Origin of the sequence: Collinsella sp. AM44-11, from assembly GCF_003467145.1 — a bacterium.
Classification (GTDB): domain Bacteria; phylum Actinomycetota; class Coriobacteriia; order Coriobacteriales; family Coriobacteriaceae; genus Collinsella.
In genome coordinates this window covers 57,364-115,034 of sequence record NZ_QSFE01000002.1, presented here as the reverse complement: position 1 = coordinate 115,034, position 57,671 = coordinate 57,364, and the positions used below count along the sequence as shown (strand labels likewise).

At 61.0% G+C, this 57,671-nt stretch carries 46 protein-coding genes and 2 tRNA genes (2 of these 48 only partly in view); 12 read left to right on the top strand and 36 right to left on the bottom strand.

Annotated elements, in window-relative coordinates; all coding sequences use genetic code 11:
• The 3 genes from DW943_RS01915 to DW943_RS01905 form a co-directional block, all read right to left on the bottom strand.
• On the bottom strand, window positions 1-3,084 hold the 5' portion of the coding sequence (locus DW943_RS01915; protein WP_117583969.1) for a UvrD-helicase domain-containing protein. The gene continues 540 nt to the left of window position 1, outside the view; the window shows 3,084 of its 3,624 coding nt (coding positions 1-3,084); it begins with the start codon at window positions 3,082-3,084; its stop codon lies off the left edge, out of view.
• 3 nt (window positions 3,085-3,087) lie between these two features.
• Window positions 3,088-6,258, bottom strand: coding sequence for a PD-(D/E)XK nuclease family protein (locus tag DW943_RS01910; protein ID WP_117862018.1), 3,171 nt, complete (start codon window positions 6,256-6,258; stop codon window positions 3,088-3,090).
• Between the two features lie 219 nt (window positions 6,259-6,477).
• A complete protein-coding gene (locus DW943_RS01905; protein ID WP_022094855.1) occupies window positions 6,478-6,777 on the bottom strand; it encodes a YerC/YecD family TrpR-related protein in 300 nt (99 codons plus the stop codon).
• Between the two features lie 323 nt (window positions 6,778-7,100).
• Between DW943_RS01905 and DW943_RS01900 the strand changes: the two genes are divergently transcribed.
• Window positions 7,101-7,466 (top strand): phage holin family protein, encoded by a 366-nt coding sequence (locus DW943_RS01900; RefSeq protein ID WP_117583967.1) that lies wholly within the window; start codon window positions 7,101-7,103, stop codon window positions 7,464-7,466.
• 137 nt (window positions 7,467-7,603) lie between these two features.
• Here DW943_RS01900 and DW943_RS01895 read toward each other — a convergent pair whose 3' ends face one another.
• On the bottom strand, window positions 7,604-8,032 hold the full coding sequence (locus tag DW943_RS01895; RefSeq protein WP_117583966.1) for an Rrf2 family transcriptional regulator: 429 nt from the start codon (window positions 8,030-8,032) through the stop codon (window positions 7,604-7,606).
• Between the two features lie 253 nt (window positions 8,033-8,285).
• On the opposite strand from DW943_RS01895, the gene cysK reads away from it, so the two are divergent.
• Window positions 8,286-9,224, top strand: a complete 939-nt coding sequence (gene cysK / locus DW943_RS01890) for a cysteine synthase A (RefSeq protein WP_089572177.1) — start codon at window positions 8,286-8,288, stop codon at window positions 9,222-9,224.
• Between the two features lie 56 nt (window positions 9,225-9,280).
• Entirely contained in the window at window positions 9,281-10,504 is a 1,224-nt protein-coding gene (gene mnmA / locus DW943_RS01885) for a tRNA 2-thiouridine(34) synthase MnmA (RefSeq protein ID WP_255413156.1), read from the top strand.
• A gap of 8 nt (window positions 10,505-10,512) precedes the next feature.
• Here the strand turns inward: mnmA and DW943_RS01880 are convergent, their stop codons facing one another.
• The 3 genes from DW943_RS01880 to fucO all read right to left on the bottom strand — a co-directional run bounded on the left by DW943_RS01880 (window position 10,513) and on the right by fucO (window position 14,484).
• Window positions 10,513-11,886, bottom strand: a complete 1,374-nt coding sequence (locus DW943_RS01880; protein ID WP_117862017.1) for a DNA-binding protein — start codon at window positions 11,884-11,886, stop codon at window positions 10,513-10,515.
• 137 nt (window positions 11,887-12,023) lie between these two features.
• Window positions 12,024-13,043, bottom strand: a complete 1,020-nt coding sequence (locus tag DW943_RS01875) for a M42 family metallopeptidase (protein ID WP_117862016.1) — start codon at window positions 13,041-13,043, stop codon at window positions 12,024-12,026.
• A 274-nt stretch (window positions 13,044-13,317) separates the two neighbouring features.
• The gene (gene fucO, locus DW943_RS01870) at window positions 13,318-14,484 is read right to left on the bottom strand and encodes a lactaldehyde reductase (RefSeq protein WP_117862015.1); all 1,167 of its coding nucleotides are present in this window, start codon (window positions 14,482-14,484) and stop codon (window positions 13,318-13,320) included.
• A gap of 415 nt (window positions 14,485-14,899) precedes the next feature.
• Here fucO and DW943_RS01865 point away from each other — a divergent pair, with 415 nt between their 5' ends.
• Entirely contained in the window at window positions 14,900-15,436 is a 537-nt protein-coding gene (locus tag DW943_RS01865; RefSeq protein ID WP_117862014.1) for a hypothetical protein, read from the top strand.
• Window positions 15,437-15,557: 121 nt separating this feature from the next.
• Here the strand turns inward: DW943_RS01865 and DW943_RS01860 are convergent, their stop codons facing one another.
• Window positions 15,558-16,337 carry a YoaK family protein gene (locus DW943_RS01860; RefSeq protein WP_370448065.1) on the bottom strand — a complete coding sequence of 260 codons (780 nt, stop codon included), beginning with the start codon at window positions 16,335-16,337 and terminating at the stop codon, window positions 15,558-15,560.
• Window positions 16,338-16,530: 193 nt separating this feature from the next.
• Here DW943_RS01860 and DW943_RS01855 point away from each other — a divergent pair, with 193 nt between their 5' ends.
• Window positions 16,531-18,672, top strand: a complete 2,142-nt coding sequence (locus DW943_RS01855) for a YgiQ family radical SAM protein (RefSeq protein WP_233543569.1) — start codon at window positions 16,531-16,533, stop codon at window positions 18,670-18,672.
• Between the two features lie 81 nt (window positions 18,673-18,753).
• Here DW943_RS01855 and DW943_RS01850 read toward each other — a convergent pair whose 3' ends face one another.
• From DW943_RS01850 to DW943_RS01820, 8 genes are all read right to left on the bottom strand, one after another.
• Window positions 18,754-19,695: a CPBP family intramembrane glutamic endopeptidase gene (locus tag DW943_RS01850; protein WP_158566057.1), complete on the bottom strand. Its 942-nt coding sequence runs from the start codon at window positions 19,693-19,695 to the stop codon at window positions 18,754-18,756.
• Window positions 19,696-19,778: 83 nt separating this feature from the next.
• The gene (locus DW943_RS01845) at window positions 19,779-19,979 is read right to left on the bottom strand and encodes a hypothetical protein (protein WP_117583961.1); all 201 of its coding nucleotides are present in this window, start codon (window positions 19,977-19,979) and stop codon (window positions 19,779-19,781) included.
• Window positions 19,980-20,206: 227 nt separating this feature from the next.
• Window positions 20,207-20,365: an ABC transporter ATP-binding protein gene (locus DW943_RS10415; RefSeq protein ID WP_158566055.1), complete on the bottom strand. Its 159-nt coding sequence runs from the start codon at window positions 20,363-20,365 to the stop codon at window positions 20,207-20,209.
• A gap of 170 nt (window positions 20,366-20,535) precedes the next feature.
• Window positions 20,536-21,918 (bottom strand): 6-phospho-alpha-glucosidase, encoded by a 1,383-nt coding sequence (locus tag DW943_RS01840; protein ID WP_117862010.1) that lies wholly within the window; start codon window positions 21,916-21,918, stop codon window positions 20,536-20,538.
• A 3-nt stretch (window positions 21,919-21,921) separates the two neighbouring features.
• Window positions 21,922-23,538 carry a PTS transporter subunit EIIC gene (locus DW943_RS01835; protein ID WP_117862009.1) on the bottom strand — a complete coding sequence of 539 codons (1,617 nt, stop codon included), beginning with the start codon at window positions 23,536-23,538 and terminating at the stop codon, window positions 21,922-21,924.
• Window positions 23,539-23,637: 99 nt separating this feature from the next.
• Window positions 23,638-24,492, bottom strand: a complete 855-nt coding sequence (locus DW943_RS01830) for a PRD domain-containing protein (protein ID WP_117862088.1) — start codon at window positions 24,490-24,492, stop codon at window positions 23,638-23,640.
• 18 nt (window positions 24,493-24,510) lie between these two features.
• Window positions 24,511-25,023 carry a PTS glucose transporter subunit IIA gene (locus tag DW943_RS01825; RefSeq protein ID WP_158549283.1) on the bottom strand — a complete coding sequence of 171 codons (513 nt, stop codon included), beginning with the start codon at window positions 25,021-25,023 and terminating at the stop codon, window positions 24,511-24,513.
• 352 nt (window positions 25,024-25,375) lie between these two features.
• Window positions 25,376-27,574, bottom strand: coding sequence for a DEAD/DEAH box helicase (locus DW943_RS01820; protein ID WP_117647669.1), 2,199 nt, complete (start codon window positions 27,572-27,574; stop codon window positions 25,376-25,378).
• Window positions 27,575-28,134: 560 nt separating this feature from the next.
• On the opposite strand from DW943_RS01820, the gene DW943_RS01815 reads away from it, so the two are divergent.
• The 4 genes from DW943_RS01815 to DW943_RS01800 all read left to right on the top strand — a co-directional run bounded on the left by DW943_RS01815 (window position 28,135) and on the right by DW943_RS01800 (window position 31,784).
• Window positions 28,135-30,474: a cation-translocating P-type ATPase gene (locus DW943_RS01815; protein WP_117862007.1), complete on the top strand. Its 2,340-nt coding sequence runs from the start codon at window positions 28,135-28,137 to the stop codon at window positions 30,472-30,474.
• A gap of 152 nt (window positions 30,475-30,626) precedes the next feature.
• Window positions 30,627-30,848 carry a heavy-metal-associated domain-containing protein gene (locus tag DW943_RS01810; RefSeq protein WP_055310331.1) on the top strand — a complete coding sequence of 74 codons (222 nt, stop codon included), beginning with the start codon at window positions 30,627-30,629 and terminating at the stop codon, window positions 30,846-30,848.
• Window positions 30,849-30,891: 43 nt separating this feature from the next.
• A complete protein-coding gene (locus DW943_RS01805) occupies window positions 30,892-31,164 on the top strand; it encodes a metal-sensing transcriptional repressor (RefSeq protein ID WP_055285698.1) in 273 nt (90 codons plus the stop codon).
• A gap of 146 nt (window positions 31,165-31,310) precedes the next feature.
• Window positions 31,311-31,784, top strand: coding sequence for a hypothetical protein (locus tag DW943_RS01800; RefSeq protein WP_117647665.1), 474 nt, complete (start codon window positions 31,311-31,313; stop codon window positions 31,782-31,784).
• A gap of 133 nt (window positions 31,785-31,917) precedes the next feature.
• Here the strand turns inward: DW943_RS01800 and DW943_RS01795 are convergent, their stop codons facing one another.
• From DW943_RS01795 to gltB, 5 genes are all read right to left on the bottom strand, one after another.
• Complete coding sequence (locus DW943_RS01795) at window positions 31,918-33,288, bottom strand: amidohydrolase family protein (RefSeq protein ID WP_117647663.1); 1,371 nt, start codon at window positions 33,286-33,288, stop codon at window positions 31,918-31,920.
• Window positions 33,289-33,776: 488 nt separating this feature from the next.
• Entirely contained in the window at window positions 33,777-34,853 is a 1,077-nt protein-coding gene (locus DW943_RS01790; RefSeq protein WP_158566053.1) for a hypothetical protein, read from the bottom strand.
• Window positions 34,854-35,052: 199 nt separating this feature from the next.
• Entirely contained in the window at window positions 35,053-35,760 is a 708-nt protein-coding gene (locus DW943_RS01785; RefSeq protein WP_117862005.1) for a hypothetical protein, read from the bottom strand.
• Between the two features lie 352 nt (window positions 35,761-36,112).
• Entirely contained in the window at window positions 36,113-37,594 is a 1,482-nt protein-coding gene (locus DW943_RS01780; RefSeq protein WP_117862004.1) for a glutamate synthase subunit beta, read from the bottom strand.
• Between the two features lie 5 nt (window positions 37,595-37,599).
• On the bottom strand, window positions 37,600-42,297 hold the full coding sequence (gene gltB, locus DW943_RS01775) for a glutamate synthase large subunit (RefSeq protein WP_117862003.1): 4,698 nt from the start codon (window positions 42,295-42,297) through the stop codon (window positions 37,600-37,602).
• 705 nt (window positions 42,298-43,002) lie between these two features.
• On the opposite strand from gltB, the gene gpmA reads away from it, so the two are divergent.
• Window positions 43,003-43,776, top strand: a complete 774-nt coding sequence (gene gpmA, locus DW943_RS01770) for a 2,3-diphosphoglycerate-dependent phosphoglycerate mutase (protein ID WP_117862002.1) — start codon at window positions 43,003-43,005, stop codon at window positions 43,774-43,776.
• 75 nt (window positions 43,777-43,851) lie between these two features.
• Window positions 43,852-45,108, top strand: a complete 1,257-nt coding sequence (locus DW943_RS01765; RefSeq protein ID WP_117629562.1) for an Nramp family divalent metal transporter — start codon at window positions 43,852-43,854, stop codon at window positions 45,106-45,108.
• A 307-nt stretch (window positions 45,109-45,415) separates the two neighbouring features.
• Here the strand turns inward: DW943_RS01765 and DW943_RS01760 are convergent, their stop codons facing one another.
• The 6 genes from DW943_RS01760 to DW943_RS01735 all read right to left on the bottom strand — a co-directional run bounded on the left by DW943_RS01760 (window position 45,416) and on the right by DW943_RS01735 (window position 48,003).
• Window positions 45,416-45,559 carry a rubredoxin-like domain-containing protein gene (locus DW943_RS01760; protein WP_055251878.1) on the bottom strand — a complete coding sequence of 48 codons (144 nt, stop codon included), beginning with the start codon at window positions 45,557-45,559 and terminating at the stop codon, window positions 45,416-45,418.
• An 89-nt stretch (window positions 45,560-45,648) separates the two neighbouring features.
• Window positions 45,649-46,152: a flavin reductase family protein gene (locus DW943_RS01755; protein WP_055251877.1), complete on the bottom strand. Its 504-nt coding sequence runs from the start codon at window positions 46,150-46,152 to the stop codon at window positions 45,649-45,651.
• Between the two features lie 208 nt (window positions 46,153-46,360).
• A complete protein-coding gene (gene smpB, locus DW943_RS01750; RefSeq protein WP_006235325.1) occupies window positions 46,361-46,831 on the bottom strand; it encodes an SsrA-binding protein SmpB in 471 nt (156 codons plus the stop codon).
• Window positions 46,821-47,738: a hypothetical protein gene (locus tag DW943_RS01745; protein ID WP_117862001.1), complete on the bottom strand. Its 918-nt coding sequence runs from the start codon at window positions 47,736-47,738 to the stop codon at window positions 46,821-46,823. The genes smpB and DW943_RS01745 overlap by 11 nt, the downstream gene beginning before the upstream one ends.
• 97 nt (window positions 47,739-47,835) lie before the next feature.
• Window positions 47,836-47,912: transfer RNA gene (locus DW943_RS01740), tRNA-Glu, on the bottom strand.
• Window positions 47,913-47,929: 17 nt separating this feature from the next.
• Window positions 47,930-48,003, bottom strand: a tRNA-Gln gene (locus tag DW943_RS01735).
• Between the two features lie 266 nt (window positions 48,004-48,269).
• Here DW943_RS01735 and DW943_RS01730 point away from each other — a divergent pair.
• Window positions 48,270-48,680 (top strand): hypothetical protein, encoded by a 411-nt coding sequence (locus DW943_RS01730; protein WP_117629499.1) that lies wholly within the window; start codon window positions 48,270-48,272, stop codon window positions 48,678-48,680.
• 72 nt (window positions 48,681-48,752) lie between these two features.
• On the opposite strand, the gene DW943_RS01725 is transcribed toward DW943_RS01730, so the two are convergent.
• The 9 genes from DW943_RS01725 to DW943_RS01685 form a co-directional block, all read right to left on the bottom strand.
• Complete coding sequence (locus tag DW943_RS01725; RefSeq protein ID WP_117583016.1) at window positions 48,753-49,112, bottom strand: arsenate reductase family protein; 360 nt, start codon at window positions 49,110-49,112, stop codon at window positions 48,753-48,755.
• A gap of 122 nt (window positions 49,113-49,234) precedes the next feature.
• The gene (locus DW943_RS01720) at window positions 49,235-49,816 is read right to left on the bottom strand and encodes a VanZ family protein (RefSeq protein WP_158551657.1); all 582 of its coding nucleotides are present in this window, start codon (window positions 49,814-49,816) and stop codon (window positions 49,235-49,237) included.
• A gap of 104 nt (window positions 49,817-49,920) precedes the next feature.
• On the bottom strand, window positions 49,921-50,526 hold the full coding sequence (locus DW943_RS01715) for a recombinase family protein (RefSeq protein WP_117629497.1): 606 nt from the start codon (window positions 50,524-50,526) through the stop codon (window positions 49,921-49,923).
• 177 nt (window positions 50,527-50,703) lie between these two features.
• Window positions 50,704-52,839, bottom strand: a complete 2,136-nt coding sequence (locus DW943_RS01710) for a ribonuclease R family protein (RefSeq protein ID WP_117862000.1) — start codon at window positions 52,837-52,839, stop codon at window positions 50,704-50,706.
• Between the two features lie 135 nt (window positions 52,840-52,974).
• A complete protein-coding gene (gene ftsX / locus DW943_RS01705; RefSeq protein ID WP_117861999.1) occupies window positions 52,975-53,895 on the bottom strand; it encodes a permease-like cell division protein FtsX in 921 nt (306 codons plus the stop codon).
• The gene (gene ftsE, locus DW943_RS01700) at window positions 53,882-55,102 is read right to left on the bottom strand and encodes a cell division ATP-binding protein FtsE (RefSeq protein WP_117775818.1); all 1,221 of its coding nucleotides are present in this window, start codon (window positions 55,100-55,102) and stop codon (window positions 53,882-53,884) included. The genes ftsX and ftsE overlap by 14 nt, the downstream gene beginning before the upstream one ends.
• A 451-nt stretch (window positions 55,103-55,553) precedes the next feature.
• Window positions 55,554-56,495 (bottom strand): transketolase family protein, encoded by a 942-nt coding sequence (locus DW943_RS01695; protein ID WP_117843070.1) that lies wholly within the window; start codon window positions 56,493-56,495, stop codon window positions 55,554-55,556.
• Between the two features lies 1 nt (window position 56,496).
• Window positions 56,497-57,327, bottom strand: a complete 831-nt coding sequence (locus DW943_RS01690) for a transketolase (RefSeq protein WP_035137416.1) — start codon at window positions 57,325-57,327, stop codon at window positions 56,497-56,499.
• 207 nt (window positions 57,328-57,534) lie between these two features.
• Window positions 57,535-57,671, bottom strand: the 3' end of a protein-coding gene (locus DW943_RS01685; RefSeq protein WP_117861998.1) for a YitT family protein. The gene runs 754 nt beyond the window's last position; the window shows 137 of its 891 coding nt (coding positions 755-891); its start codon lies off the right edge, out of view; the stop codon is at window positions 57,535-57,537.

Genomic DNA, 57,671 nt, shown 5'->3' with positions numbered 1-57,671 from the left:
AGCGGCCACGTCTGCATCCGCCATCTCGGAACCATCAGACTCCGCATCATCGCCAGCCTCGTCCATGGGCACATGCGCCTCGGTGGCACGGTCCTCGGACTCGGCATGCAGCGCCGCGGCAATTGACGAGTAGCTGTACGAATCGCGCACCGGATACGGGCAGATGCCCATGCGTACGCCCACCGCTTGGGGATGCACGAGCTCGAACGCATCGGGTTCGGGGTCGGCAGGACCGGGGACGATTGTACTGGCCGAATCGTCGGCAGTATCTGTATCGACATCGCCGCGAACAAGCCTGCCCTCGGCATCCAGTGAAGCGTTGGCCTCAAACGCCTGCTCGCCAAAGGAAAAGTCCGCGAGCGAAATGAGCTCGTAGTCGCCCGGCTGGGAGTTGTCGAACACCAGGCGGTCGGCATCGAGCTGCGGCATGTCCAGAGCGTCGGTAGGCAGAATACGACGCAGCACGTCATAGGTCAGATCGGTCTCGACGTCGAAGGTCGGCGCGCACAGCTTGCCGCGGCTCACGCCGGCATCCATCGCCAAGATCACCAGCTCTCGCGCACGCGTCATGGCAACATAGAGCAAGCGGGCCCGCTCCTCGAGCGAAAGCTGCAGGTCGTCGTCGCGCAGGCGGGCAAATGCCTCGGCGGGAGAGCCCGTCGCACAGACGTCCTCCATGAGCTCTGGCGGCAGCCACAACGACGTGCCCTTGCCCTTAAACGCATGCTCAAACTGCTTTTTGACGTCGTCGCCCTTCACAAAGGTTCCGTCGGCGAGCTTAACGCCGTCGAAGCGTGCCGGCAGCGCCACGATCTGCGCTCCGCCCTCGACGCGACCCATCTGTGCCGCACCCGAGGACTTACGCACGCCAAAACACTCGGCAACCGCTACGACCGGATACTCCAGACCCTTGGACGCATGCACCGTCATGATGCGTACCGCGCCGTCGCCCTCCTCGTTGAGCGCGCCCGGGGCCTCCTTGCCCGCCAAGAAGCGGTCGAAGGCGAGCGCAATGGAGCGCGGCGAGTTGCCGAGCTCGGCCTCTGCCTCGGCCACGGCGTCGAGCGCCTTGAGCACGTTGGCGGCAATGGCCTTGCCCTCGGGACCACGCTGTGCCAGACGTACAAACCAGCCGGAGGCGTTGACCACGTCGCGCGCGATGGCGGCGAACGAATCGCGGCCCACGCGACGGAGCGCATACCGCAGCACCTCGCGGGCGCGCGTCACGAGCGGCAAGTCTTGCAAACCCGGCACATCGGAATCGCTCATGATGCCCACGTCGATGTTGCGGCGCGAGGTTTCCCCCGTCTGGTCGTCCAGCTTGGTCGCCAGCGCCAGGAACTCCTGAGCGCCGAGCGCAAACATCGGCGAGGCCAGCAGCGGCATAAGACCCTGCGCCGTATCGGCCGGGTTAGCAAGCGCGCACACCAGGGCACGCACCGTCTGCACCTCGGCTGCCTGGGCAAAGACCGAGCCGCCTGCGATCACGCAGTCGAGCCCCTGGTCGCGGAAGGCCTGCGCATAGACATCGGCGTTGGTCATGCGGCCCAGCAGCAGGACCATGCTGCCCTGGGGCTGGCCCGCTTTAACGAGTGCTTGGAATCGCTCCGCAATCGCACGAGCTTTCGCCTGCGTTCGCTCCTGCGTACTGCCACCGGCAACGAAAATCGCCTGGCGGCGCGATGCCTTCGCCTTGAGCTTGTCCTCGCGTTCGTCGCTCGGTTCAAGATCCAAGAACCCCTGCATCAAACCACCGGTGTCGCCGTCAAAGACGCGCGCCACATAGCGCAGCACCTCGTCGTGGCTGCGGAAGTTGCGTACAAGCTTGACGAGCTCGCCGGCGGGGGCATCGGACGTGGCGACCGTCTCGGACGCCGTCGTCGAACCCACCTTGCGCTCCTGGCGACGGAATACCTCGACCTCGGCACCACGGAAGCGGTAGATCGACTGCTGCGCATCGCCTACGGTGCACAGTGCGCGCTCCCCCGCGCCCGTCAGGTGACGGATCAAATCGACCTGCATCTGGTCGGTATCCTGGAACTCATCGATCATGACCATCTTAAAGCGACCCTCATAGGCCGCTCGGATGGCGGGATAATCGCGCAGCGCCTCGTACGCCATGCGCAGCAGGTCGTTGTTATCAAGCGCGGACTGGTCAGCCTTGAGCGCGCGGTATTCCGCCTCCACAGCACGAGCAAGCCCCGCCAGCGCATCGAGCGCGGGACCACCGCAGGCCAGCACGATATTGATAAACGCATCGGCAGCCTCGGCCTTGAGTAGCTCCACCTGCTCCTTAGAAAACGCCTTGCTCGCCCGAGGCATGCTGCACGACATCATGAGTCGCGCCGCATCCTCCATGGTTTTGCCGCTCGCCTCAAACGCGTCGATGGCATCGAGTGCCACCTGCGCTTTCTCGGTCGCGGCCTTGCTTGCGCCCAGCGCCGCACGATAGGCATCGGCGAGTGCCGAGGTATCGGCCTGGCCGCGCGCCACGCACACGTCGTCCATACCGCCCGGCAGCTGGCTCGAGAGCTCCAGCAGCTCACGCACCAGCCCTTTAATGGTGGTACCGGCGCCAAACGGCCCACCCTCGCCCGCCATGGGATACCAAGCGTAGAGGGCCTTAAGCGAAGCGGCGAGCTCGGGGGCGGCATCGGGCGCCGTCGCGCGGGCCAGCACATGCTCAACAGCCTGGTCCATAAGCTCGTCGGTATCGGTGAGCACCGTGAACTCGGGATCGATGCCCAGCTCCAACGCATGTGCGCGCAGGATACGCGAGCACATGCCGTGAATGGTCGAGATCCACGCATCGTCGACGGTCAGGGCTTCCTCGTCCATGCCCTCGTCGATGAGCGTGCGGCGCACACGGTCACGGATCTCGGCCGCGGCGTCTTTGGTAAAGGTAATGGCGAGCACCTGGTCCAGATGCTCAACGAACGGACCGGATTCGGGCGAGAGCGCGTAGACGATGCGGCGCGTGAGGGTAAAGGTCTTGCCCGAACCGGCACCCGCCGAGACAAACAGCGGACGGTCGAGCGTTTTGACGATCTGCAGCTGTTGCGGCATCAAAGTCGAAAGATCCATGGTCTACACGTCCCTTCTTACAAACGTTCCTTCGTGGTTATACGAGCAGCGCGCATGCGCGGCCTGAGCCGACGTCGGGTCGACGGCGGCAACGTCGCCTGCCTCGAGTTCGTGCAGGCGCTCGGCGATGCCGGCCTCCACGCGATCGAGCAGGGCGTCGAAGTCCATGCTGCCACCCTCGCCGGGAAAGCCCTTCTTAAGCCCCGGGATGCGGCCGTCGCCGCGCTCTTCCTCGAGCAGCTCGGCACTCGCGGCGCCGCGCAGCGCCGGTTTGCCGCCCTTGGTCGAAAAATAGAGCGCCGCACGGGCATCCAGATCCAGCGCCCGGCGCATGGCCTGCGCATAGATAAGCGTCTGGGTATGGGGCGGCAGCCACCGCGGGTCGTCGATGGCGGCCTCGCCCGATTCCTCGTCGCGCACCGTGGGGTCGGCGAGTTTAAACTCCTCAACGCCCGTGCGATGCTTGTAGTCGATTACCACGGCGCGATTCTCGGCATCCACATCCACGCGGTCGATGCGCCCGCCGAGCGGCCAGCCGGCATACTCGACCTGGAGCTCGTTGAACGCAAACTCCAGGTAGCGCGGCGCGAAGGGCGCGAGCGCCTCGGACTCGTAGGCAAGAACGCCCTCCAGCTGCGGCAAAATCTCGGCCACCTGGCGCTCCTCCACCGGGGAGAGCGGCACGAGCGGGCCCTCGGTACCGCGCTTGCCCGCATGCTCGGCCAAGGTCTCGTCAAAGACCTCGCGCAGCAGCTCCTTCGCGCGTGGCAGATTCATGGGTGTCACGCGCTCCATGGCCTCCTGGGGCAGACGGGCATGCAAGTGTTCCAGCACGTCGTGGACAAAGTTGCCCTTCTCCATATTGCCAAAGCCAGCGTCGATCGACTGGGGCTTCACGCGGTACGAGACGAACCAGCATAGCGGGCAGGTCGAATAGGCCTCGATCTGCGAGGCAGACGTCAGGCGCGGCACCAGCGGCGCATCCTCGCCCTCGCCATCGCGACGACGCAGGACCAAATACGGAATGGCTTCATCGCTCAGGTGCTGAGGAGCTTCGCAGGTCACGCGCTCGCGCCTAAGACCTTCGCCTGCCGCGGGATCGAAGTCCCTTACGATATCGCCCTCACCCACACACTTCGCCTTGTCGGCGCCAACGGCCTTAGCGTCGTCAGCGGCCTTGTCGGCGTCAGCGGCCTTGTCGGCGTCAGCGGCCTTAGCATCGTTAGCGGCCTCGGCATGCGCCCGCAACTCGGTCCACACGGCCGCCGGATAGCACTCGCGCGCCTGACGATCGTGGGTCACACGGGCGAGCGTAACCGGACCACGCGACGCTTGTATCGCGCGGCCAAAGCGTGCGCGCAGCAAGGCCGCAGGCTCAAGCGTCACGCCCTCGCGACCGAGGCTCGCCGTCAGCGTTGCCAGCGGGCCCTCCTCATGTGAGAGCGGATAACTGTCCAGGTCGACGTCGGCAAACAGCACGGCATCGTAGCTATCGGGGCGCAGGGCCGCCGCATCGGCAAGCGAAGTAAAGCGAACCTGGGCACGTGGCGCACGGTCAACCTCGTAGGTCTCGTAATCGTAGGCGGTGCTACGCTTGTCCACCTTGGTGCGAATGCCATCGAGCACGGGCACGGTCGCGGCCTGCGACACGTCGAGCGCGCGAGCATCGTTCATAAGGATGTCGATCGCGTGGCGCAGCAGGGCCACCTCCGCCTGGCGACGGGCCTGGCCGTCGAGACCACCAAGCGCGCGATCGGGCAGTGCCTCGGCAACGGCAAGCATGGCCTTGAGCGCCGTCACGGGCTTGTCACGCCACAGCGCCTGGAACACGTCCGAGACCACGCACGGCACGTTCTTAAACCAGTTCTCGTCGCTCGCCGCCTTGCGCGCGCCCCTCACCTGGCCTTGGACGCTCTGCAGCAGGCTCTTAACGCCCGCGGTAGTCTTGCTGCGCGAGAGACGCATATTCTTATCGAAGGTACGGGCATTGACGGCATCAGCGCCCGAAAGCGGACTGTAAATCCAGTCGGTAAGCTCCGGCGCGGGCCACCACTCAGTCTTAGAAGCTGCCCCTTCGTCGGCGGCCTTCATACGCTCGATCAGGTTGGCGAGCGCCGTGAACTGCCTGCCCGCAATGGATTGAGAAAACGCCGTGAACTCAACTGTCTCGGCAGCGATATGACGGGCCGCCAGACGAGAGGCGAGCTCACCGAACAGCTGGGGTGCCCGGGCAGAAACAACGAGCACGCGCACGGGGTCAGCGGGCGTTGCAGTAGCTTTATCGTCCTTGGACTCCTTGTGCGTTTTCACCAACGTATCGATGGCGTCCGCATAAGCATGGGCACGGGCATGGGGGCCGGCGACCTCAATAAAGGCAGGCTGAGCGGCGGTCCCGCAAGCGGCATCAGACGCGACGGCGTCCTCCCTCAGCGGCGCGGCCTCGAACAGCACACCGCGGGCATCAAATGCCGCGGCAAGCTCCTCGCGCATCGCCGCCTGCTCGCAGGCAAGCAGTACGACGACCTCCCCCCCATTGTTCGCCACGGCAGACAGCAGCTCGAGCAGGCCGTGCGTAATCGACGTGATACCGCGCACGCATACGGCGCGGGTGCACGCCGGCAGGTTATCGGCCAGGGCATCGGCCATAATGTCAGCCGCCTCGCAGGGCTCGACCATATCTCGACGGTCCAAACCACCCGCGTAGGCACGCAAAAGCTCGAACACACGAGCCTCGGCATCGCTTTTTGGCTCAGGCTGGCAATTGTTGCCACGGCATCGCTCGGCCGTCGTCCCCGCAACGCCCGGCAACACGTCGCGGGCCATGCGCGCAAGCATGCGCACTGTGCCCTGGCTGCGCGAAAGCGGCTGCAGGTCGGCATCGTCGAGACGCGTGACCATGTCCGAGAACAGCATCTGACGCTGCAGGTTGTCGACGAAACCGCGCCCGTCGCCCAAAAGCTCCCAAAGCGAGCGAAGCCACGATGTAGGCGTTTTGTAGTCAATACCCAGCGAAATCCCGGCTTCCGCCGCATCATGGCGACACAGGTCGAGCTCGGCAAACGTTGACGCCAGAAGCACGGCACGTCCATGGCGGGCAATAAGGTCGGCAAGCAACGCCGACTCGGCATCGCTCAAATCCGTGCCGGCATTGGTGGTATAGATTCGAACAGGCATGGTCCTCCGCTCAAACTGTTCGCAATAATCAATGTATCCATCCTACCCGCCCACGCGGACAGATTTGCCCCACGCCAACAGATTTGATCCCTTGGGGACGGAGGAAAACGGATCACCGAAGGGGTCAGTCTAACCCGGTGATCCGTTTTCCTCCGTCCTTAAGGGATCAAAAAACCGCCCCCGGAGGAGCGGTTTTGCACAATTCGTTTTTGGCGCGGCCTACTCGCCATCCTCCAGCTTAATGAGGATTTTGCGGTAGCCACCGTACTCGCCGTTGAGCGCCTTGGACACACGGCTCACCGTGGTGGACGAAGCGCCGGTACGCGCCTGAACCTCAACATAGGGCTCGCCCTCGTCCAGATAACGCGCGACCTGCAGACGCTGCGATAGATCGCAAATCTCGCGCGGCGTGCAGATATCGGTCAAAAACGCTTGGATATCTTTCTCGTCGTCCAAAAGGCTAAATGCGTGGACCAGCTGCTTGACATCAGGCTTGTCAAACATGTTCTCGATATTCATCGATCACCGCCAAACCCGCCAAAAGGCATCGAAGTTGATACTGACATCGGGCATCGTTCGCCCGTTCTATGCAATAGGGCAACGCCTGTGGCTTTTGCCCGTAGCAGTTTAGCACACCACCAAACTAAAGCGACAAAACTCTCTGCCAGCGGCGCGTTTTCTAGGACGAACGCCGTTTTGAAACCGAATGCGCACGCAAGCTCCACGAATATCTGAGACAATGGGCGCCCAAACAGAGCCGTGCCCGAGCATCTGTCCGAGTTGCAAAGGCATGTGCCTCTCACGCTCCCTCACCACGCCATGCGCAAGAAAGGATTCACACCATGCGCTTTATGCTCAACTGGCTTTTGACCTCAATCGCCATCGCGATCGCAACGTTTCTCGTCCCCGGCATTCAGCCCTTCGGCATGGCCGACGCCTGGGTCTGCTTTGCCTTCGTGGGACTGTTCCTCAACATCGTCGACTCGCTCGTTAAGCCGTTCCTGACGGTCATCTCGCTGCCACTCACTATTATCACGCTTGGTATTTTTCAGCTTGTGGTCAACAGCTTTATGCTCGAGCTGGCCAGCTACCTGTCGGTCAATCTGCTGGGCGCGGGTATCTCCATCGCCAGCTTTGGATCGGCGTTTATGGGCAGCATCCTGGTATCCATCATGCGCAGCATTCTCGACAGCATCGCCAGGAACTAAAGCGACCGGATACGGGCCGCCACAACACGCCAAAACGAAGGCCGTCCATCGCAACGATGGGCGGCCTTGTCATTTGCCAAGCCTCAGAGGACAAGAAAATCTACCATTTCTGCCCCGTCCCCCAATAGCAGGTGGGGCTAGATGACGTAGTCGTAGCCCTCGTTGGGGGCAACGAGCGTATCGAGTGTCACGCCGTCGAGGTAGTCGTTGATGAGCTTGTCCAGGTTCTTCCAAACATCGAGTGTAGGACACTCATCAGATCGCGAGCAACCTTTGCAGTCGCCGTCCAGGCATGCGACCGGTGCTAGGCTACCCTCGGTCAGGCGCAGGATCTCGCCCACCGTGTACTGCTCGGGCGGGCGCGTGAGCACGTAGCCGCCGCCCTTGCCGCGCATGCCCGAGAGCATATTGGCGCGCACGAGCGTAGCCAAAATGTTCTCCAAATATTTCTCCGAAATCCCCTGACGCGCGGCGATCTCTTTGAGGGGAATGCGGCCTGCCGCCTGATGCTCGGCCAAGTCGACCATAACGCGCAGGGCATATCTGCCCTTTGTGGAAACCAACATATATATTGCTGCCTTTCGGTCTTTTAATTCGTAGAAATTCTAGCCGAAATATTGGTTTTGAAAATACCTATTCCCGTCAAGATGGTTAATCGACTCGTAATAATCTTCTATTTCCTATTGCATTACTAGGCTTTAGTGCCTACTATGCTTGCCAACAGCAAAACGAACAACCCATAAGGTTTGTGGGTTTCGCTGCTACCCACGCCGTAAAACCACACGGTATCCAGTCATTTGAACACTTTGGAGGTTCACCATGAGCAAGGTTTACACGTCCATCGATCAGCTTATCGGCCACACTCCGCTTCTGGAGCTCACCCACTTTGAGGCCGATGAGGACCTCAAGGCCCGTGTGCTCGTCAAGCTGGAATACTTCAACCCCGCCGGCTCCGTCAAAGACCGCGTCGCCAAGAACATGATCGACGAGGCCGAGAAGGCCGGCAAGCTCGTGCGCGGCGGCGACTACACCATCATCGAGCCCACGAGCGGCAACACCGGCGTCGGCATCGCCTCGGTGGCGGCCGCCCGCGGCTACAAGGTGATCATCACCATGCCCGAGACCATGTCCGTTGAGCGCCGCAAGCTTATGCAGGCATATGGCGCACAGCTCGTGCTCACCGACGGCTCCAAGGGCATGAAGGGCGCCATCGCCAAGGCCGAAGAGCTGCAGAAGGAGACGCCCAACAGCATTATCGCCGGCCAGTTCGTGAACCCCGCCAACCCCGCCATCCACAAGGCCACGACCGGCCCCGAGATCTGGGATGACACCGACGGCAAGGTCGACATCTTCGTCGCCGGCGTTGGCACCGGCGGCACCGTGACCGGTGTGGGCGAGTTCCTCAAGGAGCAAAACCCCGAGATTCAGGTCGTCGCCGTCGAGCCCGCCACCTCCCCGGTGCTCTCCAAGGGCCAGGCCGGCCCGCACAAGATCCAGGGCATCGGCGCCGGCTTTGTGCCCGACGTCCTCGACACCCAGGTCTACGACGAGATCATCCCCGTCGAGAACGACGACGCCTTTGCCACCGGCCGCGCCGTGGGCCACAAGGAAGGCGTGCTCGTAGGCATTTCGTCCGGCGCCGCCGTGTGGGCCGCACTGCAGCTGGCCAAGCGCCCCGAGAACGAGGGCAAGACCATCGTGGCGCTGCTCGCCGACACCGGCGAGCGCTACCTATCCACGGCACTCTTCCAGGACTAAGGTCTGTTGCCCATAGGTTGAGCCCAGGATGAACCGGTCTCCTCTCTCCCGGCAGCTTGAGCCCATCCCATCAGGGCGCCCCACGAGTCGTCCGAACTTGCTACAATGTCTGCGGCGCGGAACCAGCCTCCCGCGCCGCTTTTCTTTTTTGGCCACATGCCACCAAGGAGAACCTCCCCATGCACAACAAGCGCGTGCTCGTCGCCATGAGCGGCGGCGTCGATTCCAGCGTGACCGCGTATCTGCTCAAAAATCAGGGTTACGAATGTGTCGGTGCCACCATGCGCCTCACCTGTCCCGCGCCCGATCCCGTCACGGGCATGAGCAAAGTCGATCGCGACATCGCTGACGCGAAGGCCGTCGCCGGGCGCCTGGGAATACCCCATCACGTGCTCGACTTGCAGCAAACCTTCGACCGTAACGTGATCGAGCGCTTTGTGAACGCCTACCAGGAGGGGCTGACGCCCAATCCGTGCATCATCTGCAACCGCCACATTAAGTTTGGCGCGCTGCTCGATGCGGCGCTGGACATGGGCTGCGACTATATCGCCACGGGCCATTACGCCAAAACAAGCCAAGCGGCAGATGGCACCTGGCAGCTACATCGCGGCGAAGATCCCAAAAAGGACCAAAGCTACTTTTTGTATTCGCTTACGCAGGAGCGCCTGGCGCGCACGATTTTTCCGCTGGCAGGGCTGGACAAAGAGTGCGATGTGCGCCGCATTGCCGCCGAGCAGGGCTTCATCAACGCCAAGAAGGCCGAGAGCGAGGATATCTGCTTTATCCCGGACGGCGACTATGCGGGCTATATCGAGCGCCGCTGCGGACACGCCGCTGCACCGGGCGATATCGTGTGGCGCGACGGCAGCGTGGTCGGAAGCCACAATGGCGCCTTGCGCTATACCATAGGCCAGCGCAAGGGCCTGGGCGTCGCGATGGCGCACCCCGTGTACGTAACGGGCGTCGATGCCGCCAACAACATTGTGCATCTGGGCGAGGCCGAGGACCTGACGGCCACAGCGCTCACAGCCAACGACTGGATTTGGAGCGCCCCTGCCGACCACATGGAGGCCGAGCTGGATGCCGGCGGCATTCGCGTGGGCGCCAAATACCGCTACCGACAGAAAGACCAGGCAGCAACCCTTACGCGTGATGAAGACGGACAAATGCTGCTAACTTTTGACGAGCCGCAGCGAGCCATCGCCCCCGGCCAGGCAGTCGTAGTCTACCGCGGCGACATCGTCCTGGGCGGCGGCACGGTGGCCGGCGCACTTAAGTAGCCGCGGGTTTATCGCTGCACGTGTCGAAGTACCTCAACAGCGGCACCAACCTCGATTACGCGACGCTCGAGGCCGCGGCGGATGGCCTCGAGTCGACCCTCCGCCGTGGCCCATTTGCTCTGCGAAAGAATCTCGATCGCCTCATCAACAAATCCGTTGAGCCGCGATGAATCGAACCAATCGAGCGAGTCCGCAAGCGCCAGCTGGACGGAAGGGTCGGGCCCAAACGGCTTAGCGGAAAACCCAAACTCCCCAGCTGCGAGCACGGCAGTTGGTACGTTATACCACAGGCAGTTGCCGCTATCGAACAGCGGAGCAGGTTTTATCTCCAGGGTGTCGACATTGCGGATGATGCCGAAGTTTCGCCAATGGCGGTCGCTGTTGGCCAAAAGGGCATCGCAGACAATCATCTGCGACATAGACCTTCTCACAGCGGCCTCACCGACACCATGCTTGCCGAGGTAGCAACAGTACCGGTCGTACGTCGAGTTTCCCCGCTGACTACCAAGTACGCCCTTAACGTAAACAGCCGGAACGTATTCCTCGCGGCCGTCAAGAAAGTCGTCGCACAGACACACAGGGCCATCGAATATGCGCTCAACCGTGTAAGGAACAAACTCCCCCTTGGAAAGCAAGCGACGATGTAGAGCCGTTGCAACCGCCTCGTTAAAGGGACGCTGATCGTCCATCCCGCACCCTTTAGCCAAAACGCGAATGCCGTTTCGGATCATCCACGATTTAGGGAGCTCGCCCTCGGACGTGTTATCCGGATTTTTTAGACCGATGCCTTCCAGCCAACCCGAACGCTCTTCGGGCGCCGATCGCTCAAATTCGTTCTCAAAGTAATTGATGCTTTGCCATTTGAGTTCGACGCAATCGGCCGGCCGCAGCCAATAACAATCCGAAAGCGATAAGCCCAGGCACCGAACCGGAACCTCGATGCCATTGGCAATTCCCAGTTCACGATAGCGCGAGACGAGTCCAGGGCGGACGTCAGGCACCGACCGATGGCTCCACCACACGTTGAGCTCCCGTTTATTCACCGTAGGAGAAGAGCTCGAGCATGTGCCAAACGGCATTCGTTGCGCATCGAGGACCTCGGCGATTTCGAAGGGAAACTCACGCGTCGGATCAAATGAGACATGCGCGATCTCATGGTCGGCCGACATCAGCGTAAACTTGCGTCCCACATCAGCCGCAGGACGGCGTCCTCGCTTGCGGACCTTTTGGTAGGCGGTCGCAGAATTGTACTCGACCATCTTCCGGCCGCCCACAATATCGCACACAAGCGTCCCCGATGCGGCAAGTTGCGATATGCGGGCTTTCGTAACGCCCAACAGGCGGGCGGCATCACCCATAGATAAGTACTCAGACGTATCCATACACCGCATCACCTCGTTAAGTAATTTACACGTTTAGTTAATAGATTACATACATCATAATACTAAACAGCCCAAAGCGAAAAAAGGCCCGAAAAACGGGCCTTAGTGATTGGTCAGCCGAGTCGCAAGCTGCTCCCCTAGCGCTGCACGTAGGCGCGGACGAGCTCGTAGGTGTTGCGCACGCCGTCAATGTGGCTGCGCTCGTAGTTGTGGCTCGCGTACACGCCGGGGCCGATCAGGCCGTGACGGATGTCGTAACCGGCCGAAAGCGTGGCCTCGACGTCGGAACCGTAATGCGGGTACACATCGATGGCGTAATCGAGCTCCAGCTCGCGCGCGATGTTGGACAGCGTGGTTACCAGGTCGTAGTTGTACGGACCGCCCGAATCCTTGGCGCAAATCGACACCATGCGCTCGGTGCAGCCCAGGTCGTCGCCCACGCAGCCCATGTCAACGCTGATCATCTCGCGCGTGTCGGCCGGCACAAAGGCACCGCCGTGGCCGACCTCCTCGTACACGGTAAAGAGCAGCGACACCTTACGCGAGAGGGTCACCTCGCCGTCGGCAACGGCGCGAGCCAAACCCAGCAGAATCGACGCCGACAGCTTGTCATCCAGGAAGCGGCTCTTGATGTAGCCACTCTCCGTCACCGTGGTGCGCGGATCCATAGCGATGATATCGCCCGTCTGAATACCCAGCTCGAGCACATCGTCTTTGCTGTCAACGTTCTCGTCGAGCAAGATCTCCATGTTCTTCTCGATGGTCTTGACCGGTTCATCGGCCACGTGCGCCGAAGGCTCGGTGTTGAGGACCACACCCGTATACACATTGCCGTCACGCGTGTAGACGGTGCAGTTCTCGCCATCGGCCGTAGACCACTGGTGCCCGCCGAGCGTCGTGGGACGCAAGCGACCATTGTCCTTAATGGAGCGCACCATGGCGCCCAGGGTATCGACATGGCTCGCCAATACGAGCGGCTCGCCCTCGCCGCCAAGTTCAACCAGCACGTTACCCTTATTAGAACGCTCAGGCCCAAAGCCCATATCGCGCAGGGTCTCCATCAGATAATCAGTCGCCGCACGGGTATAGCCCGTAGGCGAGGCAATAGAAGTCAGCGTCTTAAGCTGGTCAGTAATAAAACCAAGCGTAGAATCCATTTGGGACACCATCCACAACTCCAAAGTCAACATCCCGTAATCAGTAAAAGCCCCAACAACGATACCATCACGCACAAATATTTACCCAGCGAGATGACCCATCGAGCTCTTCCGAACAGCGCCCGCCACGACAACGAGCCGGCGGGCCCCGCCCGTTAGCCCCAGAATCTTTCCGCAGGACAGAAGGAGGCCCCGCCGCACGTAGTGCGCAGCGGGGCCTCCGACATGTCCGAGGACGATTCTGGGGCTAACGGGCGGGGCCCGCCGAACCAGGTTAAGCAGCCGGGCAGATCTTCTTGAAGAGCTCGATGACGTCGTCGAGCGTCGCCTCGCGCGGGTTGCCCGGGAAGCAGGCGTCGGCCATGGCGTCCTTGGCCAGGACCTCAATCTCGTCAGCCTTCATGGCCTCGCAAACGTGCGGGATGTTCACGTCGGCAGAGAGCTGCTTGACGGCGGCGATGGCGGCGTCGGCGGCCTCGTCGGTGCTCATGCCCGTGGTGTCAACGCCCATGGCGACGGCGACCTTGGCCAGGCGCTCGGCGCAAACCGGCTTGTTGAACTCCATGGCGATCGGCAGCAGCATGGCGCAAGCGACGCCGTGCGGGGTGTCGTAGTGAGCGGACAGGGTGTGAGCCATGGCGTGGTCGATGCCCAGGCCAACGTTGGAGAAGCCCATGCCGGCGACATACTGGCCAAGAGCCATGCCCTCGCGGCCGGAGCCGGGCTGGCCGGACTTGGCCTCGGCGACGGAGTCGCGCAGGTTCTCGCTGATCAGCTTAATGGCCTCAAAGTGGAACATGTCGGAAAGCTCCCAAGCGCCCTTGGTGGTGTAGCCCTCGATGGCGTGGGTCAGAGCGTCCATACCAGTGGAAGCGGTCAGGCCGGCGGGCATGGAAGCCATCATGTCGGGGTCGACGACGGCGACCTCGGGGGCGTCGTTGGTGTCAACGCACACGAACTTGCGGACCTTCTCGGGGTCGGTGATGACGTAGTTGATGGTCACCTCGGCGGCGGTACCGGCGGTCGTCGGCACAGCGATGGTGAACACGGCGTGATTCTTAGTCGGAGCAACGCCCTCGAGGCTGCGGACATCGGCGAACTCGGGGTTGTTGATGATGATGCCGATAGCCTTGGCGGTGTCCATGGAGGAGCCGCCGCCAATGGTCACGATAGCGTCAGCCACGGCGGCCTTGAAGGCCTCGACGCCGTCCTTGACGTTCTGGATAGTGGGGTTGGGCTTGATCTCGGAGTAGAGGCTCCAAGCGATACCGGCAGCGTCGAGCTCGTCGGTCACCTTAGCGGTAACGCCAAACTTGACCAGATCGGGGTCGGAGCAGACGAAGATCTTCTTGTAGCCACGACGCTGGAGCTCGCCGGGGATCTCCTTGATGGCACCGGAACCATGATAAGAAATGGTGTTGAGAACGAAACGATTAGCCATTGATAGCCTCCCATCGTGTACGGGGCACCCATTACGCCCCGCGCTGCAAGTTCCATCCTAACGCTTTTGAAACAAAAAATGCATGAGAACATCAAAAGTGTTAAAGCGTTTCAACATAATAACGGAGACCTAATCCTTCCCTCCCGACAGCAGCGTAGGCTAGATTATAGGAGCACTCGCCCAAAGAATACGACCCGCTCAGTCTATAAATTGTTTCTGTTTTAGCAATATATGTTTGACAATACGTTTATAAAAGGATAATTTATAGTCAACAATATGCATGCAGCAAATAGCATCATTCATTTTGTTAGAAATTGCCTATGCTGTTATTGCAGCTGCATGTACTGCAACGTACAGCGTAATTCTCCGCACGAAGCAGAAGACGGTTCCAATTCGGTCGAGGCGATGACACGTGATGGCTACTGGTCCTAAATCGAGCAAGACGGCTACAAACGAATATCGAATCTCAATTGAAGGTAACCCTTATCCGCATGCTCTGGTTCTCGTCAACCCAGCGGGAGACAACCTCAACATCAAAAGACATGGGTTCACGGGTCCACTAGGACAGCTATTGAGTCTTAAATATACCGTTTATGACGATGCAAATGAAAAACTCTTTACTGTCGTCGACGGTGGTTTTAGTAACATGCCCAGGGTTGCGCTCATCATCGAACACAAGGAAGTTGCGGTGTTCGATTATGGCCTAAACAGACTTGAGATGAAGTGCGTAACGAACATACCGAATTACACAATAAAAGGTAACTTCCTATTTGGAGATTACGATATATTCAGTCAACGGGAAGTAAAGCTATCTTCAGTTAACGTCCTTCAATGTGATAAACAATCGTGCTTTAGCATACAGGTTTTGGATAAAGCCAAATTAGCCGTCGCAATTGGAATACCCACAGCCATTGCCCTTCTGAGGGCTCGGATTGAAGAGCATCTCGAATAAATCGCAAAAAGCAGTTCGTTGCAACGTTCAGGAGCTAGATATTTTTTTCTGGCTCCTGAAACTGTATAAAATAGAGAGGAAAAATATTGCGGCAAAGGGACAACCCCTCTGCCGCATTCGGTTACTTTCGACAGCCCTCTTTCCAAGCCTCGGCCGCAACCTTCCAGCGAAAACGCAAGTCGCGCTCGCGGTCGATAAACATGATGGCAAACGCGACAAACAGCAGCACGCTCGCCACGACGATGGCGTGCAGGCCTATGCGCTCAATACACCAGTTGCCCAACACGGCGCCAAACACAAAGGTAAAGATCACGCCAAAGTACAGCAGGCCGTTTTCCAAAAAGCCGCGCTTGTGGGTAATGATGTAGTCGTCCACGTTTTGCAAGGCATTACGGAGGTTGCCGATACACATGGTCGTGGCGATGCCGTGTCCATGAATCTTGCGGAAACTCTCGACCTGCATACCGCAGGCAAACGAAGTAAGGCAGTTGGCGAGCAGGTTGAAATCGCCGCCCGGGATAAAGCTCACGCCCAGCAAGATAACGGCTTCAAAAAACACCGTCACCTGGCGCCAGTGAATCACGCTGCCAAAACGCTCGTGTACCAGGTCGGCAAGCATAATGCCCACGGCAAACGACACCACGGGGAAGAAATAGCGTCCCGCGAGCGCCCAATTACCCTCCGAGATGCTCACGCCCACCAACAAGATGTTGCCTGTCTGCGCGTTGGCAAAAACATGATCGCGCCCAATGTACGAATACACGTCCATAAAGCCACCAGCGAGCGCCAGAATGATGCCCAGCTCGATGGACTCCGATATCTGCTTGGCACGCTGCATCGTCGTGCGGCCTCCTTGTTGACGACCCTCTCGTGCGTTGGCGGAGACATAGCCGCCGTTCATACTGTAACCCATTGACAACATGGCGTGCGCGCGAGACGGGCTCCCCAACGCGCAGATACACAGTCTGGAAACAAACGGCGGGCGCGGCGCCACACCCGACGCCCGACGCCTCGTGTACTCCACCAGTCTTTTTAGCCCCGTCCCAAAAAGACTGGTTACAATTACGTGCAGCATACAAACACCGGGAGGGATCGTGGCAAAAAAGCCTCAGCACGCTCAGAACAACCAGCGCAGTCAGCAGGGCAAACAGGGCCAGCAACAAAAGCGCGGCGGCAAGGCGCAGGCCACGGTCGCCCGCACCAAGCATTCCCAAGCGACGCCCGCCCGCCCCTGGCGGCCGGGCCGCGATAAGTTCCTCCCCGTCAGCCGCGCCGACATGGATGCGCGCGGCTGGGACCAGTGCGACTTTGTCTACATCTGCGGCGACGCCTACGTGGACCATCCCAGCTTTGGTATGGCCATCGTCAGCCGCGTCCTCGACGCGCACGGCTACAAGGTGGGCATCATCTGCCAGCCCGACTGGACCGACCCCGCCAGCATCACGGTGCTCGGCGAGCCACGCCTGGGCTTTCTCGTCAGCGCCGGCAACATGGACTCCATGGTCAACCACTACTCGGTGACCAAGCATCGTCGCCACACCGATGCCTACACCCCTGGTGGCGAGGAGGGTCACCGCCCCAACCGCGCCGTCACGGTCTACGGCAACCTCATCCGCCAAACGTTCAAGGACGCCCCCATCATCATCGGCGGCATCGAGGCGAGCCTGCGTCGTCTGGCCCACTACGACTACTGGCAGGACAAGCTCAAGCGCTCGGTACTGCTCGACTCGGGCGCCGACATCCTCATCTACGGCATGGGCGAGCACGCGATTGTCGAGATCGCCGACGCGCTCGACGCGGGACTGCCCGTCGATCAGATCACCTATATCAACGGCACCGTCTACCGCACGGGCTCACTCGACGAGGTCTACGACTACGACCTGCTGCCCAGCTGGGACGACCTTACCGCCGACAAGCTCAACTACGCGCGCAGCTTTAATGTGCAGCAGCAGAACATGGATCCCATCACCGGACACCGCCTGGTAGAGCCCTACCCCAACAGCGTCTATGTGGTGCAGAACCCGCCGTCGGCGACGCTCACCACCGATGAGATGGACGAGGTTGCCGAACTCCCCTACGCACGCGATTGGCATCCCGATTACGACGCGGCAGGCGGCGTGCCGGCCTTTGCCGAGATCAAGTTTTCCATCAGCTCCAACCGCGGCTGCTTTGGTGAGTGCTCGTTTTGCGCGCTGACCTTCCACCAGGGCCGCGTGCTGCAGATGCGTAGCCACGATTCGATCATGCGCGAGGCCGAGCTACTCACGCGCGACCCCGAGTTTAAGGGCTACATCAACGACGTGGGCGGACCGACGGCGAACTTTAGCCGCCCTGCTTGCGACAAACAGCTCAAGCACGGCGTGTGCAAGAACAAGCGCTGCCTGTGGCCGAGCGTATGCAAGAACATGGTGGTCGACGAGAGCGGCTACACACAGCTGTTGCGCGACCTGCGCCAGCTACCGGGCGTCAAAAAGGTCTTCGTGCGCAGCGGCATCCGCTTTGACTACACCATGGCCGACGCCTCGGACGAGTTTTTGCGCGAGCTGCTGGAACACCATGTCTCGGGCCAGCTGCGCGTAGCGCCCGAGCACGTGAGCGATGCGGTGCTGAGTGTGATGGGCAAGCCGAGCCGCGCCGTCTACGACGCGTTCTGCCGTAAATTTGAACGCCTGAACCGCGAATACGGACTCAAGCAGTATGTGGTGCCGTACCTAATCTCGAGCCACCCCGGTTCAACGATGAAGGAAGCTGTGGATCTTGCCGAGGCCGTGCGCGACATGGGCTACATGCCCGAGCAGGTGCAGGACTTCTACCCCACGCCGTCCACCATGTCGACCTGCATGTACTACACCGGCGTGGACCCACGCACCATGAAGCCGATCTACGTGGCACGCGACCCGCACGAGAAGGCCATGCAGCGTGCGCTCATCCAATACCGCAAGCCCGAGAACTACAAGCTCGTACGCGAGGCGCTGGAAAAGGCCGGCCGTCGTGACCTGATCGGCTACACCAAGCATTGCCTGATTCGTCCCGTACCGCCGCGCCCGGGCGAGACGTCTGCCGGCGGCGGGCATGGCACCGGCAAGAAGGGCGGCAAACCGCACGGTGGTGCTGGCGGCAAGGGACCCAAAGGCAGCAAGGGGCACGGCGGCATGTCGCGCGCGCAGAACACCGCGGGCCGCAACCGTGCGGCCCAGGGACGACAGGGTGCCAACGGAGGCGGCAGGCGCAACTAGCGCGGCGAGGGCCAGCCGGCGTCTCATGGCCAGCCGGCGTCCTTTCATCGGCCAAGCGTGTTTTCCCTAGGGGGAACACGCTCAGACACACCTAGTCGTGTTTTCCTTAGGGGAATCACATTTACTGACGGGAGCGAGCCGCTGGCACGCCTGCTTGAGCGACCGCATCGCCTCTACCAGCACAAAGACGGCGATAGCAACCGCAATTACCACGTCGAGCGGCGTGTTCACAAACCAGAGCAACGTCATGAGATACGACCCGGCGTTAAAGGCAAAATGCAGCAGGATCGTGTAGCGGAACTTTCCGGTGGTCACGAGCACCCAGCCAAAGACCAGACCGGCGGCGCCGGCGTAGCAGCCCTGCACCCAGTTCATGTGCATAAAGCCAAAGATGGCCGCTTGCAGCACAATCGCCGCGGCGATGCCCCAGGTACTCGGGGCCGCCCAGGGCACCATGGCGCCGTCTTGATGTCGCACGTGACGTCGGCGCTTCCAAAGTGGGCGGCACTGCGGGTTAAACGCTCGGAGCGAAAACTCAAAAATGATGCCGCGCACCAGCAGCTCTTCACAAAATGGGGCGCCGAGCACCGTAGTCAGAACGGCGAGATAGCTGGTGTCGCCCATGCCCGTCTCCTCGACAAGTTCGCTGTAATCGGCCGCCGCCTCGGGCAACAGCGACAGCACAGCGTCGGTCACGTAGCCAACGACCACCTGCAGGGCTAGGCCAATCACGATAACGCAGGCGATGCGCTTCCATGCAGCATTTGCTCCCCCACCGAGCGGGCGCTCACCTTGCCGGCGCGCCAGAAAGGAGCGCGGCCACAGATAACGCCACCACAGCAGCGCCATCAAAAACGATGCCGTCTGCGCGGCAGCCTGAAACCATTGGATATCGAGATTGTCGATCGGATAGCCCGTCAGCACCGACACGGCATCGAGAACTGAAAACAGAACCGCGCTCAGGGCTATATCGGCAGCGACAACGCCAAAACAGGCAAGCGCCCAAATCATCGCATTGAGCATGCCAACCTCCTCAAAACCGTTCCCTAGTTCTACCACAACTCGGCAGAGAGCTGATCCCATGGGGACGGAGGAAAACGGATCACTTATTGATGAGAATCGGGCGCAGTGCCAAAGGCCCCGTTGGGCGAAATGTCGAACGGAAAGGTGCCGCATCGATTAAACGCGGCGATAAACATGCGGATGGCGTTGGACGGCGTGGTACCTACGAGCTGGGTTGCCGCCGCGAAGGCCGCCTTTTCCTCGGGCAAGACCTTCGCGACAACCGGGGTCATGTGTTCTGCCATGGCGCTTCCTTTTTGAAACGACGGTGGTGCGGATAGATGCGGGCCACGCGGCTGGGCGACGGGCTGTGAAGGCAACCCGATTGGCCCGCATCCGGAGTTTGTTTCTGCGTCGTTGGTATTACTTGGTATTCCTAAGTATTACCCCGCAGATAGAATACCACACCCGCCCCATGGGGACGGAAGAAAAACGGATCATTTTATTGTTGAGTTAGCGCCCGAAATGGCTTCTAGAGCGTGATGATATCCGAGATATCGAGGGCCTGAGCGTCGACGGCATCGTGCGTGGCAAGCAACATCATGCGGCCGTCGAGCAAGTCGAGCACGACCTCGGCGCATGCGTCACGCGCAGCGGTATCTAAACCGGTAACGGGCTCGTCAAGAATCACCGCGCCGCCCGGGCACAGCAGGGCTCGGGCGATCTCGACGCGACGGCGCTGCCCGCCCCCATATCAGCCCTTTGCGCAAAACGGCAATGCCCCGTCCGCGCAAACACGCGAACAGGGCATTGATCAAGTTTTACGGTCAGCGGCTCTTTTGTGCCAGAGACCTTCTGTCTTTAGCGAAGCTCGGGCCAGTAACCCTTGTTGGCCTCGATCATGTCGTCGAGAACCTCCTTGGCGACCTTCATCGAAGGCACGGTCTTGTTGAGCGTAAAGGCCTTGAGCGCCTTCTCGTACGAACCCTCGATCGTAGCCTCGACCACGAGCTTCTCGGAGTTCAGCTGCTGCATCATGAGGCCCTGCTGGAACAGAGGAATGTTGTCGCGGCTGATGACCTCGGGGCCATTCTTGCCAATGTAGGCAGGCAGCTCGACCATAGCGTCGTAGGGCATGTTGGGGATAGCGCCCTTGTTCTCGCAAATGACCAGGAAGCGCTGCTTGGTATCGTTCTTCAGAGCGATAGCCAGGTCGGCAATCCAGTCGCCGTGGCTGCCCGCATAGAACGTGCTCTCGTCGATCTCGCCCGTCTTCTCGTAGTGGTCGATGCCGTCGAAGAGGTTCTTCTCGCGCGTCTCCTCAACCTCGTTAGCACGGGTGCGCTCAGGGTTGGAATGCTCGACGAACTCCTTCTGCTGCAGGTAGTAGTTCAGATACGTGTTGGGCAGGTACTCCGGGAAGCACTCCATGATCTCGTACTCGCCCTTCCAGACGTAGTACCAGCTGCCCTTGGTGTGACGGTTCTGCTCGGGATGCTCGTCGGCGGTCTCCTCGGGCTTCTTTGCCATGAGCGAGCCCATGCCCTTGAGGTAGGAGTCGGGCAGCAGAATCTCATGCTCCTTGATGTACTCGCGCAGCTGCGGGAGCACCTCCTCGCCCTTGTGGCGAATCGAGGTGAACCAACCAAAGTGGTTGAGGCCAAAGTAATCGTACTCGACATCCTTCTTGTCGATATCGAGTGCGGCGCAAACCACGTCGATGATCGCGATCGGCATGTCGCAGATGTTGATGATGCGAGCGTTGGGACGCAGCACGCGGCAGCCCTCGGACACGATGGCGGCAGGGTTGGAGTAGTTGAGAATCCAGTAGTCCTTCTTGGCGTACTTCTCAACGTCGTCGATCAGTTCGACCATGGGGAAGATGGTGCGCATGCCGTAGGCAAGGCCGCCGCAACCGCAAGTCTCCTGGCCCACGCAGCCGTGACGCAGCGGAATCTTCTCGTCCTGCTCGCGCATGGCGTAGCCGCCCACGCGCATCTGGGCAAACACGAAGCTCGCGTCGGTAAAAGCCGTCTTTTTGTCGGTGGTCACCGTGAGCTTGATGTCCAGGCCGAGGTCCTCGTGCAGAATCCAGTCCACGAGCACGCCGATCTTGCGCTGGCGCTCCTCGTTGATGTCGTACAGACGAATCTCGTCAACGTCGAGCTCGTCCTTGCGCAGGGCGATGGACTTGACGATGCCGGGGGTAAAGGTGGATCCGCCACCACACAGAGTAATGATCATTGTTTACTGCTCCTTCTCAATTGCGTTTTCGACCTTGTCGCGCATCTCGGCGACCTTCATGCCAAAGATGATCTGGATATTGTTGCCGTTGCGGTTGATGCCGCTGTTGGGCACGTGGTTGATGAGGTTCTCATCGATGAGGTCCGGGTTCTTAACGTTCACGCGAAGACGCGTAAAGCAGTTCTCGAGCTCCTCGATGTTGTCCTTGCCGCCAAGACCTGCGACCAGGTCGGCAATACCTGCATCGACGCCCTCTGCGGGAGCTGCGGCAACAGCGCCCTGCTTCACCGCGACAGACGCGGCGGCCTCGCCCTCAGCAACGGACTCGGCGAGCTCGGACTCCTCCTCGCGGCCAGGCGTGTGGAGGTTGAGCTTCTTAATAAGGAAGGTGAAGAGGAAGAAGTACAGAGCGGCGTTGACGACTCCAAGCACCAGCATAACCGGCCAGTTGGTCTTGTCGACACCGAGGACCAGGTTGGAAACCACGATGTTGATGATGCCGCCTGCAGTCGAAGCGGGCACGGAGAGAACCTTGAGCAGGACCAGGAAGATACCGGAAAGAATCGAGTGAACGACAAAGAGCACGGGAGCGGCAAAGACAAAGAGGAAGTCCATGGGCTCGGTGACACAGGAGAGCACGGCGGTGATGATCAGCGGGATGATAACGGCCTTGGTCTTATCCTTGTTCCCCTTGTAAGCGGTGAAGATAAAGGCGAGACCGATACCGATGTAGGGCCACAGGTTGTTGAAGGTGTAGCTGTTGAAATAGGTGCTATCGGAGAAGGGCTGGCCCGTCATTGCCATCTCGGCGACACGGATGGGATAGGCGCCGGCGATAACCTGATCGCCCAGCGTCAGGGTGCCACCCACATCGGAGAACTGGAACGGGGTGTAGATGAGGTGGTGCAGACCGGTGGGAACGAGCAGCTTGTTGAGCATGCCGTAGATGAACAGACCGATGTTGCCCGACTCCTTAATGATGCCGGCAACGGAGGAGATGGCACCCTGAACCGGAGGCCAAACGATGCAGAAGCCAGCGCCCATGATCCAGGAGATGATGATCATGATCAGGAACGGGAAGCGAACGCCCGAGAACATCGAAAGGGCAATGGGGAACTGCTTGTTCGAGTACTTGTTGAACACAGCACCGGTGATGCAACCAAGAATGATGCCGCCAAACACGCCGGTATCGAGCACCTGAATGCCCATAACGGTGCTCTGGCCGGTTCCGGTAAGGCCGAGCATGCCGCTCGCTTCGGCAAGAGAGCCGGTGGCGTTGAGCACGATGTTGTTAGCCTGCAGGAACAGGAAGAACGACATCAGGGCGATCAGCGAAGCATGGCCCTTGTTCTTCTTTGCCATGGCGCCGGCGATGCCCACGCAGAACAGAATCGAGAGGTTGTTGATGATAAACATCAGCGACTGATAGACAACGGCGCCCACAAGCTGGAACGGACCGGAGCCCAGCACAGGGATCACGGCGCAGATGGTCTTGTTGGTCAGAATAATGCCCACGATGAGCAGAATGCCGGCAACCGAGAGATACATCATCGGCTGAACGATTGACTTCGCGAACACCTCCAACGGCGCTTTGAAATTGAACTTCTTTTTTGCGGTCATAGCGGTACTCCCCTTCCTTTTCCGCAAATTAAGACAGATGTGCCCTGGACAAGACCGTGAGCCTTGCCTTATATCAATCGATGTGTGGGCACGTTATGCCTAGAGACCAGGTTCTCCAAGCAGGTTAACAATGTGATATGCGAGATAACTCTTCTCGGCATCGGTAACGACAACGTTATAGGTAGACGCTAAGTGGTCGGCAATTGACTCCGCACACGAGAACGCCCTCGGATACGCCGTTTCATCGATACGGAACAGCGCGTCGCCATTGACCTGCCCCGCCGCGGGATCGAGCGCCCGCTGCGCAAAAAACTGCAGATGGCGAACGAAACGCTCGTACGGCAACGAGGTGACGTCAAGGGTCGTGGCATAGTGCTCGGAAACAATCGCGAGCACGTCGCGAACAAGCTGGACCGAAACAATCAGACGGTCAGAGCGCTGCGGCATGGTGGCGTTGACGATATGCAGCGTAATAAAACCCTGCTCTTCTTCGCTCATCTGGATGCCCATATACTCCTTGATAATCTGCAGCGCACGGCCCGCAAGCGCATACTCCTTGCGATAGAACTGCTGGATCTCGAGCAGCAACGGATTCTCGCAGGGGACGCCCTTACGCTCGCGCTCCAAAGCAAGACTGATATGGTCTGCGAGAGCAATGAGGATCTTGTCGTTGATATCAACATTGAGCTCTCGACGGAGCATCTGAACAATGTCCTCGGAAATCACGAGGTTGACGGTGGGAATGGACTCCAAAAGATGTGCCAAGCGGTCAATCGTGCGCGAATCCTGAGAAGTGCCCTCCTGCAGCGCATAGGTCTTTTCGACCGATGCCTCATCGATAGCGTCGCCGGCATGACGGCCAAAGCAGAGGCCTCGACCGATGACAATGAGCTCGGAGCCATCGTCCGAAGTGACCATTGCGACGTTGTTGTTGAAAACTCGCTTGATAACCACGGTACCCACCACAAGAATTTACTCGGAAAGCCAGACGACAGGCTCTTTAACAGCAACAGGGCCGGAAGCGTGCTCACGAAGAGTCGAGTTCTCCGAACGCTCGCACACGATAACGAAGACCGTGGGATCGAAGCCGGCGGCGCGGACCGCGTCGAAATCGACCTCGACGAGGGGCTGGCCCGCGTCGACATGGTCACCCTGGGCAACAAGCGCATGGAAGCCCTTGCCCTCAAGTTTAACAGTGTCGATTCCGATATGCAGCATCACCTGAGCAGAGCTGTCGTCGGACATGATGCCCAGTGCATGCTCGGTCGGGAACAGCGCCGCGACGGTACCGGAAACAGGAGCGCACACCGTTCCCTCTTGGGGAACCACGGCAACGCCATCGCCCACGGCACGGCTGCTAAAAGCGGGGTCATTGGTATTTTCTAGATGAACAAGCTCGCCGGAAACAGGAGCGAGGATTTCGAACTCGGAAGTTGCAGTCTTCTGCTCATCCGAACCGCCCATCAGGCGAGAAAAGAAACCCATGGTGGCATGTCCCTTCATAAATATAGCCCAACCAAAATCAAGCGAATGCATCCATAGAGACACATCCGTTCAAAGACTTTGGTTAGGCCCACGTCCGAGGGACTCGGTAACCTTCCGCATTTCTTTTTACGGGAGCTATTGTAGACAAGCCCAAAGCCGGAACAATCATTATGACCGGTGAACGGTATTTATTCTCCGATAAACGGTATCTATCTATGCGGCACTTGGGGACGTTCCTTTTCTGCCGGCACCCAGGGACACTCCTTGCTCTGGCCCCTTTGCACCAAAAAGGGCCCCGAGCGTAGTTGCTCGGGGCCCTTAGCTTGCCTCACACTAGCGTGCGACGCGTATGTTACTTGCGCTTGCCGCCGCCGTCACCGGGGCGGCGGGAGCTGCTACCGCGCTTGCCGCCACGACTATTGCCATAGCTGCCACGGTTATCGCGACCGCCGGCGCGGCCGCCACGAGAGCCGGACTGGTTGCCGCCGCGACCACCACGATAGCCGCCACGGCGCTCCTCGCGGGTGTCGTCGTAGTTGCGCCAATCATCGCGACGATCGCGGCTGGCACGCGGGTCGCGACGATCGCGCGACTCATTCGAACGACCGGCGCCGCTGCGGCCACCGTTGCCACGAGCACCCTCGCGACGCTCGCCGCCACGGACGCCGCGCTCGTCACGCGAACCACGGCCTTCGCCGCCACGGCCACCGCGCTCGCCATCGCGACCGGAGCGACGACGGTCGCCCGAGCCGCGCTTGCCGCCGCGCGAACCACGGCCCTCGTCTTCGCGCTCAACACGACGACGACCACCACGGTCCTCGTCCTCACGACGACGGCGGTGTGCCTCGCCCTGGAACTGCTTGGCACGACGCTCGGCACGGTTACCGCGCGGGGCCTGCTCGACGGCAGCGGCACCGCCGCGCTCCTCGGCAGCCACCTCGCGAGCCACGCTCTCCACAGCCTCGTCCACGCGAGCCTGAACGCCCTCGCGCACGCGGGTCTTGCCGCCGCGCTTAGGACGGCTCGGACGCTCGCCGTCGCCGCGACGCTCGTCACGACCGCGGTTGGAACGACCGGCCACATCACCGTAATCGTCGCCGTTGCGCTTGCCGTCGCGACGCGCCTGCTCAAGCTTCTTCTTGCTCTTGGACTTGCCGCGCTTGGTCTTCTTCTTCACCTTAAAGGCCGCAGGATCGCGCTCGGGATCAACGGCGGGCGGGTTGGGACCCACATGCAGGTCGCTGGCCTCGTAGATGTCGGCCGTCTTGTCCATGAGCTTCTCGATCTCGTAGAACTCATCGACATCCTGCTCGGTCACAAACGTAATGGCCCAGCCCAGCTCGCCGGCGCGGCCCGTACGGCCAATGCGGTGGATATAGTCGGTCGGCTCGGCCGGTACGTCAAAGTTCACGACGTAGCGCACGTCGCTAATGTCGATGCCGCGGGCAAGCACGTCGGTTGCCACCAACACGTCGACGGTACCGTCGCGGAAGGCCGAAAGCGCGCGCTCGCGCTGGGCCTGGCTGCGGTTGCCGTGAATCGCGGCGGCCTTGATGCCCTTACGCTCCAGACGACGGCAGCAGCTGTCGGCGCGGTGCTTGGTGCGCATAAAGACGATAGTGCGCTCCGGACCCTCCTTCTTGAGGAACTCGGGCAACAGGTTGTTCTTGGCCTCGATGGACACCGGGAACACAAACTGGTCGACGGTGTCGGCGGTCGACGTGGCCGGTGCGATCTCCACGCGAGCCGGGTCGCTCACCAGGTCGGTGATCTCGCCCACAGCCTCCTCGTCAAGTGTGGCCGAGAACAGCAGCGTCTGGCGCTCGGCCGGCGTCTCGCGCACAATGCGGCGGACGGCGGGCAAAAAGCCCATGTCGAGCATGCGGTCGGCCTCGTCGAGCACCAGCACCTTGACCTCGTCCAGGTGGCAGGCGCCCTGCTCGATCAAATCGACCAAACGGCCCGGCGTGGCGACCAGGATGTCGCAGCCGTACTTGAGGGCAGCGGTCTGCGGCTTGTAGCTCACGCCGCCCACGACGGTCACGGCGACATGACCGGTGACGTCGGCGATCTTGTTCGCGACCTCGTCGATCTGCTGGGCAAGCTCGCGCGTGGGGGTGATGACGAGCATCACGGGGCCGCGGCCGTTGCCCTCGGGCTTTTTAGCGCCGCGACGGCGGTTGCGGCCGCTGCGCTCGCGCACAGGCTTGGGCGGAGCGATGTGCTCCAGGTTGTTCATGGTCGGCAGCAAGAAAGCGGCCGTCTTGCCGGTGCCAGTCTGAGCGGCGGCAAGCAGGTCGCGGCCTTCGAGCACCACAGGAATCGAACCGGCCTGCACGGGCGTCGGCGCCGTGTAGCCCAGGTTCTCGATAGCACGAAGCATCTCGTCGGAAAGGCCCAGCTCGTCAAAGGCGGGCAGGCTCTCGGTAGCGGACTCGACGGCCTGGGCAGCATTGGCCTCATCGGCAGCATCGAAGGCAGCCTGGGTCATGGCCTCGCGGGTCTCGTCCAGAATCTCGGCGTCGGTGACGTCGGATACAGAATTACGCATATGTTGTTGTTCCTTATCTGCACGCGCAATGGGCACGGCATGCGGCCGCGCGGGCGTGCTTGGTAGTGCGCTAATACATACAAAAACGGGTGCGCACAGAGAGGACGTTGCTCAGCACGCTGGCGATCGCTTTGGCAGCCCTATCACGCGCCGTCCAGACGCAGCAGCTCTAAGCGATGGAGCAGATTCGCCGCCGGTTAGTATACCCGTGCTTCGCATGCCCCCACGTAAACCACAGATGACGGTGCAGGAGGAGTGGGCCTGGGTCGATTGTCTCAATCTGTAACATCTACAGGGTAAAACCGGGTCCTGCTGTTACAGATCGAGACGTTGAGTTGCCAGCCAACGGTTTATCTCAATCTGTAACAGTAACTCGGCAAAAACCGGTCTTGCTGTTACAGATTGAGATATTTAGCAAGGATGGCCAACGACTGAACAGCCATCCTCAACCGTAGCGAAATGTCATACATTTCAACTCCAACTAGACACCCCCAGGGGGTATGGGTGTATAGTATCAGCAGGTTAACAATTCCAACAGTGAACCACAGAAAGGAGAAGCCATGGCTCAAGATAAGTTCGACGTGGGTGGCATGACATGCGCCGCCTGCCAGGCGCACGTGGATCGTGCCGTGAGCAAGCTCGACGGCGTCGAGAGCGTCGCGGTCAATCTGCTCGCCGGCTCTATGCTGGTGGACTACGACCCCGCGCAGGTCACCCCCGACGACATCTGCACCGCCGTCGATCGCGCTGGCTACTCGGCCTCACCCGTCAGCACGGGCACCGACGCCGCCCAAAGCGGCAGTACGCAAGCCAGGTCCGGCGCCGCCCATATGGAGTCGCCCACCAAAAAACTGGAGGCCGCCGCCTCTGCCATGCGCACTCGTCTCATCGTCTCGATCGTATTCCTCATCCCACTGTTCTACATAGGCATGGGGCACATGCTTGGCTGGCCGCTGCCCGGCATTTTCACCGACCATACCCACAGCATGACGCTCGCCCTCACCGAGCTCGTCCTGCTTATCCCCATCGTCTATGTCAACGACGCGTACTTTATCAACGGGTTTAAATCGCTCGCGCACGGCGCGCCCACCATGGACGCCCTTATTGCCGTGGGCGCCACCGCTTCCGTCGCCTGGTCGTTCTATGCCATGTTTATCATGGCCGACCAGCTGGCCGCCGGGCAAATCCACGAGGCCATGATGACGAGCATGGGCAACCTGTATTTTGAGAGTGCGGGCACGATCCTGTCGCTCGTCACCGTGGGCAAATACCTCGAGACACGCAGCAAATCCAAGACCGGCGGCGCCATCGAGGCGCTCATCGACCTGGCGCCCAAGAGCGCGACCGTCGTGGCAGAGGACGGCACCGAGACCACCGTCGACGTCGACAGCATCCTTCCCGGCCAGGTCCTGCGCGTACGCCCCGGAGAGTCCATCCCCGTCGATGGCGTGGTGCTCGAGGGCAGCTCGGCCGTGGACGAGAGTGCGCTCACCGGCGAGTCCATCCCCGTGGAAAAGACCGCCGGTGCCACCGTCAACGCGGCCACGGTCAACCGCACGGGCTCGTTTACCTTCCGCGCCACGCGTGTGGGCGCCGACACGTCGCTCGCCAAGATTATCCAGCTCGTCGAGGACGCCAACACCACCAAGGCGCCCATCGCCCGCATGGCCGACAAAGTCGCCGGCGTGTTCGTGCCCGTGGTGTTTGTAATCTCTGCCGTAACTTTTGTGGCGTGGATGGTGCTGACCGGAAGCATCAACGAGGCGCTCACTTCCGCTGTCGCCGTGCTGGTGATCAGTTGTCCGTGCGCGCTCGGCCTGGCCACGCCCGTCGCCATTATGGTGGGCACCGGCAAGGGCGCCGAGATGGGCATTCTGTTTAAGAGCGCTGAGGCGCTGGAGAACCTGCGCAGCGTGGGCACCGTGGTGCTCGATAAGACGGGCACGGTCACCCGCGGCAAGCCGGCCGTGACCGACATTGTGGTTGTCGCGCGCGCCGACGGCTCGCCCGCTATGAGTGAAAAGGCGTTACTGAAGCTCGCTGCCGCGCTGGAGCGCTCGAGCGAGCACCCGCTGGCCGAGGCGATCATGGCCGAGTGCGAGTCGCGCGGAATCGTGGCGCGCACGGTCGAGGACTTTGCCGCCGTGCCTGGACGAGGCGTTACGGCGCGCGAGGGACAAAACGTCATCGCTGCCGGCAACGTGCGCCTGATGGTCGAGCTGGGCGCGAAGGTGCCCGCCGGCCTTGCCGAGCAATTTGCCGCCGAGGGCAAGACGCCGCTGTTCTTTGCCAAGAACGGCGAGCTTGTCGGCACCATCGCCGTGGCTGATGAGGTCAAGGAGACGAGCGCCGAGGCCATCGCCGCGCTCCGCAAGCTCGGCGTCGATGTGCGCATGCTCACTGGCGACAACCGCGTGACGGCCGAGGCCATCGCCCGCCGCGTGGGACTGAGCAGCGAGCAGGTCATCGCCGACGTCCTCCCCGCCGACAAGGAACGCCACGTGCGCGAACTGCAGGATGCGGGCGGCAAGGTCGCCATGGTGGGCGACGGCATCAACGACTCCCCCGCCCTGGCGCGCGCCGACGTGGGCCTTGCTATCGGCACCGGCGCCGACATCGCCAAGGAGGGCGCCGACGTGGTACTCATGCGCAGCGACCTCATGGACGTCGCCCGAGCCATCGAGCTTTCACGCGCCACGATCCGCAACATCAAGCAGGACCTGTTCTGGGCACTGTTCTACAACGGCATCGGCATTCCGCTGGCGGCGGGCGTGTTCTTCCCGCTCACCGGATGGCAGCTCTCGCCGATGTTTGGCGCCGCGGCCATGAGCCTGTCGAGCGTGTGCGTCGTAAGCAATGCTCTGCGCCTACGAACCTTTAAGCCCAAGACGGCGCACTGATGCACCCGACCTTGCCCCTCAAACCGTCGCTCGCGTACCCAAGTACGCTTCGCTCCTCTTTCGGGGCAATCTCGGGCACCTCAGCGCACCTTTAAGATGACGCTGTTCACGACTAAACTGTCAGATAATCTCAATCGATAAGGAGTACACCCATGCGATACACAATCAAGACTTCCGGCCTCATGTGCGGCCACTGCGACGCCACCGTCGAGACGGCGTTGCTCAACGTTGCCGGCGTGACCGACGCCGATGCCGATCACGAGACTCAGACCGTCCAGGTGGAGTGCGCCGACACCGTGACCGCCGAGCAGCTCGCCGCCGCTGTCGAGGCCGCGGGTGAGAAGTTCCACGCCCTTTCGGTGACCGCCGCGTAACGACCCGCACGTACCCCCCCCCGACCAGAAACGAGGACCCGCCATGATGGCAGACCACAAATCGGTAACCCGCATGCTCAAGACGGCACGCGGCCAGATCGACGGCATCTTGCGGATGGTCGATGAGGACCGTTACTGCGTCGATATTTCCACGCAGCTCATGGCAACGCAGGCGCTCATTGCGCGCATCAACGCCGACGTGCTCAAGGCGCATATCGAGGGCTGCGTGACTTCGGCAATCGAATCGGGCGACGAAGACCTCAAGGCCGCCAAGCTCGCCGAGATCGAACGCGTCGTCGACAAGCTCTCCAAGTAATTGGGGCATTGGGGACGGACTGCTTTGCACCTTCTTGGTGCATCGGGGACAGGTATGTTTGCACCACCTTGGTGCAGATTGACCTGTCCCCCTTGCTCTAAATCGGGTATAAAGGCGTGCAGCATATCGAACGAAAGGCAATTTGCATGAATGACTTTATGAAGGGCCGCAATGGCGCCGATGAGCTCACCATCGTTATGGGCTTTGTCGGCATCGTCATCGCGATGATCGGATCGATAGCCCATATCCAGTGGCTCAGCTGGATTGCCATCGCCGTAATCGTGATTGGCGTGCTGCGCGGCCTGTCCAAAAACATCGACGCACGTCGCAAGGAAAACGCGGCCTTTGTCGCCGCGACCGCTAACGTCCCCGGCCTGGGCAAGTTCGTAGCGAGCTTGGGTAGCGGCGCCGCGGCTGCCAACGCCTCGCGCACGGCCGGTACCAGCAAGGAAGACTTTGAGCGTGCCAAGCGCACGGCCAAGAAGATGTGGAAGGGTCGCAAGACCACAGCATACCTCAAGTGCCTCAACTGCGGCCAGATGCTCTCCGTCCCCAAGGGCAAAGGCAAGATCCGCGTCACCTGCCCCAAGTGCCACGCCAAGATGGAAACCCGCTCCTAACGCCCGCACGCGGGACAAATTAATCAGGTTTGTTTGTCCCAAATCTTAAGTATTTGTTCGATAAAAAAGCTGAGGCCTCGTGTTGAGACCTCAGCTTTTTGCATGCGGCAACGGAGCTGCCCCTTTGTCACATCTACGCCACACCGTCGCGGGCCAGCTCCTCAGCCAGCGCTTCGGCAGGCATGGCCATAATCGCGTCGAGCTCGGCGTCCACCTCGGGAATACGCTTCACCTTGAGCTTGCGTACCAAATCACCGCGACACATCACATGCGTCGGCTCACGCAGAGCGCACAGGTCATCGAGCGGATTCTTGCGCGTCACCAGGATATCGGCGGCCTTGCCGCACTCGATCGTACCGGTCTCGCCGCCCAGCCCCAGCAGCTCGGCGTTGACTTGCGTAGCCGTATGCAGCGCGAAGGCGTTGCTCACACCGACATACTTGGCAAAATAGGCCACCTCACGCCACATGTCGTACTGCGTCACGAACGGGCAGCTTGAGTCCGTGCCCAGGCCCACCTTAATGCCAGCTTCCAGCGCGGCACGGGCGCTCTCGATGATGCCCGAGCACACGATGTCGCCGTTCTTCTTTTGTGTATCGGTCGAATGGGTCTTTTCCGGGTCGAGCAATACAAACGGCAGCGCCGGGCTGATCGTGCAGGTCACGCTCGGCGCGCGTCCCTCGAGCTGTGTGCCCGCGGCGCCGCGATACAGCTCCAGGATCTCGGGCGTCATCGGGGCACCGTGCTCGATCGTGTCGACCCCGGCCTCAAGCGCGGCCTTCACGCCCTCGGTGCTCTCGACATGAGCCATAACCGGCAGGCCCACCTCGTGCGCCGCCTTGCACGCCGCCGCGGCAACATCGATCGGCATGCGCAGCACGCCCGGCTCGCCAACTTCGGTCGCGTCGAACACGCCACCCGTCACGAACAACTTGATGACGTCGGCACCACGAGCGTACAAGTCGCGCACCTGTTCGGCCGCCTCGTCGGGCGTATTGGCGACCTGCGCGAACAGCCCCGCGCCGTGGCCACCCGGCACTGTAACGCCCGTTCCCGGCGCTACCAGACGCAGACCCTGATACTTGCCGGCATCGATAGCATCGCGCACGGCGATGTCGGCAAACAGCGGGTCACCCGCACCGCGCACCGTAGTCACGCCGCTTGCCAGCTGCTGTTGGGCGCTGCCTTTGAGGATGTGGCGAACGATGGCGCGGCCCACGGGATTGTCGAGCTTCTTCATCAGCGCGCCCGCATCACCCGCCGAGACCGGCTTGCCCGAACCGCACAGATGCACGTGCATATTGATGAGGCCCGGCATGAGATACGCCCCTGCCAGGTCGATGACCTCGGCCCCCGCTGGAGCTTGGGCCACAGCGCTCGGTCCCATCCAGGTGATGATGCCACGCTCGACGACCACGGCCATATCGGGCTGCGGCTCCATATGCTCCGAACCATCCAGAACGGTCGCATTGATAAACAACGTGGAACGATCGGCAGTCGCCATATCGAGCTCCTCCCTCTCAGAAAACTTCAACATTTGTCCATTATTACCTAGCGCGGCGGAATTGCTGCGGACATATCGGTTAACGGAGCAAGAAGGAGATGCGGGGAACGAAATGCGTTGCAGTCCCACCCCAGCGACATCAGGAAAATGTCTAGATCTGTAACAGGTAGACCGGGTTTTAGCAGCCAGATGTTACAGATCGAGATCTTTCGGCACCGCGTCCAACCTTTGTCTCGATCTGTAACAGTTAGAGCGGTTTTTGGCCGTTAGATGTTACAGATTAAGATATTCTCCAGCCCTGTCGTCAAACATCTAAATCTGTAACAAGTAGACAGGTTTTCGGCCTCTAGATGTTACAGATTGAGATCTTTTAGCGGCAGCCAACCTTCTGTCTCGATCTGTAACAGCTACGAGGCCAAACGGCCCCTTGTTGTTACAGATCGAGACAAACTCGGCAGAAACAACCACATTCGCGTCAGTTGCACCCCTTAGCACCCATACCACTGACGCTTCCATCCCTCAGCCAAATCGGCCCGCTGCGAAATACCCGCCAGCCTCATCTTTTCAGCCAGCTTCCCTGGGTTCTTGAGCTCATCAAACGTAAACCTCAGCACCTTATGTCCGAGCATTGTCAGATGAGATTCCCGCTGACGCTCTGCCACGAATGGGTCAACCGACTCCCGACCCTCGCCGCTCTGCAAGGTGTACTTCCCCTTTCCGTCGAGCTCGCCGATGACACACGTCCCGTCCTCGAGCCGCCAAAAATAGTCGACGCGAAACACCTGGCTCGGATCGAGCGGGTCGCGAAACTCCACCTGCAGCTCCGGAACCGGAAAGCCGTACGCAATAAAGAATGCTCGGAACCGAGACTCGCCGCCGTTTTCAGACAGCCCGTCCGCATACGACGCAATCACCTGTGCCCTGCGATACCCTCGCCTGCCCTCGCAATCGGCGCGGAGGCGCTCGCACAAATCCCCACGTGATACGCCTTTCGCCCGCAGTGCAGAATCGGCAATCGCCAACCCGTAGGAGAACGGCGCACGCAGTAGGCAATCCTCCACCGTGCGCCAAAACGACGTCACCCGCACGCCATCAACATGCTCGAGTGCGCCCGCCATCTGCGGACGCAACAACCTGCACCCGCCGCTCAACGTCACCGAACAACCCGTCTTAACAAGAAAACGCGACCCAAGCAGATCATTCGGCACCTCCAGACCCCACAAAAGCGCCGCGTCATAGCCCCAAAACGCCCAATCGGGATGAAACTCTGCAAGCCCTTTGATGGTACGCAGCGTTCGCTCCGCCGGCGTCAGCGCATCCCAATCATGTTGAAAACAGAACAAATACGGCTCGGGCTCCGCGATATCGTCGGTTCCAACATGACGCCGCAGCCACATGAGCTCGGCATTGTCATGCGTTGCGAGCAGCGCACCTTGCTCGGTCGCCTCCGTGAGTCGCGCGAGCATCCTATTCCGCGCCAACGTGTTGCGAGTCGTATGCTTGTGCTTGAAAACGGTATTAGACACTTCCATCACCACCACATCGGACAAATGGACCATCGTCACCGTTGCCTCCGCCGACAAATGTCTTGATCTGTAACAGGAAGACCGATTTTTGGACTGTAGATGTTACAGATTGAGACATTCCCCCCCAGCCAGGTGCCAAACGTCTCGATCTGTAACAGTTAGACGTTCTCCAGGCCCCTAAACGTTACAGATTTAGACATAAAGACAGAGGGCAAGGCAGGCGACAGCTGCCCATCCCCTACTTCCACTCCTGCTCGTAGATGTTGAGCGACTTTACGTACCGCCCCCGGGCGCCCATGATGTCGCGGACCAGACGCAAGAAGAAGCTGATGCACGAGGTGTCAAAGCCGTCCTGCAGGTCCTCCGGATGCACCGCACCCGGCCCATCGACCGCCGTATCGCTCAGCCGCGCGATGTCATACAGGTAGAGCTGTCCCGCCGTAAGCCAGACATCGTCGACGCAGGCGAGGCGCACCGCAATCGCGCCGTCACTCCAGTGCTCCTTCTGCACGATATGCGGATCGTAGACATCAAAGCGATGATCGGTGCGCGTGTCCTTCAGCACGACCATGCCGGACGCAGGATTCTTGTCCAAAATGCCAAAGCGCGAGAAATACTGCGTGTCGCGTACCTGCTCGAGCCGCTTGAGCGAGGCAGGCGAAAGCGATGCCGGCGGCTCGTCAACATACAGCTCGAGCAGCGTTTTGCCATGGCGATAGGGGCGCTCAAACAGCAGCCAATCGGTAAACGCCATGTTGTAGGCCATGATTTCGTTTTGCGAAGGCTCAGTGCAATAGCTGAGCCACGGGTCGACAATGATCTCGAACTGTTCGCGCGCCGGCTCCAGGAATTGAAACTTCCGCAGCATCCAAAAGTGAGCCATGTCGGCAATATCGTTGCCGACGGCTTCAGCCAGCTCTGCTCGGTCTAAAGCGTGGTCAGTCATGGCATCCTCCTCAAACTGATGGACCTCAATTTGAGCTTACGAGGAGGGTGGGCAGCCACGACCAGCACGGGCAAAATAGGCCTCCGGCTGCAAACCAGATGCTGACCAAACACTTGACGAAAAGCTTGACCGAAAATGCGCACCGCAACAAAACCGGAGGTAAACATAGACGGCCAACCAACCCTTTTGAGCCAGATGCCCGCAGCCACCACAGAAACAACAGGTGACCACAGCCCAAAAAGTCGACAAATGAACATCCGTACGTCGACAAACGAGCAAATCGCTCGCAAAGAGTGTCCCCAACGACTAGACAAAAATGACCAGTCATTGGGGACGTTCTTAAATGACTACTTTACAGCTTCAGCGCGTCGGCGACTTCGGCTGCACAGGCCAGGGCATCGGCCATGGCACTCACAACGAGCGAGCTGCCGTTGCGGGCATCACCCGCCACGTACACCGGTGCGGCATCCGCGACGACGCCGTCGACACGGGCCGCAAGGTGCGAGCCCTCGGCAGCCATCACCGGCAGCGGACGGCCCGCCGTGGCAACAGGTACGTTCACCGCATCGAACACGCCATGCTCGGGACCCGTAAAGCCGCAGGCGATGAGCACCAGCTGCGCCGGCACCTCGTGCTCGGAGCCCGCGATGCGCTCGGGCTTTCCCGCCGACCAGTCCAGATCGACCACGCGCAGGCCCGCAGCCGCACCCTTCTTGTCCAGCAGCACCTCAAGCGTATCAACGCCCCAGGCACGCATCTCGCCACCCATCGCAGCGATAGCCTCCTGCTGGCCGTAGTCGGTCTTCTTAACGTTGGGCCACTGCGGCCAGGGGTTGCTCGCCGCGCGCTTATCGGGCGCAGCCGGCAAGAACTCAAACTGGCGCACGCTGCGCGCGCCCTGACGCACGGCAGTACCCACGCAGTCGTTTCCAGTATCGCCACCGCCAATGACCACAACGTCCAGGCCGCGCGCGTTCACCGCGGGCTCGCTACCATCGAGCACCGAGACGGTCGAAGCCGTCAGGTAGTCCACCGCGTACACCACGCCCGGAGCATCCACGTTCGCAGCCGAAAGACCGCGGGGCGCACGAGCGCCGGCAGCCACCACGACGGCGTCAAAGTCATCGAGCTCGGCCGCCACCGCAGGGTTCGTAACGTCGGCACTCAGCTCGAACACAATGCCCAGCTCGCGCATGAGCGCCACGCGACGCTCGACCACGGACTTCTCGAGCTTCATGTTGGGAATGCCGTACATGAGCAGGCCGCCCGGGCGGTCGTCACGCTCAAACACCGTCACGCGGGCACCGCGACGTGCAAGCTCCCATGCTGCCACCAGGCCAGCCGGGCCGGAACCAACCACGGCGACGGAGGGCGCGTCCTCCCCTGCCGGCTCAAAGCGACGTGGGCCGCCGTTGGCCCACTCATGGTCGCTGATCGCACGCTCGTTATCGTGAATCGTCGTGGGTTGGCCGTCGACCGAGCCCAGGTTGCACGCGGCCTCGCACAGTGCCGGGCACACGCGGCTCGTGAACTCAGGCATGGGCGAGGTGAGCGACAGGCGCTCGGCAGCCTCATCCCAGCGGCCGCGGTACACCAGCTCGTTCCACTCGGGAATCAAGTTGTGCAGCGGGCAGCCGCTCGGACGTGCCTTGCCAAAGCTCGCGCCCATCTGGCAAAACGCCACGCCGCACATCATGCAGCGGCTCGCCTGGGCGCGACGTGCGTCGTCATCGAGCTCCACATACAGGGGATCAAAATCATGACTGCGCTCCTCCACGGGACGCAGCTCGTGGGTCACGCGATCGATATCAAGAAAAGCACCGGGCTTACCCATGGCACTTACGCCTCCTTCTTGGTCGAAGCAACAGGGCTGGCAGCCACGGACGCAGCGCCCGCAGCACCGCCCGCAGCATCGAAGCGAGCGAGATCCGCAGCGCTCGCGCGACCGGTCACGATGTCAAACGCCAGCTCCTCTGCCTGCGCATGCGTCTTGCCGACGGCCTCGGCGGCGGCGACAATCGCCAGCACACGCTCGTACTCGGTCGGAATGACCTTCACGAAGTGCTTGCTCATCGTCTCAAAGCTGTAGAGCAGCTTGATGCCGCGCGGGCTCTGCGTCGCGTCCACGTGCTCTTGGATGAGCTCGCGAATCTGTGCCAGCTCGCCGGCCGTCGGGGCCTTGAGCTCCACGCTCTCGTGGTTCACGCGGGCACTGAGCGTGCCGTACTGGTCAAAGACATAGGCCACGCCACCCGTCATACCGGCGGCGAAGTTCTGCCCGACCTCGCCCAAGATGAGCGCCAGACCGCCCGTCATGTACTCGCAGCCATGGTTGCCGCAACCCTCGACCACCACCGTGGCACCGGAGTTGCGTACGCCAAAGCGCTGGCCTGCCAGGCCGTTGATGAAGCCACGGCCGCTCGTAGCGCCAAAGAACGCAACGTTGCCCACGATGATGTTCTCGTCGAACTTGTAGGTCGCATGCGGGTTGGGGCGCACCGACACCTCGCCGCCCGAAAGACCCTTGCCAAAGTAGTCGTTGGCGTCGCCGCACACGTTGAGCGTAATGCCGCGCGGCAGGAAGGCGCCAAAGCTCTGACCAGCCGAGCCGTCGCAATCGATAGTGATGGAGCCGGCGGGCAGGCCCTCGGGATGCGCCTTGGTCACCGCATTGCCCAAGATGGTGCCCACGCAACGGTTAACGTTGGCGATGTCGGCATGGAAGCGAATCGGGCGCAGGTGCGCGCGAGCGTCGGCCGTGTAGGGCACAAACAGCGTGGAGTCGAGCGTCTTGTCGAGCTCGCTGTCCGCAGCCATCTGCGGCAGGAAGTGACGGCCGTCGGCACCCGGGATGTGGGCACCGAACTCGCAGGTCGCGCTCGCCAGCACGGGCGTCAGATCGAGCAGGTTGGCCTTACGGTTGCCCGGGACCTCAATCTGGCGCAAGCACTCGGGATGGCCGACCATATCGTCGACGGTGCGGAAGCCCAGGCTCGCCATGACCTCGCGCAGCTGCTCGGCAACAAAGAGCATAAAGTGCTCGACGTGCTCGGGCTTACCGCGGAAGCCGTGACGCAGGCGGCAGTTTTGCGTCGCGATGCCGGCCGGGCAGGTGTCCTGCTGGCAGTCGCGCTGCATGAGGCAACCCATGGAGATGAGTGGCATGGTCGCAAAGCCAAACTCCTCGGCGCCCAGCAAGCAGGCGACGGCGACGTCGGTGCCGTCCATGAGCTTGCCGTCGGCCTCGAGCACCACGCGGGAGCGCAGGCCGTTTTGCAGCAGCGTCTGCTGGGCCTCGGCAAGACCGAGCTCCAGCGGCAGACCCGCGTGCCAGATCGAATCGCGAGCAGCGGCACCTGAGCCGCCGTTGTGGCCGCTGATCAAAATCTTGTCGGCAGCGCCCTTGGCAACGCCGGTGGCGATGGTGCCGACGCCGGCCTCGCTGACCAGCTTGACCGACACGCGCGCGCCGGGGTTGGCGTTCTTAAGGTCAAAGATCAGCTCTGCCAGGTCCTCGATGGAGTAGATGTCGTGGTGCGGCGGAGGCGAGATCAGGCCGATGCCGGGCGTGGACTGACGGACCTCGGCAATCCAGGGGTAGACCTTCTTGCCGGGCAGGTGACCGCCCTCGCCGGGCTTGGCGCCCTGGGCCATCTTGATCTGAATCTCGAAGGCGCTGCACAGGTAGCGGCTCGTCACGCCAAAGCGCGCACTTGCCACCTGCTTGATCGCGGAGTTCTTGGAGTCGCCGTTAGCCAGCGGGGTCTCGCGACGCGGGTCCTCGCCGCCCTCGCCGGAGTTGGAACGGCCGTGCAGGCGGTTCATGGCGATGGCCATGCACTCGTGTGCCTCTTTGCTAATGGAGCCATACGACATGGCACCGGTGTTAAAGCGGCGGACGATGTTGAGCGCGGGTTCGACCTCGTCAAGCGCCACCGGAGTGCGGCCGCTGGCATTAAAGTCGAGCAAGTCGCGCAGGCGCACGGCACGACCGGTGCGGTGCAGGCGGGCGCTGTACTCCTTAAAGGTGTCGTAGCTGTCCTCACGGCAGGCGGTCTGCAACAAGTAGACAGTCTGCGGATCGATGAGGTGGTCCTCGCCGCCGAGCGGGCGCCACTTGGTCAGACCCAGCGTGGGCAGCTGATCGGGTGCCGGGCTCTTAAGGATAGCGAGCGCGGCGTCGTAGCGCTCGTTTTGCTCGCGCTCAACGTCCTCGACACCCATACCGCCCACACGGCTCACCGTGCCGGCAAAGTACGCGTTGACGAACTCCGGCGTAAAGCCCACGGCCTCGAAGATCTGCGCGGAGTGGTAGCTCTGCACCGTGGAGATGCCCATCTTGGACATGATGGAGACGATGCCCGCCGTCGCGGCCTTGTTGTAATTGGCGATGCCCTGCTCGGCCGTCACGTCCAGATCGCCGCGTGCCGCCAGATCGCGGATGCACGCATGTGCGTTGTACGGATAGATGCCGCTTGCGGAGTAGCCCACCAGCGCCGCAAAGTCGTGCGGAGACACGGCATCGCCGCACTCCACCACGATATCGGCAAAGGTGCGCACGCCGGCGCGGATCAGGTGGTTGTGCACGCAGCCCACGGCGAGCAGCGAGGGCACGGGCACCTCGCCCGCCGCGGCACGATCGCTCAATACCACGATGTTCACGCCGTCGCGGACCGCAGCCTCAACGTCCTCGGCGAGCTGCTTGAGCGCAGCCTGCAGCGCGCCCTCGCCGGCATCACGGCGGTAGACGGCACGGAAACGGCGGGTCTTAAAGCCCACGCGGTCGATGGCGCAGATACGCTCGAACTCCTCCTCGTTGAGCAACGGGCGCTCCAAGCGCACCAGCTGGCAGGCCGTACGGGAGTCCTCGAGCAGGTTGCCGTGGTTGCCCAGGTAGAGCGTGGTCGAGGTGACCATATGCTCGCGAAGGGCGTCGATGGGCGGGTTCGTGACCTGAGCGAACAGTTGATAGAAATAGTCGTAGAAGGAGCGCGTCTTCTTGGACAGGCAGGCCAGCGGCGCATCGATGCCCATCGAGGCGAGCGGCGCCTTGCCCTGCTGGGCCATGGGACGCACGACCTCGTCGACGTCATCCCAGCGATAGCCAAGCTTGGCCATACGCACGGCGGCAGGCACCTCGGCGTCCTCGGCGGGTGTTGCCGCAACGGGCTCGTCGAGCGCATCGACGGTCAGCGTCTCCTCGGCAATCCAGTCGCGATAGGGCTTTTCCTTAGCGTAACGGGCGCGCAGCTCGTCGTTGTAGATGACGCGACCGCGGGCAAAGTCGACCTCGAGCATCTGGCCTGGTCCCAGGCAGCCGCTCGTCAGGATGTTCTCGGGGCTCACCTCGATGGTGCCCACCTCGCTTGCCAGCATAAAGCGACCGTCGCGCGTCACATAGTAGCGGGCAGGACGCAAGCCGTTACGGTCGAGGGCGGCACCCAGCGTGCGACCGTCGGTAAAGGCGATGGCCGCCGGGCCATCCCACGGTTCCATGAGCATGGACTGGTAAGCGTCGTAGGCGCGGCGCTCCTCACTCAGGCTGTCGTTGTGGTCCCACGGCTCGGGCAGCAGCATGGATGCGGCACGCGTGAGCGGGCGACCGTTCATGACCAAGAATTCGAGCACGTTATCCAGAATCGCGGAGTCGGAACCCTCGCGGTTGATGATGGGCATCACGCGCTCAAGATCGTGCTGCAACACGGGGCTGTACAGGTTGGGTTCGCGGGCGCGAATCCAGTTGACGTTGCCCTTGAGGGTGTTGATCTCGCCGTTGTGGATGATAAAGCGGTTAGGGTGCGCGCGCTCCCAGCTGGGCGTGGTGTTGGTGGAGTAGCGCGAGTGGACGAGCGCCACGGCCGTCTTGACGGCGGCGTCGTTGAGATCGATGAAGAAGCGGCGCATCTGCGTGGCGACCAGCATGCCCTTATACACGATAGTGCGCGAGCTCATGGAACACACGTAGAAGATCTTGTCGCGCAGGGCAAACTCGGCGTCGGCCTTCTTCTCGATGGTGCGGCGGCACACATACAGACGGCGCTCGAAGGCATCGCCCGCCGGCGTGTCGTCGGGGCGCCCCAGAAAGGCCTGCAGGATGGTAGGCATGCAGGCGCGGGCTGTCTCGCCCAGGTCATGCGGATCGACCGGCACCTCGCGCCAAAAGAGCAGCGGCACGCCGGCCTCGGCGCAACCCTCCTCAAACACGCGGCGGGCATCCTCTACGCCCTTGTCGTCCTGCGGGAAGAACAGCATGGCCACGCCATAGTCGCCCTCTGCCGGCAGAATCTGACCGCACTTTTGAGCCTCTTTACGGAAAAAGTGATGCGGAACCTGGAACAGGATGCCAGCGCCATCGCCGGTATTCTTCTCGAGTCCCGTGCCGCCGCGGTGCTCCAAGTTGACCAGAATGGACAGTGCGTCGTCCAGAATCTGGTGATGGCGCTCACCGTTGATATCGGCAAGCGCGCCGATGCCACATGCATCGTGGTCGAATTCGGGGCGATAAAGGCCCTGCTGCTGAGCGGAATCTGCCTGCATCGCGATCCTCCCCTAGATATTTAGACAGTCAGTTGAATAGGCATAGTAGGAGCATCAGGGCATCGTTGTGTTTCCCGCCCGTTTCGAAACAATCGCGTAACGCACACCGACCATCAACGTCTTGCTATCAAACATGTACGTCAGCCCCCAAACATGTCGAAATTTGACATCTTTGGAGGCTGACGTACACGTTTTAGTGCAGGGACAGCCGGCACATATGCATCTGGCCCCTTTGAATCATTCTGGAAACAAGGGCCATGCGGACTTTTGCATGATGGGGCTCGACACAGCAGGCCTCAAGGGCGGCAACAAGACGCCCAAGTTCGGCCTGTAAGCTCACCGCTTCAAACATCTCAATCTGTAACAGGAAGAGCGGATTTTGGCGCCTAGATGTTACAGATTGAGATTTTCTGCGGAGCGGTTTTGGTTTGTCTCGATCTGTAACACGAAGGGCCGGTTTTGGCGGCCAGCTGTTACAAATCGAGATTTTCCATAGGACCATTTCTTCCTGTCTCGATCTGTAACACCTAGGCCCAATTTCCATCCCTCGTTGTTACAGATCGAGACATTTCGGCAGCCCCCTTTCACCATCCCATTCAAATACAACAATTTTGTTAGTCTTGGTTAACTTTTAAGCTTAAAACGGGTATCCTTTGCGGCGTCAAGCAAACGGCACGCACACCGTGCCAGATCAAGGAGGCCCCTATGGCGCACCAAGCAGACCAGCAGACGATGCAACTCGTCCTCATCCGTCACGGAGAGTCCGAGTGGAACAAGCTCAACCTGTTCACCGGCTGGACCGATGTTGAGCTCACCGACACGGGCCGCGAAGAAGCCGCAGCAGGCGGTCGAGCCCTCAAAGAAGCCGGTTTCGACTTTGACGTCTGCTACACTTCGCGCCTCAAGCGCGCGATCCACACCCTCAACATCGTGCTCGGCCAAATGGATCGCGAGTGGCTGCCCGTCATCAAATCCTGGAAGCTCAACGAGCGCCACTACGGAGCGTTGCAGAGTCTCAACAAGGCCGATGCCGCAGCGGAGCACGGCGACGAGCAGGTGCTCATCTGGCGCCGCTCCTTCGATGTCTGCCCGCCGGCACTCGAGCCGGACGACGCGCGCGATCCCCACACCCAGGAGCAATACCGTGATGTCGCGCCCGATCAGCTGCCCTATACCGAGTGCCTCAAGGACACGATCGCCCGCGCCTGGCCTTATTTCGAAGACGAGATTCGCCCCCAGATGCTCGCCGGCAAGCGCGTACTCATCGCCGCACACGGCAACTCCCTGCGCTCACTCGTCATGAAGCTCGAGCACCTCACGCCCGAGGAGATCCTCAAGGTCAACATCCCCACCGGCGTGCCGCTCGTCTACACCTTCGACACCGATTTCAACGTCCTCGACAAGCGCTACATCGGCGACCCGGCGACCATCGCCGCCAAGATCGACGCCGTGGCCAATCAGGGCAAAGCGCACAAGTAGCCCCAACCCAAATCCGACGCGTGGCGCCGCACGACCCAGATGCGACGTCACGCCGTCCATACGCAGGAGCGCACCATGCTCAACCATCTCAAACAACGCTTTGGCTCCCGACGCACCGGTGGTCACGGAGGCCTAGACATTGCGCGGCATATCGGCCCCGGGCTGCTCGTCACCGTCGGCTTTATCGACCCGGGCAACTGGGCCTCCAATATGGCCGCGGGCTCGCAGTTTGGCTACGCGCTGCTGTGGATCGTCACGCTGTCCACGATTATGCTCATCGTCCTGCAGCACAACGCGGCGCACTTGGGCATCGCCACGGGCGCCTGTCTTGCCGAGGCCACGACTCGCTTCCTGCCCCGCCCCGCGGGACGTGCCGTGCTCGCCAGCGCCTATCTCGCGACTGTCGCCACCGCCATGGCCGAAGTCCTGGGTGGCGCGATTGCCCTTCAAATGCTCTTTGGGCTGCCCGTGCGCGCGGGCTGCGTCATCGTGGCGGCAGTATCGATGGCGATGCTCATGACGAACTCCTACAAGCATGCCGAACGCTGGATCATCGCCTTCGTAGGCGTGGTAGGACTCTCGTTTTTGGCCGAGCTTGCACTAGTCAAGGTCGACTGGCCGCAAGCCGCCGCAAGCTGGATCACGCCTAGTATGCCCACTGGCTCTGCCGCGATTATCGTGAGCGTTCTGGGTGCGGTCGTTATGCCACACAACCTTTTTCTGCACTCCGAGGTCATCCAATCCATGCACTTCGAAGGCCAAGGCGAGCAGGTTATCGAAGAACGTCTGCGCTACGAGCTCTTCGACACGCTCTTTTCGATGGGCGTGGGCTGGGCAATCAACTCGGCCATGGTCATCCTTGCCGCAACGACCTTCTTTGCGCACGGCATGGTCGTAGACGACCTCGCCGTCGCAGCGGCCACGCTCTCCCCCATCTTGGGCCCGGCGAGCTCGACCATCTTTGCGGTAGCGCTGCTGTTTGCGGGCCTCTCGAGTAGTGTGACGGCGGGCATGGCGGCGGGCACCATCACCGCGGGCATGTTCGACGAGGAATACGACATCCACGACCGACATTCCTCGATCGGGGTGGCGGCCTGTTTCGTCGGCGCAGTGACGGCGTGCCTGGTCGTCCCAAATCCTTTTGAAGGTCTCATCTGGAGTCAGGCGCTGCTGTCGCTTCAGCTGCCGATTACGGTCTTTGTGCTCATACGGCTCACCAGCTCACGCCGCGTCATGGGCAAATATGCCAATTCGCGCCCGCTCAACGCGCTGCTCGTAGGGATCGGTGCCATCGTGACGATTCTCGATGTCGTGTTGTTGACAGGGATGTAATGGGGCGGGGCACCTACTCAGGCAAACGTCTCGATCTGTAACATCTAGACCCGCTTTCGATGTCTAGATGTTACAGATTGAGATCTTCTGCCGGACGGTTTTGGTTTGTCTCGATATGTAACAAGTGGGCCCAATTTCCACCGTTAGATGTTACAGATTGAGACAAAAGGTCGGCCGGACTCACAACAGACAGGATCGGCCAACAGCAACCGTGATCCCTTGGGGGCGGAGGAAAAGGGCCCCGGCCGAGAATTCGACCGAGGCCCTTGGACAGAGCTATGTTCGGCTTTCGCCGTGTGTCTGCGAGCTACTCCTCGACGAGCTCAAACTGATCGGGACCGACGCCGCACACCGGGCACACATAATCCTCGGGCAGCTCGGGCGTATCGACCTCAACCTCGTAACCGCAAACGACGCACACGAACTTATACGTCTTCTTCTCCTCAGCCATGATGTTCTCCTCTCAAACGCGACTGGTGATGTACTTCATTTATCAGTATAGATTCTCAATAATATAATGCAAGTATTTTTAAAACATTTCTAGCCTTGATACGAGGACGCCTTCGGAGGCGTCTTGCCCTTCAGGACCTTATGGTAGTAATCGTAGGTGAGCGGCGTCTCGTCACTCAAGCGCTCGGCATCCTCGACCTCGCCGATAAACAGTAGATGCGTGCCAACATCCACAGTGTCGATCAAATGGCAGCTAAACAGGGCCGCCGCGTGCTCGGGCACATAGGGCATGCCCAGAGCCGTCTCGCGGGTCTCGTATTTGGCAAACTTGTCATAATCGCTGCTGGTGCGGAACCCAAAGTTACCGATGTAGAGCATATCGGCGGTCTGATCGATCACGGTCAGCGCGAACGCTTTGGCCGAAGCGATGACGCCCGAGGTGACGTTGTCCTTGTTCACGGCAACCGAAATGCGCGGCGGCATGGACGTCACCTGCACCGCAGTGTTGATGACGCAGCCGGCGCGCAGCCCGTCTGCCGCGGCGCTCACCACGTACAGACCGCTCGGCATGGTAAAGAACGCAGTTTTGTCCATAACAATCACTCCCCTAACCCGGGTTGGAACCTCATGGATGTATGTACCCACAAAAAAGGCGGCGTCCACAACGGACACCACCTTTGAGACATATGTGTCAAAACAGTATAAGCAAGATGAGACGCCCGCAGTTGCGGTGAAATAAGGACTGAATAGCCCCTCAAACAGGCAAAACAGTCCGTATTCCACCGCAACTTATACAGAACGCCTAGCGATTGCGCTCCTTGAGGGCGCGGTCGATCTCGCGCTGGACATCGCGCTTGGCCATATCCTCGCGCTTGTCGTAAAGCTTCTTGCCGCGGCCTAGGCCCAGCAGCAGCTTTACGCGGCCGTCGGTATTAAAGTAGAGCTCCAGCGGCACCAGCGCATAGCCGCGGTTGCGAAGTTTGCCGTCAAGAAAGTCGATCTCCTTGCGGTGCAGCAGCAGACGGCGCCGACGGTCGGGATCGCGATTCCACACGCCACCATGGCTATAAGGGTGGATATGCAGGCCGACGAGCCAGCACTCCCCACCACGAATCAGTGCGAAGGTATCGGTAATCTGGCACGCGCGCTCGCGAATCGACTTGACCTCGGTACCGCTCAGCTCAATACCGCACTCAAACGTCTCATCGATAAAGTACTCGTGATGTGCCGAGCGATTCTTGGAAATGAGCTTGCGCTCGCGCTTACTGGGCATCGCCGGCCTCCTTGGCGCCATCGGCGTTTGAACCCGCAGCCTCGCGCTTTGCCCTGCGCTCGGCATTAAGCTCGGCATCGCTCTCGCGCACCAGCTTGATAATCGCCGCGCAGGCCTCCTCGCCCACCAAATCGCGAGCACGCACCGTCAGACGCGTAGCCTCCTGCTTGTCGCCGTCGCTTGCAGCATCGGTCGCGCACATGATCAGGCAGATGGCGATCTCGGCCGAAGGCGAGGTCGGCACGCCCTGCAGGGCGAGCTCACCCATCACATGGTCGTCACTCTCGTCCGCGGCATCCGGATAGGTGGTATGGATCTTGTTGAGCAGGCGCGTCGTATGCGCATCATTGGGCGCCAGGCGCAGCGCCAGACGCGCGCAGCCCACGGCTGCCGAAATGTTCTCGGTCTCGGGCTCCAAGAAGTACTGACCCAAGTTGGTGTAGGCACGTGCGGCGCACTTACCGTCGCTCGCGCGCTCCAGCACCGAGAACGAGAGCGATGCCCACTCCTGCTTGTCCTCGAGCGCGCGGAACAGCTCGGCCAAGTCCAAGCGATAGTTGCAGTTCATGGGATCCCAACGCACGGCCTGCATCAGGGCATTCCGAGCACTCACATAATTCTGCTGGCGAATGTAGGCAAACGCCATGTCGGAGTACAGGCGGTCAAAGGGAACCTCGACCTGCACCAGCTCGCGCGGATCCTTCTCCACGCGGCGATAGGCCAGGCGCTCAAACTTGCTGTCGAAGCTAAAGTACTGGCGCTTCTCCTCCGTCTTGCACTCAGCGTCGATATACTCCTCGGCGAGCTCCACCAGACGCTCAAGCAGCGGCGTCGCCGTAGCCAGGTCGCCCTGCGCCAGATAGTTCTCGGCATACGTGATGTCTTCCAAGCTGATAGGCAGGTCCATGACAACTCCTCGGTCCGGGCGGCAGACTCAACGCGCGCCTTAAATATCGGTCAATACACAAAACCCGGGTCTCTTACGAGGCCCGGGCGTTCAATTTTGGTAGCCCGTACCAGATTCGAACTGGTGATCTCCGCCTTGAGAGGGCGGCGTCCTAAACCGCTAGACGAACGGGCCATATGTAGCAAATGCAATGGCTGGGATGGAGGGAGTCGAACCCCCATTGACGGAACCAGAATCCGCTGTCCTGCCATTAGACGACATCCCAATGACTGCATCGCTGCGCTCGGCTGTGCCTTTGCGCAAGAAAGAAATATACGGGAAGTCCCGCCGTGACGCAAGCCCTAATTTTGACTTTTTTGAAATTCAGTCAAATACGGCCGACACGTGAAGGACCTGTGAAGTCGACCGCTGCACACGAAGGGCAAAACGCCGCGAGCGGTAGCCGTCAACCGTTGGCAGATTCTACCGCGAAAACGATAGCACCAGGCAACACAATCGAAGTATCAATGATCACGTAGATATCGAGGCGCCATGGACGAAGAGCTTGATTACCTATGGGAGACCCTGGGCCTCGAGATCACTGCTGACCTTTGGCCCGAACGGGACAAAATCCATCCCACCCTGCGCCCCGCCATCACGGTGATGCAGGCAAAATACCGCCGTGCATCCTTTTTGATCATGCGGATGTCATGGCACGCGGGACTCCCCGACCTTAAGCGAATCCAGGCAAGCCTCGTCGAGCTGTCCGGTATGCCGACTGTCATATCCGAGGCGCACCTGGAGCAGCGCCAACGCGAGCGACTGCAACAGCAGCGGATTCCCTTTATCTGCCCCGGTGTTCAGGCATATCTGCCCTTTATGGACGAGGAGTACTGGAGCGGCAAGCCCAACAAGCACGTAAAGGTCTACGGTCCGCACGAATGGGCACAGCTCAAGGATTGAGCCGAGCGAGCCCTCCGATGGAAAACACGTCCCACCCCGAGCGCTCAAAACGGGTCGCACTTTCCGCAGCCGCTACAGCAGCGCCTCGGTCCAAGCTGCTTCCCTAAAGCCGGGAATCGCAAAGTCGTCGCCCACCAACAGCGGACGCTTGACCAGCATGCCGTCGGTCGCCAGCAGCTCGTAGCACTCCCGATCCGTCATGCCCGCATCTAGACGCGCCTTCAGGCCCAGCTCTCGATATTTCATGCCCGACGAATTAAAGAAGCGCCGCACCGGCAGTCCCGAACGAGCAATCCAGGTCGCAAGCTCATCAGCCGTGGGATTGTCCAAAACGATATCGCGGTCGATATACTCTACCCCGTGTTCGTCCAGCCATGCCTTGGCCTTCTTACAGGTCGAGCACTTGGGATATTCAACAAACAGTACGGTCATGGGATTTCCTTTCTTAGAGAAAACAGGTGTCCGGAAAACTGCACATCGACGACCACTCGCGATTGCAGCCGTTATTGTAGCCAATGTCGAAGCATAGGCAGTCGCGATGTCTCGTCTTAAGGCTAGCGCCTCGCATGGGCGCCGATCGGCCGAGTCGCATAGCGCACCAACGCCGCTGCCAGCAATACCAACAGCATGGCGGTGACATAGCCCGCAGCATCGAATCCTAAATCGATAACGTCGAAATGCCTGCCGGGAACAAAGATCTTATGTACCTGATCGCCAACGGAGCAGACGGCGCAAAAGAGCAACACGGGCACGCAACGGGAGCATACGCTCCAAGGACGCCTGGAAAAGCAAACCACGACCACCGAGGCGAACAATCCGACGAAGAAAAACTCTACGGTATGGGCAACGCGACGGACGTTCGTGCCCACCCACATGCGAATGGAAGCAAGTCGGCCAGACCGGACATTCGAAGCAGCCGAATCGGTGCCCCCGGTCATCCCGTTCTCGGTCTGAGCTTCACCCGCGACATCGGCAGCCTGAACGCCCGTAGCCTGACCCTCCACCACGCGCGCGGTGGACTCGCTCAGCAACGACGTCTCCACCGCATTTTGCTCCGTCAGCACCCAGATGCCCGCCAGCGTTGCAGCGAACAGAATGATCGCGGTCCATCCGATTATTTGTTTTACGCGCGCCAAGGGCCTACCTCCTTTTTTGAATATCAGCGAGTGTAGCCCCAAATGGCATCGTCACCGTATCAAAATTTGAATCGCAACAGGAAGCGACAAAGCGACGCAAACCCCTACCCCGCCTCGCGCATCCAGCGATCGAACGTCCCCACGCACACGCCCAAGCACTTTGCCGCCTGGCTGCGGGTAATATCGCCCGCCTCATAGCTATCGCGCACCAGCTCAAACTGAGGAGGGCACGGCTTGCGAGGTCGACCGAAACGGACCCCTCGCGCCCGCGCCGCTGCAATCCCCTCCGCCTGGCGCCGATGAATATTCTCGCGCTCCACCTGCGCCACGTAGCTCAGCAGTTGTAGCACAATATCGGCAATCAGGGTATTGGTCACATCCGGCGCGCCGCTGGCCCTGGCGCGCGTGTCAAGCAATGGCATGTCCAACACCACAATGGCAACCCCGAGCTCCTTGGTAATGCGTCGCCATTCCTCAAGAATCTCGGAGTAATTACGGCCAAGCCGGTCGATAGAAAGCACCACCAGCACGTCCCCGTCTCCCAGGATGTGCAGCAGCTCGCGATACCGCGGGCGATCGAAGTCCTTGCCGCTCGCATGGTCGGCATAAATATTCGCCGAGCCCACGCCATAGGCGCCCAGCGCATCCAGCTGCCGATTTAGATTCTGATCGCGCGAACTCACCCGCGCATAACCATACACCGTCGCCATCTCATCCCCGCTTTCTTGTAAACCTGCCAAAAAGGGACAGGTTTATTTTGGTAGGTTTTACCTCTCGAATAGCAGGTAAGCGGGCGGCCGAGCGGACGGCAAGGTAGCTATGATCCAAATGCGGAGGGCGGCCCCGAAAGACCGCCCTCCGCTCTCCCGCCATGAGTCGAGATTTGGCTAATGGATAAGCTTAAAGTCCAAGTGCCCACGCGTGGTATTGACGCGCGAAACCTCGATAATCACGCGCTGGCCCAGTTCATAGCGAGTCCCCGTGTCGGCGCCCGTCAGCGTAAGCGCATCCTCGTCGAACTCGAACCACTCGTTGCCCAGACTCTTGATCGAAACCAAGCCTTCGACCTGCGTCAGGTCCAAGCGCACAAAGAGGCCCATGCTGCTGACCCATGAGACCGTTCCGGCATAGCGCTCGCCCAGGCGATCCTCATAGTACTGGGCAATCTTGATCTTTTGCGTCGCATGGCTAGCGGCATCTGCCGCGCGCTCGGCATCGCTGCATGCGCGGCAGATCTGCGGCAGAATGCGCGGCAGCGACTCGCGCCCCTTGCCGATCAGCCGCGGTGTACGGACCAGGGCGTCCTTGCCGCCGAGCTGCTCATAGGCCAACTGCAGTTTGAGCACGCGGTGCACCACCAGATCGGGGTAGCGACGGATGGGACTCGTAAAGTGACAGTAGCACGGCGCGGCGAGCGCAAAGTGGCCCTCGTTGCGCGGCTTGTACAGCGCGCGCTGCATGCTGCGCAACAGCAGTGTATTGACAAGTGGCGCGTTGGCCGTGCCAGCCGCGGCGTCAACCGCAGCCTGCAGCTCATCGGGACTTCCCAAGGCAATACCAGCCGCACGGCGGTCGTCGATGATGCCCAGCTGCGCCAGCGCCACGGCGGCGCCGTGCAGGCTATCGGGACTGGGATCATCGTGCACGCGATAGCAAGCCTCAATGTCGCGGTCGGCCAGCCACTCGGCCACGCACTCGTTGGCGAGCAGCATGGCCTCCTCGATCAGCGACGTGGCGCACGAGCGCTCGCGGGCCACGATCTGCACGGGCACACCGTCCTCGTCCAAGAGCGCGCGGATCTCGGCCGTATCAAAGTCGACCGAACCGCGTGCGCGGCGAATGCGGCGGCGGAGCTCCGCAAACTCGTTGGCGGCAACCAAAAAATCACCGAGGTCGACGTTATAGCCGCGGGCTGCCTCCTCGCATGCAAGCCCACGCTCAAGCGCCTCCTCGCGCGAGGCCTCGGCAGCCGCAACATCCTCGGCGGCACCCTCCAGCACCGAATACTCCACCGCGCCGGCACGCACCAGCAGTGCCTCGGCGCCATCATAGTCCATGCGCACGCGCGAGCGAATCACGCTGGGGTACGGATCGTAATGCCGCACGCGACCCTGCTCATCGAGCTCGATATCGACGGTAAACGCAAGACGGTCCTCGTCAGGGCGAAGCGAACACAGGTCATTGGACAGGCGTTCGGGCAGCATGGGAAGCACGCGATCGGCCAGATACACCGATGTCGTACGATGGCGAGCCTCAAGATCGATATGCCCGTCCCAAGCCACATAGTGAGAAACGTCAGCGATATGCACACCCAGCTTGTAGCCACCCTCGGGCGTGCGCTCAAGCGAAATGGCATCGTCAAAGTCGCGCGCGTCGACCGGGTCGATCGTGATGACAAAGCGGTCGCGCAGATCGCGGCGGAGCGGGTCCTTAAGCGCCGCGGACACATCGAGCGAAAGTCCCTCGGCCTCGTCCAGCGCGGCCTCGGGATAGCTATCGGTATAGCCGTAACGCGCCATCACGTATTGAACGCCCAAATCGGGCGCGTCATCTCCGCCAATGCGGCGTTCGATCGTCACGGTGCCCGATTCCAGGCGCGTCGGGTAGGTCAAAATGCGCGCGACAACGGCATCACCCGGGTGGACGCCCAGACGATCCGCCGAGGTATCCTCGGGCAGAATGAAGAAGTCGGCCTTCAGGCGCGAATCGAGCGGCTCGATCACACCGAGCGGACCAGCGGTCTGGTACGTACCCACCACGCTTATGGCTGCGCGCTCAACCACGCCCTCGATCACGGCGCGCCGCTCACCGTGCGGGCTGTTCTTAATGCTCACGGCAACGGTATCACCATCCATGATCTCGCGCTTACCGCGGCCCATAACCTTGTAGTCGCCGCTCTCGGTTATGACATAGGCGCCATGCTCATGGAGCTGCACGCGCCCGGTCAGGCTCGGACGGCGTTCGCTGCGCACCGGCCCACGCTTATTGCGGGCACCGCGCTTATGCTTGTTATTGCGCCCCATGGCGCCTCCTAACTATCGATGACGAACTCCAAAGAGTCTACCCAAATGATCCGTTTTCCTGCCGTCCCCTAGGGATCAAAAAACGGGCCGCCCCGCAAGAGACGACCCGTTGGAAGGGATGAATTCCAGGCATGCCTACACGCGCAGGTAGCGGCGCATGGCGATGGCAGAACCAAAGAGACCGATAATCACGCCGACCAGAATCAGCGCAGCATAGGTCACCAGGTAGTACTGCATCGGCAGGGCAAACGACATCCAGCCGATGCTCTCCTGCAAACGCGGAATCATCAGATTGCGCAGCAGCTCCAGAACGCCGATGGAAAGCAGCGAGCCCAAAATGGCCTGCAGTACGCCCTCGGTGATAAACGGGCCGCGAATGAAGCCGTTGCTGGCGCCGACCAGACGCATAATCGCAATCTCACGACGACGCGCCGTGATGGACAGGCGAATCGTGTTGTTGATGAAGATGAATGCGATAAAGGTCAGAAGGCCAACGAGCACCACGGCGGCGATGCGGATGTAGTTGGTCACCTGGAACAGGCGGCTCACTTCCTCCTGGCCGTACAGCACGCTCGCGTTGACGTCGCCGTCATCCGCGATCTTCTGGAAGTCGGTGTTCTTCTTGAGCTTCTGGGCCGTGCTCTCGACCTTGGACGGATCGTCCATCTCAATTGCAAACGAAGCCGGCAGCGGGTTCTGGCCATCGAGCGCGCTCATGGTGGCGTCGGCGTTGCCCGACATCTTGCTCGTATACTCGGCCAGCGCGTCGTCCTTGTCCTTATAGGTCACGGACTTGACGTTATTCCACGTCTTAAGCTCGGCCTCAAAAGCCTGAACGTCTGCCTGATCGGCGTCATCGCTAATAAAGGCGTTAATGACAACCTGATCCTCGACGGTGCCGATCACGGAGTTCAGCATCGCGGAACCCATGATGAACAGGCCGATGATAAACAGCGAAAGGAAGATCGTGATGACGGCGCCGAGCGAGGTGGTCCAGTTACGGAAGAAGTGGCTCATTGCCTCTTTGAGCGAGTAGCCCACGTTAGTTGGTGCCATAGTTGCCGTAACCTCCCCTCTCCTGGTCGCGGATAACGTGGCCGCCCTCGAGGGCGATCACGCGACGGTGCATGCTATCGACCATCTCGCGGTCGTGCGTGGCGACGATCACGGTGGTGCCGGTGCGGTTAATACGCTCGAGCAGCTTCATGATGCCCAGCGAGATCGCCGGGTCGAGGTTGCCCGTGGGCTCGTCGCAGATCAGCAGCGGCGGACGGTTGACCATAGCGCGGGCGACGGCGACGCGCTGCTGCTCGCCACCGGAAAGCTGGTCGGGCAGCGAATCCATCTGATCGGCCAGACCGACCAGACGCAGCACCTCCGGCACCTGGCTGCGAATGACGCCCTTGGGCTTGCCGATGCACTGCAGGGCAAACGCCACGTTTTCGTAGGCGGTCTTTTGCGGCAGAAGCTTAAAGTCCTGGAACACGGCGCCAATCTGGCGGCGCAGGAACGGAACCTTGCGGTTCTTGATCTTCATGAGGTCCTGACCGGCAACCAAGATGCGGCCGCTCGTCGGCTTGACGTCGCGGTTGAGCGTCGACAGCAGCGTGGTCTTACCCGAGCCGGAATGACCGACCAGGAAGACGAACTCGCCCGGATAGATCTCGATGTTGATGTCGTCGAGTGCAGGCTTGTTGGGCTGTGCCGGATAGATCTTGGTGACATGCTCCATAAGGATGACGGGCTCGACACCGGCCTGCTTGGCCATCTTCTTGCGGCTGGCCTGCGGATCGATGGGCGCAAACACCGACGTAAAATCGGGGTTGTTGAGCGCGTTATCGAGGCTTGCGACCTCGGCTGCCTGATCGCTCTCGACCACCGGGGCAGCAGGCTGCGTGGGATCGGGAATAGCGGCAAAGAGGCCGGACTGCGCAGGCTGAGGAGCCGGTGTCGCAGGAGCCATGGGGTCGGGAATGCCGGCCATGCTAGGCTGCGGCGCGGCGGCGCCAGCCTGAGGCTGCTCCACGCGAGCGGTCACAGCCTGAACGGGCTCAAAACCCGCCGTGCCGGAAAGCGCGACATCGCTGGTGGGATTGTAGGCAAAGGGATCGGATGCCGGCTGTGCCTGATCTGCCGGCTGAGTGGGGGCCTGAGCAACAGGCTGGCCCTCTGAATCCGGAGTGGCGAAACGACTGCCCTGGACGCCTGTCTGCGTCTTGGGGGCATCATCGCCCGCACCGGAGGTACGGAAGTGGTTACCCACTGGTGCTCCTTATCGTCGTGCGTTTAAACTACATGAGCGCTTTGTATTTTAGCAGCATTAGCTTTGCTGCACATAAGAAGCATGGCGGGCTTTGGGATCCCACCGGCCGGGCGCAGGGTTACCTCCCAAATCGTCCTCGCGCATGGCCGGCATTTGTCCTGCTCCTGCGGAGCTGCGGACAAACGCCGGCCTGCGCTGCGGAAAGATTTGGGAGGTAACCCTGCGCCCGGCCTGCGGCTACTATGGGGCCGACGCACCAACTTGAGATGCTGCGCATACAAAGTTGGAAGGGTCTGAATTGCACTTTGTTGGGATGGGCCCGTTTCCCCATGGGAACCTTGCTTGGCAGGACTCTATTTTAAATTCAGCATAAACAGGGGCGCCCTCTTTGAGGACGCCCCTGTTCTGGCTTGTTTGCGGTTGTCAACGCGATACTTTGCCTCGTCTTGCCTTATGCCAAGAACTCCTTGGTGGTCGCCACGATGTTGGCGGCGTCCAGGCCGTACTTGTGCAGGAGCTCGGCACCCGGGCCGGACTCGCCGAAGGTGTCGTTGACGCCAATCTTCTTGAGCGGCGTCGGGCACTGCTCGCACAGAACATCGGCAACGGCGCTGCCCAGGCCACCGATCACGGAGTGCTCCTCGACGGTCACGACGTGGCCGGTCTTGGTGGCGCTCTTGACGATCAGGTCGGCATCGATGGGCTTGATGGTGTGCATGTTGATGACCTCGGCATCGATGCCCTCGGCAGCAAGCTGCTCAGCGGCCTCGAGAGCCTCGCCGACCATCAGGCCGCAAGCGATGATGGTGACGTCGGCGCCCTCGCGCATGACGATGCCCTTGCCCACCTCGAACTTGTAGGTCTCGGGGTCGTTGATGACCGGCGAGGCCAGACGGGCAAAGCGCATGTACACGGGGCCGTCGCACTCGTAGGCGGCGCGCGTCACGGCGCGGGCCTCCACGTCGTCGGCGGGAACAATCACGGTCATGCCGGGGATAACGCGCATGAGGGCGATATCCTCGCAGCACTGGTGCGTGGCGCCATCCTCGCCCACCGAGATACCGGCGTGCGTGGCACCGATCTTGACGTTAAGGTGCGGGTAGCCGATGGAGTTACGAACCTGCTCAAAGGCGCGACCGGCAGCGAACATGGCAAAGGTACTCGCGAAGGCAACACGACCGGTGGTCGCGATACCGGCGGCGACGCCCATCAGGTTGCTCTCGGCAATGCCCACATCGAAGAAGCGGTCGGGGCAGGCCGCCTTGAACTTACCGGTCTGCGTGGCGGCGGCCAGATCGGCGTCGAGGACCACAAAGTCATCGTGCTCGTTGGCGAGCTCGACGAGGGCCTCGCCGTAGCTTACGCGCGTGGCGATTTTCTTGACGTCTGCCATCCTAGAGCTCCTCTCCGGCGGCCGTGAGCTCTGCCATGGCCTGCTCAAACTGTTCATCATTGGGGGCCTTGCCGTGCCAACCAACCTGGTTCTCCATAAAGGACACGCCCTTGCCCTTCAGGGTCTCGGCGATAATGGCGGTCGGCTGGCCCTTGGTAGCGCGAGCCTCGGCAAAGGCGGCGCGGATCTGATCGAAATCGTTGCCGTCGGCAAGCTCCACCACGTGGAACTTAAAGGCGCGGAACTTGTCGGCGAGCGGCATGGGGTCGTTGACCTCCTCGACGGGACCGTCGATCTGCAGGCCGTTGTGGTCGACGATCACACAGAGGTTGTCGAGCTGCTGGTTGCCGGCAAACATGGCGGCCTCCCAAACCTGGCCCTCCTCGCTCTCGCCATCGCCCAGCAGGGCGTACGTGCGATAAGTATCGCCCCAGTGCTTGGCGGCAACGGCCATGCCCACGGCGGCGGAGATGCCCTGGCCGAGCGAACCGGTGGACATGTCAACGCCCGGAGTGTCGTTCATGTTGGGATGGCCCTGCAGGTGGCTGCCGATGTGGCGCAGCGTCTCAAGATCCTCCTTGGGGAAGAACCCACGCTCGGCGAGCACGGCGTACAGACCAGGCGCGCAGTGACCCTTGGAAAGCACGAAGCGATCGCGGTCGGCCTTGCGGGGATCGGCCGGGTCGACGTTCATTTCCTCAAAGTACAGATAGGTCATGATGTCGGCAGCGCCGAGCGAACCGCCCGGATGGCCGGACTTGGCAGCGTGCACGCCGGTGACGATGCCCTTCCTTACCTCGTTGGCAACCTTTTTGAGCTCTTCGTCGCTCATTGTGCCTTCCTTTCATCCTCATTAGACAAAATGCGCACGGCACCGAAGGTAATCCCAACACAGCCGCAATGCACGTACGTCATTCATTATGCTGGAAACTGATGGCTTTACCAGAGTTTTTATCATTATTTGAACAATTTAGCAGGCAGAACCGCTGATGAAACGGTTTATCAATGTGAACGTCTTTTGGATGGGACGCGGTCGGCCCTACGCGCTAATGTCCTTGAATCCCTCGCCGAAAGCTTCCGTAACGTCGGCGACCGTCACAATGGCGTGAGGATCGCGCTCGCGCACGATCGTCTTGAGGGTATTGAGCTCTCGACGGTTCACGATGACCATGATCA

Bases quoted from the DNA above. Each gene is read 5' to 3' on its own strand.
- DW943_RS01900 (WP_117583967.1), top strand. From the start codon at position 7,101: ATGCGCTTTATGCTCAACTGGCTTTTGACCTCAATCGCCATCGCGATC.
- DW943_RS01745 (WP_117862001.1), bottom strand. From the start codon at position 47,738: ATGGACCTGCCTATCAGCTTGGAAGACATCACGTATGCCGAGAACTAT.
- DW943_RS01725 (WP_117583016.1), bottom strand. From the start codon at position 49,112: ATGACCGTACTGTTTGTTGAATATCCCAAGTGCTCGACCTGTAAGAAG.
- DW943_RS01865 (WP_117862014.1), top strand. From the start codon at position 14,900: ATGGCTACTGGTCCTAAATCGAGCAAGACGGCTACAAACGAATATCGA.
- smpB (WP_006235325.1), bottom strand. From the start codon at position 46,831: ATGCCCAGTAAGCGCGAGCGCAAGCTCATTTCCAAGAATCGCTCGGCA.
- ftsX (WP_117861999.1), bottom strand. From the start codon at position 53,895: ATGGCACCAACTAACGTGGGCTACTCGCTCAAAGAGGCAATGAGCCAC.
- DW943_RS01860 (WP_370448065.1), bottom strand. From the start codon at position 16,337: ATGAACGGCGGCTATGTCTCCGCCAACGCACGAGAGGGTCGTCAACAA.
- DW943_RS01820 (WP_117647669.1), bottom strand. From the start codon at position 27,574: ATGCGTAATTCTGTATCCGACGTCACCGACGCCGAGATTCTGGACGAG.
- DW943_RS01880 (WP_117862017.1), bottom strand. From the start codon at position 11,886: ATGGATACGTCTGAGTACTTATCTATGGGTGATGCCGCCCGCCTGTTG.
- DW943_RS01715 (WP_117629497.1), bottom strand. From the start codon at position 50,526: ATGGCGACGGTGTATGGTTATGCGCGGGTGAGTTCGCGCGATCAGAAT.
- DW943_RS01690 (WP_035137416.1), bottom strand. From the start codon at position 57,327: ATGAGCGACGAAGAGCTCAAAAAGGTTGCCAACGAGGTAAGGAAGGGC.
- DW943_RS01780 (WP_117862004.1), bottom strand. From the start codon at position 37,594: ATGGGTAAGCCCGGTGCTTTTCTTGATATCGATCGCGTGACCCACGAG.
- DW943_RS01795 (WP_117647663.1), bottom strand. From the start codon at position 33,288: ATGGCGACTGCCGATCGTTCCACGTTGTTTATCAATGCGACCGTTCTG.
- DW943_RS01910 (WP_117862018.1), bottom strand. From the start codon at position 6,258: ATGCCTGTTCGAATCTATACCACCAATGCCGGCACGGATTTGAGCGAT.
- cysK (WP_089572177.1), top strand. From the start codon at position 8,286: ATGAGCAAGGTTTACACGTCCATCGATCAGCTTATCGGCCACACTCCG.
- DW943_RS01845 (WP_117583961.1), bottom strand. From the start codon at position 19,979: ATGGCAGAACACATGACCCCGGTTGTCGCGAAGGTCTTGCCCGAGGAA.
- DW943_RS01710 (WP_117862000.1), bottom strand. From the start codon at position 52,839: ATGGGGCGCAATAACAAGCATAAGCGCGGTGCCCGCAATAAGCGTGGG.
- DW943_RS01840 (WP_117862010.1), bottom strand. From the start codon at position 21,918: ATGATCATTACTCTGTGTGGTGGCGGATCCACCTTTACCCCCGGCATC.
- DW943_RS01895 (WP_117583966.1), bottom strand. From the start codon at position 8,032: ATGTTGGTTTCCACAAAGGGCAGATATGCCCTGCGCGTTATGGTCGAC.
- DW943_RS01850 (WP_158566057.1), bottom strand. From the start codon at position 19,695: ATGCTCAATGCGATGATTTGGGCGCTTGCCTGTTTTGGCGTTGTCGCT.
- gpmA (WP_117862002.1), top strand. From the start codon at position 43,003: ATGGCGCACCAAGCAGACCAGCAGACGATGCAACTCGTCCTCATCCGT.
- DW943_RS01810 (WP_055310331.1), top strand. From the start codon at position 30,627: ATGCGATACACAATCAAGACTTCCGGCCTCATGTGCGGCCACTGCGAC.
- DW943_RS01760 (WP_055251878.1), bottom strand. From the start codon at position 45,559: ATGGCTGAGGAGAAGAAGACGTATAAGTTCGTGTGCGTCGTTTGCGGT.
- DW943_RS01730 (WP_117629499.1), top strand. From the start codon at position 48,270: ATGGACGAAGAGCTTGATTACCTATGGGAGACCCTGGGCCTCGAGATC.
- DW943_RS01825 (WP_158549283.1), bottom strand. From the start codon at position 25,023: ATGGGTTTCTTTTCTCGCCTGATGGGCGGTTCGGATGAGCAGAAGACT.
- DW943_RS01805 (WP_055285698.1), top strand. From the start codon at position 30,892: ATGATGGCAGACCACAAATCGGTAACCCGCATGCTCAAGACGGCACGC.
- DW943_RS01785 (WP_117862005.1), bottom strand. From the start codon at position 35,760: ATGACTGACCACGCTTTAGACCGAGCAGAGCTGGCTGAAGCCGTCGGC.
- DW943_RS01800 (WP_117647665.1), top strand. From the start codon at position 31,311: ATGAATGACTTTATGAAGGGCCGCAATGGCGCCGATGAGCTCACCATC.
- DW943_RS01835 (WP_117862009.1), bottom strand. From the start codon at position 23,538: ATGACCGCAAAAAAGAAGTTCAATTTCAAAGCGCCGTTGGAGGTGTTC.
- fucO (WP_117862015.1), bottom strand. From the start codon at position 14,484: ATGGCTAATCGTTTCGTTCTCAACACCATTTCTTATCATGGTTCCGGT.
- DW943_RS01815 (WP_117862007.1), top strand. From the start codon at position 28,135: ATGGCTCAAGATAAGTTCGACGTGGGTGGCATGACATGCGCCGCCTGC.
- DW943_RS01695 (WP_117843070.1), bottom strand. From the start codon at position 56,495: ATGGCAGACGTCAAGAAAATCGCCACGCGCGTAAGCTACGGCGAGGCC.
- DW943_RS01765 (WP_117629562.1), top strand. From the start codon at position 43,852: ATGCTCAACCATCTCAAACAACGCTTTGGCTCCCGACGCACCGGTGGT.
- DW943_RS01905 (WP_022094855.1), bottom strand. From the start codon at position 6,777: ATGAATATCGAGAACATGTTTGACAAGCCTGATGTCAAGCAGCTGGTC.
- DW943_RS01875 (WP_117862016.1), bottom strand. From the start codon at position 13,043: ATGGATTCTACGCTTGGTTTTATTACTGACCAGCTTAAGACGCTGACT.
- DW943_RS01755 (WP_055251877.1), bottom strand. From the start codon at position 46,152: ATGGACAAAACTGCGTTCTTTACCATGCCGAGCGGTCTGTACGTGGTG.
- gltB (WP_117862003.1), bottom strand. From the start codon at position 42,297: ATGCAGGCAGATTCCGCTCAGCAGCAGGGCCTTTATCGCCCCGAATTC.